A 57,671-nucleotide genomic window follows, 5' to 3' on the forward strand; every position below is an offset into this window, starting at 1 on the left:
AGGGCTAGTCTTCATACGCCCTTCTAGGGCGAACACAAAACCACGTTCTTAGAACGTGGATTTTTACTTTACGTTTTAAAAAAACAAAAACGTAATATCATTCAAAGTAGGGGGGTGTCATTAATAAAAACTAAGAATAAATAGGGAGTTGTGGCAACGCCCGACGACTTAAATATTCAGCGCCGTTTTCTGTGATCACAATATTTTCTTCATGCACCATGAGTTTCCCTAGGGCAAATTCCATTCCCGGCTCGAGTGTCATCACCGTTCCTACTTCAAACACTTCATTATCCCAGGGAGTATTCGAAGGTGGCTCAGTCAGTTGCAAACCTAAGCCATGTCCGTAGCGACCCACTGAATCTCCCAAAGCACCTGCTTTTTGCAGGACATTGTTCATTGCGTGAAATAAATGGGCTGGCGTGTTGCCCGGTTTCGCTGCTAGGAAGCCTTGCTCTGTTGCTTCCCAGACTGCCTCATAGGCATCAAGCGCGCTTTTATCAACCTTGCCAAAACCATAGTTGCGGTCGAAATCACAGTAGTAGCCATCAAAAGTACAGCCGGTATCGAGAATTAAAACATCGCCATCTCGAAGAATGCGCGCGCCAGCTGGTGAAATAATATCGCTATAGCCACCTTGATCAGCGCCGCCGACCAGATAAGCCACATCATCAACCCCCTCTGTTAGGCATTGAATTTTGAATGCGCGAAATATCTCGCTGTCACTCATTCCGGGGTGTACAAACTCAAACAGTCTTTCGAAAACTGAGGAAACGGTTTGTGCCACATAGCGCAGTTTCTCGATTTCTTTGGGCGATTTAACCATCCGCTGACGTCGCATGATGTGTGTCGCATCTACAAATTCGACCCGATTATCATGATTTTTCAAATTAGCCTTGATTTGATCCAGATCACATAATGGCATGCGCATGTGCGACTCTTTGCCTGCACTAATACCGATGTGTTTAAAACCACTGTTTGATGCGGCACGCGTCACTGCTTCAACCAAAGCTTCCGTGAGTAGGCTAATGCCATCGTCTGTTGGGTGGGGAGATGACCAGTGTCGAATATCACTCATCCATCCCTTTGCCATACACTCCACGCCGATAGTTGGAATTACGGCTATAGGCAAACCTTCGCTGGGTAAAACCAAATACCAGGGACGCGTTGGGCTTTGCCAAAACTGTGTCAGGTAGCCCGTGTAATAATTAATATCGTGTTCGGTGGTAAGTAAAATCGCGGCTAATTGTTGCTCACGCATTTTGTTTTGAACAACCTCAAAGCGCTGTTCGAATTCTTCGTTCGCAAAACCACGTTCTGGCTGATGCAAAGTCTCTGTCATTTGAACAGATTTCCTTTGTTTTTAGTTGTGTTTGCAGATGTGGTGTTGATAGATGTGCTGTTGTCAGATGAGTTACAGGTCAAATCCAGTCCTGCATGTCTGGCTAAATCCCATGCTAAAACCTGATTGCTCGATAAAGCCGTAATACCCGTTTGCGCTTCAATCTCAGCAATAATGTTCGCGCACTTTAAATTAGTGCAGGCCATAAAAACGGCATCAATGTCTGGGTTATCTTTCGCTAACATGATCGCATCACGTTGAATGGTGGCAGGGGAAATTCGGCCAACAAAGCGGTCTTCTGCTTCATCATAGGTAGCAGATGCAATTACCTGAATACCATTGGATTCAAAGAATTGAATCATTTCAGCACATACGCTTTCGCTATAGGGCGCGAGAAAAGCTATTTTTTTGGCGTTAATCGATTGTAAAGCGGAGAGGGTCGCCGTTAATGGATTCGTCACCATTTTACAGGGGCGTTTTTCAGCAACTAATGCGGATATTCTATCTGCTCCAATATGCAAAGCGCCGGAGGTGCATGCGTAACCCAGTGCATCGAATTCAGCTTCAATCGGAAATTGCGACATGGTATCACCAAGATGATTCTCCATTTGCTGGAGTAACTCTTTAGTGACTTCATTCTCAAACGGAATACGATTCACAAACAGGCTGATATTTTGATTCGCAAAGTAAAAACGAAATTCATCTTCAATAGTGACATCCGACTGCAATACGATTAAACCCAGCTGTTTAATAGTGTCTTTGGCTAATAAATCGTATTTCAAGGTATCCATATTAGAGCATTAACCTACGATTTCCTTGTACAAATCTGGGTCTGTTGCACCTTCGGTACCCAGCATGAAAATCACTGAATTTTCATCGATATGAATAGATTCTTTGAGCTCTGGATTATCCATGATGGTTTTCAAGGTAATCAAGCCCGATGCCGAACATTCACCGCCGACAATATCGGGTCTATCACCTTCTGATTTTGCCAGATAACGCATCATGGGTTTTACGCCTTCATCGCCCACCGTGATTACGTGGCTTGCACCGTGTCGCAGTATGGGCCAGGCTAATTCGGAAACTTCACCGCAGGACAAGCCCGCCATCAGTGTTTCATCGACGATATCCACTAAATAGATTTGATCGCGTTGCATGCTTTCTAAAACACAATCAGACATGCGAGATTCCATGATGATGATTTCAGGTAAATCATCGCGCCAGTGCTTCCAGAAGTAAGCGATTAACGCGCCTGCCATGCCGCCGCAACCCGCTTGAAGAATAATATGTGTTAACGACTCTTTTTGCTGCTCTATTTGCTCGATGACTTCGGCGGCTAATACGGTATAGCCTGCCATCACTTGTGTGGGGATTTCCCGATAACCTTCCCACGATGTGTCCGAAACAATTTGCCAGCCATTCGCATCAGCCATTTTGATACATTCGGCAATCGAATCATCGTAATTTCCCTCTACCCGATGCACCGTTGCGCCATATTCCGCTAAGCTTTTTGCGCGGGCTTCACTGACTCCCGCATGGATAAAGATATGACAAGGGATATTTTTTTGCTGAGCTCCCCAGGATACTGATCGTCCATGATTACCATCGGTCGCTGTACATACTGTAAGTGCAGACGCATCTCCGGTTTTTTCTCGCGCTTCCAAAACAGTCTGCACGGCATAAGCGCCACCCAAGGCTTTGAAAGATCCTAAATTTAAACGCGTTGACTCATCTTTATACAGAACTTTTTTTACGCCCATTTGTTTAGCGAAATCATCTAATGCAATTAAGTCAGTTTGCTTGTAATCCGGCCATTGGGTAATTGATTGGTAAGCAGTTTCACAGATTCCGGTTGGAAACAAATCATCGGCCACTTCATGCATGGCATTGTTTTGTTTGGGATTCTGGTAATAGTTAGCGTATGTATATTTCAAATGATGCTCCTATTTATAAAACATCTAGGTCAATTAAACACGTAGCTGTTTTAAGAAAACAGTAAAAACGGGAGAGATGCTTATACTGTGTCTTTATTACTGTTGCTAGTTATTACTGTAGCTAGGTTTCAGATATTTGTACTAAATAATATTAAACACATTAGCATTCACTTTTTTCTTTATTTAGCTATTACGAACAACGAAATAAAAAAGCCTTTCAGCTCTGCATAAATTCTATTTACGTTTTCAAAAAACAAAAACGTAATATCATTCAAGTAGGGGGGTGACCAAGATCTTTTATAATTACAGCATCGTTAATTATGCTGAGTATATTTTATTAGAATTAGAATGAATTCTCAGTGTTGACGCTCAGTTGCACATCATCGACATCACCTTCGCCATTCAGTGGAAATGCCAAATCAATATGAATTGCTTTTGTAATACTGCTACGGGTAGGAATCATGCGCAGTCCAACGCCAACATCGGCTAACACATCTGGGTCTTTGCCATCACCCCAGGCCGTGCCAACATCGGCAAAAACTGCCGCACCGAATTTCGCCAAATGTAGCGGGTACCAGTCAAAGTGATAGCGTTTTTCTGCGGTGAAAACCAGTGACTTATCACCGTTTTCATAACCTTTGGGATAGGCGCGTAAACCGGTATCTCCGCCAATTAATATTTGTTCGTCTGGTTGTAAATTAGATTGGTATTTAAACGTCCCAGACAAGTAAATATCACTGCCGTGCTCATCAAAAGAATACCATTCAGCTCCTAAATTCAGGCTGTTTCCTTCTAACTCGCCAGAACCGATATAGGAGTTGGCATCCATATTGATAAACGCCAGACTATTTTCAAATTCATAGCCTTTTTCAAAAGACGCATTCAGGTTCAGTTGATTATCAGTAGAACCAAATTCTTTTCGAAGAAGGCCAACGCCCAATGTGTAATTGGTGCCTAAGGTAATATCCTCAACTTCACCCATACTCTTAAAGTTGGTACGTGTGGTGTATCTTTCACTGTCGTGTTCGTATCTAAACCAGGGATAGGACTCAGTCAGAGAATAGAGATCTTTATATTCAGATTCTTTATATTTCCAGCCAACCTTATATCGTGTGACTTTGTTTTTTTCCGAATCATCGTTAGTTAAATTATCGTTCTCAAGACCATTAGACCAGCCCCAAAACGCAGATTGCTCAGATTTTTTTACAGCTATTTTACTGCTAACGTCACCTTTGTCATAAAGAGAGGTTTTTTCATTGATGCTTGAAGTGTTTAATCCCCACGCCTTACGACTATCGAGTTCGAAAAAAGGCAAGGACAAGTCTACTTCATGGCCTTTGCCGTCAGAGTTATCTTGTATCGAGGTATACAGTTTTTGTCGTGTACCTAAAAAAAGTGAATTCGTATAGCTGATGAAGGTTTCATCGCGTTCTTCGTCACTTTTATAACCCAGTACAAGTCCTTTGCCCGACCCTAGTAGATTGTGTTCCTGTATTTCGAAACCGCTTTTGCTATTGCCCCCTGATTGGCTAAACGAAACACCCGGCGACAGCGTCCATTTATCCGTAGTATTTACGAGTATTTTGACGCGATTTCCGCATAACTCATAAGGCGTTACATCTACATCTTGAATATAGCGGTTGCTTCGGATTAAACGTTCCGATTCAGAAAGTTTACGTGGCAGAAATTTGTCGCCCTGCTTGAACAGTAATTGACGACGAATAACTTTGGGTTTGGTGCTTACATGAAGCTTATTGGCAACCCTGTGAATCGTCTTCGATTCTCTGGGATTGTTTAAATCAAACACGTCTTCAGCGTTAACGGTAATGTCACCCACTACCAGATTACCATTATCTTTAAACGAATCTTTCCAGGGCTGGCAGCTTTCTGCTGCAGAAACAGAAGAAACTCCGACAACCATGCCGACACTAAAGCAACAGCAAATAAGTCCTTTTGTAGGGTTGTTAGCTGCTGTATCGATAGTATGTTTTAAGATGTTTTTTTGTATTTTTATAATATTAAAGCCCATGCTCTATTTTTTGACTAATTGCGTACTTTTGCAAGATGAAAAGATATCTAATTGTTTGTCGTGAACCTTTGTTTCAATCGACAGCATCCCAAGCATCGAGCTGAATAAATTATCATGCGAAAGCGCTGTTGCAGTTTTACTCGCAACACAGTCCTTATTAATTCCGTGTGTTTTCTCATAGCCCTTAGACAACCAAAGCATAAATGGGACTTTCTTCTGGTAATCTGGCGCGATCATATAGGGTAATCCATGCAAGTACAGATTATTTTCACCCAAAGATTCGCCATGATCAGAGATATAGACCATCGCTGTATCAAATTGTTCTGAATTTTCCTTTAAAAAGTTAATTGATTTATCCAGAATATAATCTGTGTAAAGTATCGCATTATCATAAGCGTTTATAATTTCTTCCTGAGTACATGAAACCAGTTGATTGGTTTTACACACCGGCGTGAATTTTTCAAATTCTGCTGGATAGCGCTTGCTGTATGTAGGGCCATGATTGCCTTTTTTATGCAGAATAATGACACGATCACCTTGTGGGTTTTCAATCACCGCATTCACTTTAGTGAGTTGTTCATTGGGTGCAGTATCGGTGTTACTGGCATCCACAATATGTTGTAAATCATCAATTAATACTTCATCCACACAGTTTCCGGTTTCGCAAAATTTAGGATTAAGCTTATCCAGCATGTGCTCGTATGCAATGCGATCACAACTGTGTTGGCAGCCAGTATTATTATCTCTCCATAAAACTTTGTAACCCGCATGCGAGATCACATCGAATAAATTCTCGTACTCTCTGCCCTTGTCAAAGTTAAATTCATCGCGGGTAAATTTAGAAAACATACACGGCACAGATACCGCTGTCGCAGTTCCGCAAGAGCTTACGTCACTAAAATTGATAATATCCTGTTTAGCTAATAGTGGGTTGGTGTCGCGTTCATAACCATTTAAAGAAAAATTCATCGCTCTGGCTGTTTCACCCAATACCAGAATAACCAAAGAAGGTTTGCGCGGTATGCCACCCGTAGTATGAGACCCGTTAAGTACCAGTTGTGCATCATCTTCAATCGGCTTTAGTTCGTAATTTCTTTTTCTTAAATCCTTAGCAACAATCGTCTTGATTGAGCCAATGTAGTTAATCGGATTAATTAAATGACGCGCTTCACGGTTATTTCTACCAAAGAATGAAAGCTCTTTGTAATTGCTGTACAAAGTGCCACCCAATACAGCAGAACTTATAAGTATCGCGAAGCCTTTAAAAGCCAGACCTTTGAAGAAGGGTTGGTAGTTGATCTCGGTCTTATATAGCAACCAGGCTGGAATCACGCCCAGTAACAGTAGCGTCATCACTAATTTATAACTAAATAAATCAGTCGCCTCATGCACATCAGTCGCAAAAATATTACGAATCATGCTTTTATCAATCATGATCGCATAATTATCCATAAAGTATGCAGCAGAAGCAGAGCACAACAGAATGGCGATAACGATCGGTTTAAAAATGGGTTTAAAGCTGAATAAAGTCAGTAAAATATTAAACACGGTGACTAATATCAAAAAGAAGGAAATCCCAATAACGGGTGATTCAGATAGTGGTTGCAGGTTTAGTATTTTTGACCAGAAAGAATAGTTAGTGAATAACGTTAAATATAAGGAAATCAATAAAGTGACTTTCCACAGTGATAATTTAAATGTCATAGAAAAATGCTCTGGTTTGGAAATCTTGAGATGAGCGAAATAGGTGTCGTCAATCTCAAGAGTATTTGCCGAGCTTATTGAAACTATGAGCTGGAGATAATGGGCAAGTGCCCCATAAATCGGCAATTGGGTCGTATGACCCATGCCGTATTTTTTCTATTTTTAAGAGTATTTAGTTGTTAGAATGCGCGCAATCTATGACATTTATACAAAAGTTAATACTTACCTTATTCTTTATACTTTTTACTCTCTATAGTGGCTATGAGGTCTTTGAGGAGCTTACTGATTTTTCAGATGGAGAATCATTAGCTCAGGCCTGGGTAGAAATTGGCATTGTGATTATGTCACTCGCAGGTTTAATCTACTTCGCCTATATCATCGCCGTTCAAGCGAAAGAAAAGCTCAAACTGAATGATAATTTAGCCGAGGTGAGAAAGCAGTTAGAAAGCTCAAACGTGCGTTTGCAAGACGGCAAAAAAGAATACCAGAAAGTTATCCAGTGGCAATTTAGCGAGTGGGGACTTTCGCCCAGCGAACAAGAAGTCGCCCTGCTAATGTTGAAGGGTTTGAGTATTAAAGAAATCTCTGCTTCCCGAAATACGCACGAAAAGACGGTGAGAAAACAAGCGTCAGCGATTTATGAAAAATCAGGCTTGGGCGGCCGACATGAATTATCGGCGTGGTTCTTTGAAGACTTATTGTAAGTTGAAACGTTAAAACACACCCCCCCTACTTATAGGCACTTTTTGTGAATGATAATTAAAAAAGGCTTAAAAGTAGGGGGGTGTCAAAATTCTAATAACTTAGTTGATAATACTGATTAATCAGCCATTTCCAAATCTTCAGCAATAGCGGCAATACCCGCTTTAGCACAAGCCTCATCAATATCACCACCGGGTGCGCCACTCACGCCAACTGCACCATAAATCTTGCCACCGACATTAATCACAGCGCCACCGGCAGACATCAACACACCATCAAACATGCCGACTGCGGTATTAGCGCGTTCAGCCATGGCTGACGTATCTGCACTAAAGTTTACAGCGGTATAGGCTTTTGCTTTACTAATCGGAATAGAAACAGGCGGTGCCAAAGTATCGCGAACAACGGCCTGAACAATACCGTTTTTATCAACCACGGTTGCTGTTGCCTGATAGCCTTTCTTGCGGCAATCCAGCATTGCACCCTGTGCCACAGCGGTTGCAGCTTCTGATGATAAACGTGCAATTTGCACAGTCATTGGTGCATCTTCTTCATCATCGGCAAATGCGGGTGTAGCAAATGAAGCGAATAAGATTGCGGTAATAGATGTGATTGCCAGCATTTTTTCAGACTTTAATCTTGGTTTTTTCATTTTACACTCCATGTTTTAGATGATGCTATTTTCTATCAAATCCGTAAAAAACGAAATGCGCGAAAACCCTAATCCTCACTAGTGAAAACCCTGTAGGGTTTTTACAAATAAGCTATCATTAGCAGCTTATAAACTCACAAAAATAGTTTTACAAAAATAGATAAACCAATAATCCTAACGAATCATCTAAACGAAGCCATAAAACATTATGAAAAACGCTCAAGCACAGACTATTTACCTCAAAGATTATCAGCAACCTGCATTCTGGATTGATACTGTCGATCTGGCGTTTGATTTGTTTGATGACCACGCAATTGTTACCTCTAAAGTACAATACCTGCGAAACGCAGAAGCCACGGCAACCGAACTTGAATTGTTTGGCGCTGAATTAGAGCTGCAATCGATTACCTTAAATGGCTATGAATTGACGGATAAGGATTATGCGCTAGAAGATGAAAGCCTGGTTCTGTCAAATCTGGCAGATGAATTCAGCCTGGAAATTGTCACCAAAATATACCCGCAAGATAATAAGTCTCTGGAAGGTTTATATCAGTCTAGCGGAAACTTCTGCACCCAGTGTGAAGCGCAAGGGTTCCGCAAAATCACCTACTTCCTCGATCGTCCTGATGTAATGGGCAAATTCGTCACCACGATTCGAGCAGATAAAACAAAATACCCAGTCATGCTTTCAAACGGTAACCTGATTGATTCTGGCGATGTTCTTAATGAAGGGGATGCTGAAGCTCCTGAAGGAAGACATTTCGCAGTCTGGGAAGACCCGTTCAAAAAGCCTGCCTATCTATTCGCATTAGTAGCGGGTGATTTAGAGCACGTTACAGACAGCTACACCACCACATCAGGCAAAGACGTAAAGTTAGAAATTTACACCGAAGCGCACAATATCGACAAATGCGATCATGCCATGCAATCGCTAAAACGCGCGATGAAATGGGACGAAGACCGTTTCGGCTTAGAATACGATTTAGACATCTACATGGTCGTCGCCGTTGATGATTTCAATATGGGCGCAATGGAAAATAAAGGCTTGAATGTCTTTAACTCCAAGTTGGTTTTCGCCAGTCCGGAAACTGCAACTGATAACGATTACACCAATATCGAAGCAGTTATCGGTCACGAATACTTCCACAACTGGACAGGTAACCGCGTAACGTGTCGCGATTGGTTCCAGCTAAGTCTTAAAGAAGGACTCACCGTTTTCCGTGATCAGGAATTCACTGCCGATTTACACTCGCGTGCGGTTAAACGTATCGAAGATGTACGTAGTTTAAGAACCCTGCAATTCGCTGAAGATGCCAGCCCAATGGCGCATCCGATTCGTCCATCATCGTTTATGGAAATCAATAACTTCTACACCCTGACTGTGTATGAGAAGGGCGCTGAAATCGTTCGACTATACAACACATTGCTAGGTCAAGACGGCTTCCGTAAAGGCATGGATTTATACTTCGAACGTCACGATGGTCAAGCAGTCACCACCGAAGACTTCCTCGCGGCAATGGCCGATGCCAACGGCATGGATTTAAGCCAAATGCAGAACTGGTACGATCAAGCCGGTACGCCAACGGTAGACGTAACCATGGATTACGATGAGGAAGAAAACACCTGCACCTTGAATTTCACACAGGCTTACACCACCACGCCAGAAGCAAATGCAGAAGATAAAAAGCCGTACCTGATTCCAATCAAAATAGGGCTGATTGATGTCTCTAGCATCAAACCGGGCAAAGAGCTTTTAAGCGAAACCGTGCAGTTAACCAAGCAAACGCAAAGCGTGAGATTTAAAGGTATCACCTCAAAACCATTGCCTTCGTTACTCAGAGATTTTTCAGCGCCTGTAAAACTCAATTACGATTACAGCACCGAAGAAACTATCTTTCTGATGCAACACGATAGCGACGACTTTAATCGCTGGGAAGCAAGCCAACGTCTCGCTAAAACCCTGATGATGGAAATGCTCGAAGACAAAGCAATGGGCAAGCCGATTGGCGTTGAGCCGGTTGTCATCACAGCTTACCAACAAGTACTTATGGATGATGATCTGGATAATGCGCTGAAAGCAGAAGCACTAACGCTACCATCAGAAAATGATCTGGCAGAAGCGATGGCGTCGACAGAACACAAAGCAGATCCAGAAGCGATTCATGAAGTACGCGAACTGATGCTCAAAACCATCGCATCGGGTTTACGTATTCCATTTGAAAACAAATACGGTCAATTAGTGAATCAGCTAGGTTCAGAAGAGTATTCACCAGATGCAGTAAGCATCGGCAAGCGTCGTTTAAAAAATACCTGCCTGTCTTATCTCAGCCAGCTCAACGACCCAGCGGTAAGCTCATTGATCTACCATCAATTCTCGCAGTCGCTAAAAGAGGGTGGCAATATGACAGACACTTTGGCCGCGCTAAGTTGTTTATCAGACATGCAATGCCCAGAACGCGATCAAGCCTTTGCTGATTTCGAAGCGAAATGGGAACATGATACTTTGGTTATGGATAAATGGTTCGTGATGCAAGCCACATCAAGTCTGCCAGACACCCTAGACAATGTTAAAGCATTGATGAATCACAAATTATTCGATATGAAAAACCCGAATAAAGTCCGTTCACTGGTAGGTGCATTCGCCAATGGCAATCCGGTAAACTTCCACAGTGCAGATGGATCAGGTTATGAATTCCACACCGATCGCGTTCTGGAATTAGACAAGTACAACCCACAAGTCGCCTCAAGAATGGCGCGTGCGCTAATGAACTGGAGACAGTATGAGCCTGGACGCTCTGAATTAATGCGTGCGCAGTTGGAGCGAATTAAGGCGGTTGATGGGTTGAGTGGGGATGTTTACGAGATTGTTACCAAGAGTTTGGATTCTTAGTTTAAAAAGTGCCTAAAAGTAGGGGGGTGATGTTTTCATTCTCCTGCCCCAAACTTTTTGTGGATGATGAATAAAAAGTGAAAATATATGATACCTAGCCAAAGTTATTACCGAATAATGTCAGGCGCTAAGAGTGCTTACTTTAATGACTGTTATGAACATGGCTTTATTGGTGGAGACTGGGGTATTCATCAAGATCTTTCTAATGATCTGACTGAAGCTTGGCAGGACTTCAATAAGAAATTTATACCTGTTTTTTTAGAAGCTCATCCTGAAAAATCAAAAATTGCTGCAGGGCTGGCTTGTGGAATGCTTCATACGATATGTAAAGGTATGAATGTGGGCGATATTATTTTAACTCCAAATGGTAGCGGCCAATATTTTGTTGGTGAATTAATTTCGGAATATTATTATGAAGAAGGACAAATATTACCTCATCGTCGCAGAGTAAAATGGTACAAAAATAGTATCAGTAGAGAAGAAATGAGCGAGCAACTCAAAAATTCTGCAGGTTCTATTGGTACAGTAAGTAACTTATCAAAATATGTAGAAGAAATAGAAAGTCTGTTATCTGGGAAGAGACCTCCATCTCTAACTCATAGTGATGAAAACGTTGAAGACCCTACGGTTTTTGCCTTAGAGAAGCATCTCGAAGACTTTTTAATAGCCAACTGGCAATCAACAGAGCTTGGTTCGGAATATAATATCTTTAGTGATGAAGGTGTTTTAGTTGGTCAGCAATACCCTAGTGATACTGGTCCTATAGACATTTTAGCAATTAGTAAAGATGAAGCGACCTTACTAGTCGTTGAGTTAAAACGCGGTCGTGCGAGTGATGTGGTTGTTGGTCAAATTCAAAGATATATGGGGTATGTGAAGGATGTCTTAGCTGAGCCTCATCAACAAGTCAAAGGTGTGATTATTGCTCTAGAGGATGATTTAAAGCTTAAGCGTGCTTTAAGCATTGCTGTAGGAATTGAGTTTTACCGTTATCAGGTATCTTTTAAACTCTTAAAAACTTAATTTGTTAAAACCTTTCATATAAAAACAGCCTAAAAACACGGTAACCCGCATATTAAACACGTAGGTCGGATAAACGCGGTAACTCGCATATCAAATATTAAACTCGTAGGTCGGATAAGGTTCGCCATCCGACATCTGTTTCTGATCACACATGGTCATGTCGGATGGCACTGCGTTTATCCGACCTACGATTCTGATCTCTCTCCGGCATTTAAATCTTGTACCGTTTCACCCCAATCTTCTAGGTAATAATCCTGTCTGACTAAATGATGGAATGTTGAATGGGGCCATTCTTTTACAGATTCCACTAAACCATGTTTGACTGGATTGTAATGTATGTAATCCATATGTCGCTGGAAGTCATTTTCATCGCGAATGGTGTGTTCCCAAAATCTATGTTGCCAGATTCCACGTTCGTTTCTTTTTATTCTTGTGGGTGATAAATATTCGTCTTTTTCTATTGATTTTGAGAAGGCTTTTTTGATTTCACGCCAACGTCCTGAATAATCGTTATCATTTTCTGGTAGCGTCCAAATAGTATGCATATGATCTGGAAGAATAACCCATGATTCAATCTTAAAAGGTTTGTTCTTTCGAGTGTTCTTTACGGCTGTTCGTAATTCATTGATGTGATCTACGAGTAAGCTCTTTTTGCGTTCTAAAAGGTTGACCGTAAAAAAATAGCTTCCACCAGATACGTAATTGCGACGATAGTTTGGCATGAATTGAGTATATCGCTGTCGTCGGATAGCGCTGCGCTTATCCGACCTACGGTTAGAGCAATATTATGAAAAAGCGCCTATAAGTAGGGGGGTGACATTTTAGAATAATTCCCTTGTTACAACCAACACTGCGCCATGCTTACGCATGACCCTGCGTACCCTTCTGGCTCCTGGTGAGCCTGGAAGGGCAAGTAGGGAGGTGTATTAAACATCAAAAAACAATGCCGGACTAAGCCCAAAGCGTTTACTCAATGCTTCAATGTGATTTCGCGTTAAATTACGTTTGTGATTCAATATTTTGGAAATGAGTGTTTTAGAGCCCACTTCGGGAAGATCGGCAATACCAAGTCCATGTTGCTCCATAATGAGTTTTAGTGTTGCAACATCATCCAGCTTGGAGATTCGCTGATTGAACTCGTTAAATTCTTCGGCGGTATTTTCCCAGCGTTCTATTGATGCTGATAGAAGCTCGATCAAAGGGCGTTGATTGTCATAATCTTCTATGAGTTCATCCATTAATGCCAAGGCTTGTTGGTATTCCTTATCGTTTTTAATTTCAATGATATAAGTCGCTTCTGAAAATAATTCATTAGCTTTTAGTTTGATTTGTTCGAATCCCATAAATCACCTCTTTGAATTTTTTGTATGCTGCTTGCATAACTTATCGTACTCGGCGTGAGATACGATATGTTTGATAAATAAACGTTGATCCCGGAATTCTATAAACGCAATCAAGCGTAGGTTATTACCGCCAATATCAATCACCCACCATTTATCTTTGTATTTAAAGTTATCAAGAGAAGGGAATACTTTGCGTAGATCGTCTGGTTGTTTGAATTCGCCTGACTTTAGTACTTTATAAATTCTATCCAATGTATCTGCCTGATTTGGATATTGTAACGCGGCATCCTTAAAAGGTTTTCTGGATATAACGTGCAATTGTTTCGCCTTCTTTTTATTGACATATTGTCAACTATATTGTCTTGTTGACATATTGTCAACTACAGATAATGCAAAAAAACTGATATAAAGTTGGGTGTTACATTTAAGAATGATTCCCTTGCTTCAACAAACACTGCGCCATGCTTGCGCATGACCCTGTGTACCCTTTTGGCTCTTGGTGAGCCTGGAATGGAATTAGGGTGCAACATTTAAACCTTTAGAATCAGAATACAAATCCGTTTATGCCTTTTGTGGTATAGGTTTCGTTTAACAGATCTACTAAAATGCTTGCTGTTACAGTCAATCCTCACTCCAAATCACAGGAAGTTGTATGTCAGCAGAACACCCGATAATTGCGTTCGTTAGTTCAGCCGGAGCTGGTAGTGCTGCGGTCACTCAGGCTTTTGAGAATATCTTTTTTCGGGAGCGCGTCAAGGCTGTATATATTCAGGGCAATGCTTTTCATCGTTATGATCGTAAACAAATGCGTGAGGAAATTAAGAAAGCCAAGGAAGAGGGCAAAGTCTTAAGCCACTATAGTCCTGAAGGTAATCATCTGGATAAGCTGGAATCTTTGTTCTTTCAATACGCTGCTGTTGGCACGGGTATGTCTCGTTACTACTTGCATACGCAGAAGCTCGCAGATCGTTTCGAGCAGCAATCAGGTACGTTTACACCCTGGAAAGAATTGCCGAGAAAGAGTGATCTATTGTTATATCGTGGCCATCATGGGGCAGCTGTGTGGGGTGATATCAATCTCTCACAATATCCTGATCTGTTGGTTGGTGTGGCACCAAATGTTAATCTGGAATGGATTCGCAAATTAAAGCGCGACAATACTTTGCGCGATTACACCCGTGAAGAAATTGAGGAAACCATCATTGCGCGGATGAAAGATTACGCCGAGCACATCACTCCCCAGTTTTCACGCACCCATATCAATCTGCAAATGATTCCGCTGGTGGATACATCAGATCCATTCTCTGCAAGAGATGAACCTACACTCGAAGAATGTTATCTAGTCATTAACTTTCAGAACGTTGAATATCCGGATTTTCCACGCTATTTAAAGCATATCCAGAATTCTTTTATGTCTGGCAGAAACACGATGGTTGTGCCGGGAAGCCAAATGCTTCATGCACTGGAAATTATCTTGATGCCTATCATTCATGAATTGGTAAAGAAGAGTCGCAAGTTACGAAATATCAAAAAACCACCGAAGCAAAAGAAAAGTGGTTTGCTGGGTTTATTGTACGAATTGTAATCAGACGCATTGTTAGTGGCACAGTTAGTAATATAGTGAGACTACCTAATGAAGCACATAAAAAAGTGCATCAAAGTAGGGGGGTGAGCTTTTTCACTAAATACAGCTATTCTATTAAGCTCCCAATTGCATCTGTCTATTGATTTGATTCGTTTTAAGTCTTATCCAAACACTTTGCTGTTTAAAACACTGCTCTCTAAAACAGTGATCTCTAAAACATAGCATTATGCGTTTTTGGATATGAACACTTAACTTTCATTAGGGTACCAATCATGCGCTCAGTTTCTCTTAAATTACCTTCTGTCTTCATCTCCCTATTATTTCTTGTTTCTTTGAATGTACATGCAGCGCCACCGCCTGAGAGCTTTGATAGTTTGAATAGTGCATTCCCTGATATGACATTTGTTGATCCAGACGGAAAGCAAGCCAAGATATCAGATTACAAAGGTGAAGTAGTTTTGGTGAAATTATGGGCGACATGGTGTGGAGTCTGCCGTAAAAAATGGCCAGAGCATCAAGCGCTCTATAATGAAATTAAAGATGATAAAGGCGTTCGCGTAATCACACTTTCAGTCGCTGAAGACCCTAAAGATAGTCAGAAATGGGCGGATGAGCAAGGTTATACAGTACCTCTTTATGTGAACAATATTACCGATAGAGGAGCTGTTCAAGTGGCTGATGATAGAGATTCCCTCTACTTTATCAAAGGAACGCCAATGAAGTTTTTAATCGATAAAGACGGTATTTTAAGAAAGAAAGTGGTTGGTTTAAATGGCGAAGTAACCGCTGCAGATATTCGCCAATTACTATAAAGCGGAATCCTCATGAAAGTAGGAGGTGTCTTTTTTTAAGTTCTATTGACCTGGATTTGGTTTTAATTTGTGATTTTGGTTTAGAGTAAACACGTATTAGCGCATCGACAACATCGATTTAAGGTAACTTATTTGGGGTAAACTGATATGTGTTTTTCTGCAACTGCCTGTTTCACCGCTGGTGCCATTCTGGTACCGACGGGTGTTTATACTGTGGTGAAGGCATATCGGGGTGATAAACGTTATCTGGCACTCGCAGCTTTTCCTTTGCTTTTTGGTTTACAGCAAATCATTGAAGGATGGCTGTGGCTCGCGTTTGAACAACAAGTGGATTCAAGCATTGAAATAGCAGCGTTAGGCTTCCTGTTGTTCGCTTATTTTCTGTGGCCGTTTTTTGTGCCTTTGTCAGCACTACTGGTAGAAAAAAATGATGGCCGAAGGACGTTATTCAAGCTTTTTAGCTTTATAGGTTTTCTGTTTGGTGCATCGCTCTATGTGCCGTTACTGATAAATCCAGATTGGTTATCAGTTACGATGGCTAAAGGTTCGATTTTGTATCAACCGGTATTGATTTATGATGGAATTGTGTCAAGGACAGTGGTTCGTGTTTTCTATGCAATTATTATCGCCGTACCTCTACTGTTTTCAACGGTTACAAGCCTAAGGTTTTTTGGAATCCTGATCTTTGTGTCGGTTGCAATAAGCGCTGTGTTTTTCGCCTATGCGTTTGTATCAATATGGTGCTTTTTTGCAGCAATACTCTCTGCCTATATTGTTTACATTATCCACAAAGAAACTAGCACTAAACCACTCATTTAAACGATTGGATCGTTCAAACAAAAAAGTGCCCAAAAGGTGGGGGGTGTCTTTTTTATACGCTTACTCAAAATAAACCTCGCAAATAATGCATTTGTAGTTAAAAATCGACGGATTCATTCACACACAATCATTCACAGGCTTTCACAGGCTTTCGCAAGCTATCTTCACACGTTTCTATCTTCCTGTTGTGTTTAAGAACATAAAAATCTGACCGGATTTTTATCATCCCCAAGAGTTACCCCCGAGTAATAACAGCATGGTTAATAATAGCAGTAGTCACCTCGGTAATTATCAGAGTGGTTATAAAAGCGGTGATGCGAGTAATTTTGATTCGAGTAATCCCGGTCTTTTTGCGCGTATTGCGGAGGATATTCATACCAAAGGTTACAGTATAAATCCCGGGGCTTTGCCGCTTAGTCTGGGGGATTGTTTGTTACAGCGAATAAATACCATGGGCGATGAGCAGTTTGTTCATGCGCGGGTGGGTCGTGAACAGTTGTTGATGAAAAATCAGTTTGTGCGTAAGAATGAAATTTGCTGGATTACGGGTGAGTCAGATGCAGGACGGGACTGGCTACAATGGACATCAGAGTTACAGCTTTTTTTGAATCGGCGTTTGTTGCTAGGTTTATTTTCGTTTGAGAGCCACTTTTCGCATTATGCAGTGGGTGACTTTTACAAGCGCCATGTGGATGCGCTTCGTTCAACTAAACTCAAAGACAGTAAAATTTCTAAAACTAACCGAGTGCTTTCGGTGGTGGTTTATTTAAACCCGGACTGGGTACCAGAGAACGCAGGTGAACTGATCTTATATAAGAATGAGTTAGATCAGGAGGGAATTAAGGTGATCCCTGGTTTTGGTACTGTGGTGGTCTTTTTAAGTGAAGATTTCCCGCATGAAGTGCTCGTGACCAATCGTGATAGATATTCAATTGCGGGCTGGTTCCGGGTGAATTCTTCAACCATTGATCGTGTTGATCCTCCATTATAAAGAGATAAGTACTGTAGTATAAAAAATTACTCTTAATAATTTTGTTAGCTTTTGCTGAGCGCTTAACCCGCGTATCTAAACGTAGTCTATAGATGCGGTCTTTATTTGCTCTAGATATTATTTACCTAATTAAAAAACACGAATCACTATCTATTGATAAGAATCAACTCGTCAACTAACCATTCATATACTATAACTAACATAGAATGATTACTTTAAAACGTTCTGTTCAAAGTATTCAACTTTTTCTTAATGGAGGTTTCAAAAATGTATAACACTATTATTGTTCCTACGGACTTTTCGAGTGAAGAGTCAACGATTGCTTCGCTTAAAAAAGCGACAACTTTATCTGATAAGCCTCACATTATTTTATTGCATGTACTCGAACACGTTCCACATGATCTTTCAAAGACACGTGAAACATTAAATACATGGCTAGCTAATTCTGGTGTAGAAGCTGAAATAGAAATTCGCGATGGTCGCTCTTCTTATCATGAGATTATTGAATTCGCGAAAGAAAAAAATGCTGATTTAATCTTAATCAATTCGCACAAACCTGGACTTGGGGATTATTTACTAGGTTCTACGGCTTCCAAAGTAGTGCGTCATTCGCCTTGTTCTGTATTGGTTGTTAGATAAGGTATCAGCCATTGAAATAGCTTTGTCGGTATTGCCAGAATAAAGTAGTGCAAAGCTTAAAGTAAGGCAAGACAAGGCAATAAACGTTTCATCAATAGGTAATCCCAGTAATTAACAATGCCGGAATTACTTGTTGATGGATAAAAACTTACGCATCTAGCGAGGCAACTCGCACATCAAAATTAATCACGTAAACTGCTAAGTAATTTTTAAGTTCTATGAATCTTAAAACTACAAAGAAACAATCTCTCCCCATTTGTCATTTTTTTCAACAAAGTATTTAATAAACGAACAGTCAGCGATCATTTCATATTCTTTGTCGTAGCCTTCATCAACGAGCTTTTGCAGTGAATTTTCTACCAGTATTTTTCCGATGCCATTGCCGCCAAGTTCTTTGGGTACTTCTGTTTTAGTTAAATACATTTTATCGTCTTTAATTTCGTATTCGACCAGTGCGCGTATGTTTTCTTCTCCTGCTTCCAGGTAGAGTTGATGGTTTTCTTTATCGTGAATGATTTCACTTGTTTTCATTGTTGCTGGACTCGATAGGTCGTTTAAAAAAGTGCCCTAAAGTAGGGGGGTGTGTTTAGCTTAAGGAATAAGTTGTATATCAGCCTTGATTGCTAAAATATTATTCTAAACTACCTTAAACTTAATCTAAACGATAATGAAACATTAAGGATTTAGATTTATTCAGATTGTAATGAAGCAGATCGTGCTTCTCTTCATACCCCTATTACCCTTCATCTTCCTCGTAAGGTTCTACTTTGGCATTTTCGATTCGATAACCTGCGGCGCCAATACTGGTTCTTTCTTCTACTGCTTTTAACTGACCGGTAATCCAGACCGGTAATGAAGAGTCTTCTGATTTCACACCCTGACCTTTTTTAACTTTGATCATCACAGTTTGGTTAACCGGTGGTGCCGGTACATGAATACATGCGCCAAAATATGGGACCAGTAAAAACTCGTTGATTACGCCGTTATCGTTTTCTAAAGGGGCAATGAATCCGGGCATTTTGATGGTTTTTCCGTCCAGTGACATATTCACAGGAGCATTATCCAGTTCAGCCTGAATTTTGCCATATAGTTCCATGGCCTTCGGATCTTCATCTCTTAGATTTTCTAATTGCTCGCTGTATTTATCAATGATTGTGCTTGGGTCATAATTTTCTGGAATTAGCTTATCCCAGCTGATTTCTTCAACCGTATCCTTACCTATATCTTTTGTTTTTTCTTCTACTTCTACTTTTGCTTTAACGTTATCGACGAGTGCAACTTCAGTATTTTCGGTTTTACTTGTAGCCACATTTGTAGCCGTATTTTTAGTCATATCAGTAGCCGCTTTTTCGTCAGTCGTTATTACAGGCACTTGAGATTTTTGTTGCGTATTGTCTGCTGCCTCTTCTTTACCACAAGCAGATAGTAGGAAGATTAAACATAAAATCGGAAATTTAGTTAATAAATGATTCGTTTTAAACATGAGTTGTACTCCATCAGACCTTTAGCGTTAAACCGTCTTGCAAGGAGCGACGGTAAGCGATGAGTCCTGGCAATAAACTGAAAAATAATCCCAACAGCAGGGCGCCAATAATAATAGCCCACTGTTCGGTGTCGGGAAACATAATGTGGATATGGATGCCATATAATTTTACTAATATGGGTTGTGCGATTAATTGTACAAGGTAACTCGCGATAACACCGAGCACGCAGCCAGCAGAAACCACCATAAACGCTTCGAGTAAAAATAAAGAGATGATATGCCAGGCATGTGCACCTACCGTTCGCAGAATGGCCATTTCCCGGCGTCTTTCATTGAGTGTTGATAACAGCGTGGTCAGCATGCCGAGTAAGCCACTGAGTAATACCAGAAAGGCGATGGCGACCAGGATTTTTTCGAAGTTGCCCAGTGTATTCCACAAAATAGCCAAGGTTGAGCCGGGTAAAATAGCTAACAGTGGTTCGGCTCTGTATTCGTTGATTTTGCGCTGCATACGAAATGTTGCTGTGCGGTTTTTAAGTCCTAACATGAATGCCGTTATGGTTTTGGGTTCTAACTGCATATTACGCGCTTTATCTGCCGAAATTTTGATAGGTGAAGGTGTGCCTGATTGCCAATCGATATGTATCGCTTCTATCGCTTGCAAGGACACATGCACGGTTTGATCAACTGGTGTGCCTGTTTGTTCTAAAATGCCTGCGACACGAAAGGGCTTATCACCGTGTTCGGAGAATTTGGTAGATTGCAAACCATGCGCCAGAGTGATTTTATCGCCCAGCTTATACTTCAGTTTTTTCGCAACCTGGCTACCCAATACCGCATCGTAAAGGTCGTCGAATTGTTTTCCTTCTGCGAATGCGAGATTTTTTCCGCCTGCAAAACGGTAATATTTAAAATAGTCTGTATTGGTTCCCAGCACTCTAAAGCCTTTGTGAGAATCACCTAATGACAAGGGTACGGTCCATTTCGTTTCCGCTAGCTCGGCTATGTCCTGATAAGACTTCCATGAGACATTATTGGTGGCATTTCCGATGCGAAACACACTGTACATCAATAAATTAAGCGGCCCACTGCGCGCACCCACGACTAAATCAGTTTGTGAAATAGTATTGATAAAGCTGCTTTTGCCTTGTTTGCGAATTGTATCGACAACCAGCAATAGCATGATGCTGAGTGCTATCGAGCAACTTGCGAGTATTAATCCCGTTTTTCTATTGGCGGCACTTTTGAAAGCGATTTTAAGTAGCTTCATGGTTGTGCCTTGTTTGCTGGGTTGTTGATGTGGTTTTTCGCCTGATTAATCGCGGCTAGGCTAACCACTCTATCAAAACGTTTCTGGATTTGAGTATCATGGCTGACGAAGACCAAAGTGGAATCAAACTTATCCGCTTCTGAAAATAATAGATCCATAAAACGATCACGATTGTCTGTGTCTAATGCGGAGGTTGGCTCATCGGCAATAATAATTTCCGGGTTACCAATTAAGGCTCTGGCGACAGCTACGCGTTGTTGCTGTCCCATACTTAAGTTTGAAATTTTGCTGTGTAACAGTTCTCCAGAAATTTCCATATCGAGCAGTAGTTGGGTCGCTGATTTAATGGGGTTTTCAGCTTGCTGACGGCGACTTTTGGAAAAATCACAAGATAGCAATACATTGTCTAACACCGATAAATAGGGCAATAAATTGAATTGCTGAAAGATCACGCCTAAATGATCGGCTCTAAAACGATCTCTTTTTGATTCTGACAGCTGTGCAATATCAGAGCCCAGTATTTCCACCTGTCCTGATTGCGGTTTATTGATGCCTGTTAGCAGGTTGAGCAGGGTCGTTTTGCCAGTGCCACTTGGACCGTGCAAAAATAAATGTTCCCCTTTTTTAACCTCTAGTAAAGGAATGTTTAGCGTCGGCTGCTGCTGACCAGGCCAGCAGTAGCTAACGTCTTTTAAACGTATGATCATTACTTTTTCAATATTAGCATGGTTTGATCTTTTGTTAACTCTGCTGCGTTCTGTTGTCCATTTGCAATTATTTGTGCATCGATATCTTCAAATCCCGGGAAGCGTTTGAAGAAGGCGCTTAGGTCTAACTGAGTAAGTTTAGCGCCATTTTCACATTTGTAGGTAATTTCTACATCTATATCTGAATGTGCTGATTCTTCGTGTTTTTCATGCTCTTCATGATCTTCGTGGTCATCATGTTCTTTCGCATGTCCCTCGTCATGTTTCTCATCGTGATCGTCTTTAGCTTTGTGTTCTGCTTTATGATCGTCATCATGGTCATGGTCATCTTTGGCTTCATGCTCATTATGCTCGCCATGAGCATCGAATGGTTGATCGACATCGATTTTAGCGATTTTACACTCAGCACTGCTATCCGTTTTAATATAAGGTGAAATATTTTCCAGATCTTTGATAGCCAGTTCAACGACTTTCTTTTGCTCTACATTCTTGGGCTCATGTTCGAAACCAAAGACATTCATTGCAGGGGTTTCTAACATAACCATCAAATCATTGTTTTCTAGAATGACATTCAACTGCGCTTGCCCATGCTGATGCGCGCCATGTTCGCGGTGTTCGTTTTCAGAGGCGAAGACACTCGTTGCAAACGCACTACTTGAAATCATAAAAGCCAAAGTAAGAAGGGAGTTTTTTTTCATCTTAAAATCCTGATTGATAAAGTAATCCTATAAAAGAGTGTGTTATTGATAGCAACTAACTGTGCTAATCTACCTGTCAATAGTAAATATTTAAGATATGTTATATTATATCATTTAAATTTACGACTACTATTTTAAACAGCTAAGGCACCTTATGATTCATTGTGAAAAACATAATCACTGCATATCGACGGCAATTAAACATGGCGAGGAGATATGCAATGAAAAGGGACTCAAGTTCACAGCCATAAGACGAAAAGTGCTGGAACTCGTTTGGGAGAGTCACAAACCCGCAAAAGCGTATGACATTCTGGAAAAACTGGCCAAAGAAGATGGCGCGCCAGTGCCACCAACGGTTTATCGTGCCTTGGATTTTCTGTTACAAAATGGTTTGGTGCATAGACTTAATAGCCTTAATGCCTTTGTAGGGTGTTCACATCCTGGTCTGCATAAACAATGTTATTTTTTAATTTGTACTCACTGTGAAGAAGTGACTGAGTGTTGTACCAACCAGCTTGGTAAAGCCATTGGGGTTTCTGCTAAAGAAAATTCATTTACCACAGAATCAGTATCTTTAGAGATTTTAGGTTCTTGTAAGACTTGTAGTGCTTAAATCTATATCGCCTCAAAACAATGACGCATAAATAAAAACCGCCTACAGCCTTGTATAAATTCTATTTACGCTTTCAAAAAACCAAAGCGTAATATCATTCAAGCAGGGTGTGTCATTTTTAATTTTTTGTTTTTTTAATGCTATTTCAATAGATACATTTTGATTGGCTATATTTTAAGCAATAGTCTAAACTAGACGGTCGGTCTATTATATTGCAGCTCTATGAGTGATGTTACATCATTCCATACGAAACAAGCGTTCCTGAGGGAAATACAATACCACACCAGTATAAATTATTGATATGCAAATTAACCTGTATTATATTTTTCCAGTATTTAATTTTTTAAAATAATCAAATGAAACCATTTCTCTTTTTTCTTATCAGTCTATTTTGGATGACTGAGCTCATAGCGTCAGATAGACCCTTCATAATAGTAGGTGATTCTTACCCTCCATATTCCTATCTTGAAGATGGTGAATATAAAGGAACCGATGTTGATATTATTAAAGCCGCTTTTAATAAGTTAGATATCAAACCAGTCTTCAGGTTCAGGCCTTGGGCTAGAGCAATGGCTGAAGTTAGGAGCGGTGAATCTGATGCTATTTATTCTTTGTTTAAAACCAGTGAAAGAGAAGAATTTCTCGATTACCCATCGATACCCCTAAATTACGAGAAAAATATTCTGGTGGTGAATGGCGAAAGCGATAAAACCGCTAAAAGCATCGAAGATATTAAAGGCTGGAGAATCGGTGTTGTTACTGAAAACTCTTACGGTAAAGCGTTCGATGATTACAAAGATATCGAACGGATCGAAGCAAAAAGTAATGATCTTTTGGTACTTCAACTGAATGTAAAAAATAGATTTGATGCGATTATTATCAATGATCTGGTATTCGATATGATCGTTAATAATTATGTTGCTGCTGGTAAAATTAAAAATCCGGATTTTAGAAAACTGGAATATGTTCCTAATAATGCACCTTTGTATATAGGCTTTTCAAAGATGAGTCATAGTAAACATGAGCTTATTGCTAAAGAGTTTAGCGAGGCTTTAAAGCTACTAAAGAAAGAAGGACTGGTTAATAAAATTCTTAGTCAATACAGGGATAGGACGGGTTTGAAAGAAACGCCTGTTTTTGAATAGTTGTAAAAAACTGCCCAGCTATGCATAAATTCTATTACACATAAGAACCACGTCCTTAGGACGTGGAAGAGGTTCAAGGCTCTAGCCTCAAGAACCTACTCAGGTGCATCCTAGAGTTGTTATCGCCAAACAACCTCTCTAGGAGAAAACACATGAGTAGATTTAGTAAATTATCGCACGTTATCTGGCATTGCGAATATCATATTGTCTGGGTACCTAAATACCGTTATCGCATATTGAAGGGAAAGATTGCATTTGAGTTGACGCAGAGATGATACGTTTATATGTTAAGCATCAAGAGAAAGTAGAGAAAAACTTAGAACTTAAATTTTAAAGAATCATTTAAAGCGAAGTGCGATAACTCTGACTAGCCTTCTAAGAGGGCTAGTCTTCATACGCCCTTCTAGGGCGAACACAAAACCACGTTCTTAGAACGTGGATTTTTACTTTAGATTTTTTAAACAACAAAAGCGTAATATCATTCATAAGTAGGGGGGGCTTTCATTTTTGATTAAATGTCATCTGACATTGCTTTCAATGTGAACCATTCTAATCGACCCATCGATTAAACCTCTTAGATTAAAATATGAATCAACTCTATCTTGTGATTGATTAAACTAGACGATCGGTCTAATATTGTATTCGAGAGAACTTTGAATAAATATAATCTCCCATATCCAGCAACAGGTCGAGTGGATTCGAAAATAGAGCACATGAATTATGAATAATAATCACTTGAATGATTGTCCTGATTGGCGTTATCTACTTATGGAGTGTTACGAACTCTATCGTCATCTTGATTCTGGTGGCAGCGATCTTATTCGATCACATCAGCGCAAAGTACGTGAGGCCATAAGCCGCACGATGAAGGCTAATCCGGAAATTACGATTGATAACATTGCGGATAAACCAGTCACCAAACACCTAAAACGCGCATTAGATGAGGGAAAGATCCACTCTCATTTTTCAGTCATTCGCTCGTTTGAATCAATTTCTGATAGATTGAACTGGCAATACGGTTATGAAAAAATGCCGCGTGCATTAGAAAATAAATATGCCTATGCTGAAATCTGTGGGCCTCATGGTCCTGTTATTTCTGACGAGGTTATTTTAGGTGTGGTGTTATTTGCGCCTGGCTGTGTTTATCCGTCCCACGCGCACGATGGCATTACCGAGAGTTACATTTGCCTATCAGGCTCAGTCTCGGAAAATCATCAAGGTGTTTATTCTCCTGGCTCAATGATTTTTAATCCGCCTTCTCATACGCATCGCATTACTGTATCCAGACTAGAGCCGGCGTTGTTGTTATATGCATGGGTGGGAGAGCAGGATAATTTAAAAAAACAAGAGATGGTATTCAGCCGAAAAAAACAAGATAAGAAATTAAAACCATCAGATAAGTAAATATTATGGTTAATAGCAGTACATACGGTCATTTTTTGGTAACAGACGGTATTGAAGGTATAAACTGGCTATAATAACATGATAGGACAGAATTTTAATTTAAAAATAAAAATATGAAATTACTAATATTTTCTGTTATTTCGCTATTTGTGATAATGGGAGCCTTTGCGACAGAGAGAGAATTTACCATAGTAGGTAACTCATACCCCCCGTATTCCTATTTAAAAGATGGGAAATTTGAAGGCATGGATGTAGATACCATTAAAGCTGCTTTTAAAAAGTTAAATATCAAGCCAGTATTTAAAGTTAGGCCATGGGCAAGAGCAATGGCAGAAGTTAAAAGTGGCGAGTCTGATACAATATTTCCTCTTTTCAAAACGAAAGAAAGGGAAGCGTTTCTAGAATTTCCAGTTATCCCTTTGAGCTACGAAAAGAATATTTTAGTTGTTAATGGTGATAGCAATAAAACGGCTAAAAAAATTATAGATATTAAAGGCTGGAGTATTGGTGTAGCTGTAGAAAATTCTTATGGTAAAACGTTTGATGAGTATAAGGATATTGAGCGCATTGAAGCTATTAACAATGAACGTCTGGTACTTCAACTGAACGCTAAGAACAGGATGGATGCGATTATTATCAATGAATTAGTATTCGATAATCTTGTTAATGAATACATCTTAAGCGGAAAAATTAAAAGAGCGAATTTCAGAAAACTAGAATATGTAGTGAATAAAGCTCCATTGTATATAGGCTTCTCAAAAAATAGCGGCATCAATTATAAACTTGTCGCAGAGAAATTTAGTGACGCCATGCTGCAATTACATAAAGAAGGCGTAATCGAAGAAATCACTAATCGTCACATGCATCAGGTATCTCTACAATAAACGCCTGTCTCTGAATTCACCGAAAAAGTGCCTTAAAGTAGGGGGGTGACTAAAATTAATAGCTATAATTTAACCATTTCTCGAGACTGTATTAAAAATAGTCGAAATCTTTCCACCAAAAAAATACCAATTAAACCAAAACAATCATCACATACTCAAATTCCTTATTCATTTTATATTAAAGCATTGTGAAATATACTTGCGGATTAAAAAGATTTCTCATCCAACGAAACTTAATTAATCGCGTTAAATATAAATGAACAAAACTAGTACTAAAAATAAAATAGACTTTACTATCTTACGCTGGGCCGCCTTATTCGAAGGTTCTTCTTTATTGCTTCTATTATTTGTTGCAATGCCATTGAAATATTATGCGGGGATGGCTGAAGCGGTAAAAATAATAGGGCCGATTCATGGTGTTTTGTTCTTGGCTTTTGTTGTTTTACTTTTTTCACATGCAGCGAAAAGAGAATTGGGTCTTGTAAAAACACTGATTGGTTTCTTTGCTTCCTTTATTCCATTCGGTACGTTTATCTTTAAGGCAAAAGCACTGGCTTAAGAATAAAAAATTTGTTTGAAGTTCGTTACTTTCTAGTGATGTTTTAATTCGTAATTTTTGTCATTCTAATCAAAATATATTGTTTTGATTTTTTCTTCTGTGGTTGTATAAATTACTTAAGCAGGCAAAAGATTTAGCCTGTCATAACAACTGTTAAACACATTATGCCGGAGAAAATTAAAGTGGCAAAAGTTAGACAAGATGATTATTACACTAATGATGAGGGGTCTGATTCCTACAGTATGTGGGATATGGATGACGAAATCGGTTTTGAGAAATTATCTTCGAAAAAACACCAGAAAATTAAATATGACAGGAATGCACGTAGACGTGTTGAAGACTATTTTGAACAAAAAGCGCTTAAACAAAAGACTTCGGATCTATATGACGAGGTCTATCATTAATCTAGTTCACAATTAGTCCAAATTATCCGCAATGGGTAAATGAAGCATCTACTAAAAGAGAATCGACTCTTGTGGTAGATGCTTTTTTTATTCTTCAGTTATTTATAAAATCCAGATTAGAATAAAAATAAAATTATTAAGCCACTGTAAATACCTTAAGGCCTATTATCTCCTTTCAAGACACAACTTAAATTATGGGGAATGCTGATGGTTATTGAGAATGGTAACAAAGTACATGTAATTTACAGAGCGCTTTACGATAGCTCAACGCGGAGACATTTTTTAGGTGAAGTGGTTGCTGCCGATGGTGCTTTATGCCGTCTTGAGGGCTATGTTTTTGTGCTTGATCCTGAGTCAGATTTGTATAAGAAAAAGCCTGAAAAAAGAATCACAATTATAGATTTAGCCGAAAGTGGTTACATCGTTAATGTTCTTGATAAAAATGTAGTTTTGGCGGATGTCACTTATAAATATTTAGAGAATATTGGAAGGGTTGCAACAGACGGTAAAGATTTTATTCTGGATATCAATGAGTTCGGTCCTAAAAGCTGATAGTTTTTTTATGTAGATCCTTACTTAAATAACATTAAAACAAAGTTAAAAAAAGGCCTAGCTCTGCATAAATTCTATTTACGTTTTTAAACAAGAAAAACGTAATTTCATTCCGCAAAGCATAAGTTCCTTTAGTCATTTCAAACTACAAAATGAGCCGAGATTTATCGAGACAAAAGCATTGCTGTTTAATGCTTACCCAAAGGGAAGGGGCAGCCGCATAAAAGTCACTTAAAAGTAGGGGGGTGACTTTAGTTTTAAGTACTTTTTTAGATTAGTGAATCTCAAGCCTTTCAGGTTTGTTTAGATGATATCCCTGAGCAAAATCTACGCCAATTTCTGATATCTTGTTTAAGATTTCTGCATCCTCTACAAATTCCGCAACCGTTTGAATAGACATGGCTTTTGCGGCATCTGTAATCGACCTGACAACGATCTGATCAATTTCATTGTTACAAATATCGCGGATAAAAGAGCCATCTATCTTCAAGTATTTTACAGGCAGGTTTTTTAGATAACCGAACGATGATACGCCTGTTCCGAAATCATCTAATGCGAAACTCACACCATATTGTGAAGCATTATTCATAAAGCGTATGCATTTGGTTAGATTGGTAATCGCCACTGTTTCGGTTATTTCCAGACACAGACTTTTGGCTTCTTCCGGATGCGCTGAGATCATTTCGTAGAGTTGTTTTCTGGCGCCATCATCACTGAGTGTTATTCCAGAGAGATTTACATTCACATCTATATTTTTGCAGTGTTTTATATATTCTAATGAGTTTTTGAGCACCCACAAATCGATCGCTGCGATTTTTCCGTAACGTTCAGCAGCAGGAAGAAATGCATTTGGCATAATGATTTTGTTGTTATGCTCCATACGCAATAGGATTTCTATGTGGTCTTTTTCATTCTCTGATATGGCTTTAATCTGTTGTTGAAACAGAACAAACTTGTATGTGTTGTCGAAAACAGAGAGTGATTTATTGACATAATTTATGTAGTTAATTTGCCGTGTTGGATCAATTTTCGAGGCGTTTTCTGGAACTTCCTGAGCCAGAGTTACCTGATTGCGTCCGTTGTTTTTTGAAAGCATACAGGCGTCATCTGCTCTAAAAAATACAAGGTCTGCATCTTTGTCTTTGGGTTTAATTGAAGCGACGCCGAGGCTGATACCAATGGTAAATATATTTTCTTCCCACTGGAATCGTAAACGCTCTACTTTTTCTCGAATTCTTTCAGCTAATTCCATGGCGTATTTGGTTTCACAGCGTCTGGTGATAATACAAAATTCATCTCCACCCACTCTAGCTAAATGATCTGATTCGCGTATTTCTTGCTGCATCATGCCTGAAATTTGTTTTAGCAGGGCATCACCCGCTAAATGTCCACCGAGGTCATTGACGTACTTGAAACGATCTAAATCCATATAGATTAAGGCATGGTTGTTAGATTTGTTTTTTATAACAATGTGGTCAAGTATCTTTTCAAAGCCGCTTCGGTTTAAGCACTGGGTCAGGTGATCATGTGTAGCTTGCCAAGCTAGCGTTTGTTCCATCTCATACGTTTCAGTAATATCGTGGAAAGTAATGACAAAATAGAAATCACCTCCAATTTGACTTTGCCTTCTGTCTTTGATTTTTTGTACATTAATTTCACAAACGCTGGTTTTGCCACTTTCCGTTTTAAATACAATAGGTTCTTTAGGCGACCAGGTTGTACTTTTCATTGCGTAATTTTCTAATTTACGGGTGATATCTTCGCTCAGATCGATATTAAAAAGTCGAAAATATTCATAGTACTTTTTATCAAATTTCGCATTGTTTTCAACATCCATATAGACATAGGCTGAATCATTGGCAAAAAAGATTTTTTTATTGATGTTAATGGCGATTACACCGTCTTTTATTGCGCCTAAAATTGTCTCAAACTTTTGCTTATCAAGTCGTAATGCGCTTGATATTTCGTGGATTTTATTTCGTTGTTTAGTGTTTAATTCAAACTGTTTACGACTGAGGTAGGCAATACAAAAACGAAGTATAGGCGGAATTAAAGCCTGTATTAGGCTTTGATCGAAAGCCTTTAATCGTCTCTCTAATAAAATATAGCCAAAATTTTTGATGCCGAAACTATAGAAGAAACTGCCGTTGTGTTCGATCTCTTCGATATAGCCATTTTCTGTAGGTAAATGATTAACGCAATAGCGTTCAAGTTTTGGGTTTTCAGCAATAATATCTTTTGCAGATAATGGAATACAAAATGTCTTTTTGCGAATACCTACATGTTTATTACTTTTCTGAAAGAAGTGAATTCGCTTCAAATTAAGCGTCTTGATTGCTTTAAACGAAAATTCTTTTAGCAACGCTTCAGGGCTGGTATGAGTCCCGATTGACATCAACAACTCATGTTGTAGAGAGATCAGATTTTCCGGTTCGCAGAGAATCATTTATAAAACCTCGTGACTACCAGCGACATATTGTGCAAGCGCAATAAACCTGCCTCGTTGGTTACTAGCTCTCCCAGAGAAGCGGTCCCAATAATTGCTTGTGTGGGTTTTAAAGCCTTTGAAACTCGAGATAGCTCAATGTCGCTGACAGATCCCATGTGTGAGCGTCTACCAACACAGCTAAAAATAAGTGACAGATTGCTGTTTGTTTTAGTTTCAATGATTGATTTATTAAGGTTCTGATCAACATAATCAAGTAAAGATTCTGGCTCACCGGATAGAATGTATATATTGGAAAATTCTGGTATATCGCCCATAAATTCAATGGCATCGTCATGATAACGATAAGGGTCACGTACGATGACTTCTTCGCCGTAATGTTTTATTCCAATTGGATATTGAGATAATAATTCTTCTATGGGTTTATCTGAAATATCCTCGCTTACCTTGTCTTGAATAAATTTTCGATACTGTTCTTTTATCGGAAGATAATCTAATGCTATTAAGCGGTTTCCAGAGGCTTGAGTGGCGATGTGCGGTCCAGATAAAGGGGTCCAGCCATGGCAAAGTTGGTTATCCTGATTTAACGGTAAACTAATCGTTTGTAAGGCATCCTCTACAATTCCATCGTTGGTAAAAATGCAGGGTTCTTTATTATCCTTCAAGTAGCCAGCGCCACCGCCTGCGTATTTGTAATCAAATTCATTGCGGTAGTAGAGTGCATCTAATGCATCTTCTAAGCATTTAGCCTTTGCATCAACAAAGATAAGACAAGCTTCAATGTCAGGCGGATTTATGTCTGAATTTGATTCGGTATATAACTCTGATTTTTTATTGCTGATATCCAGAAAAGTTCTAACTTGAATTGGGTAGTATGTCGCAATCACTAATGCCGCATCACTGTAATAGCTGTCGTCATAGATTATTTCTGGAAAAATAGCGCCAGATACTGATATATCTAGTGTTTTTAAGTAATCACTTAATGTATTCATCTCAGGCATATAGCCCGCACTTATGACAAGTGTAACGCCTTTTGCTCCTGATTCTTTTGCATTGTTTATCAAAAAAGAAATGTGTTCAGTGGTTCTTATCTGATTATCAAAACTCACTGAAAATTTTTTGTTGTACATAAAATGAATAACTTTTTTTATTATATTGTGATTAATTGTGATTAATTGTGATTGATTGTGATTGATTGTGATTGATTGTGATTGATTGTGATTGATGGTTAGTTGTATACCGCGTGATAAATCCAAAAAACCTGAATTACTGTAGCTTGCATAATAGCTAAAATTGGGATTGCCAGTAATAACTTCAGATAGAAGGTTTGTATAAAACATTCTTTGCTATGCAATCCACTTAGCATATAGCGATAAATTTATGATTTATTTCTGATTATCTCTGTAGAAATGATAAAAACTACATAAAAGTAGGGGGGTGTACTTTTATCTATCCTATACTCTAATTTTCATCTTGAGTGTTACTAATGAAGTTACGGATTTCGACGCTATCCCGCATGTTTTCAACACTGTTTATTTTTTCAATGCTCACCGCATTTTCACTATTTGTAACAATAGACGTTGCTCATGCTAAAGAACTAAAAAATCAAATTGATACCAAAGCATTAGCCGATAAAATGGTAAACCACTTTATTAAAAAAGAGTTTACCGAGGGTATGGCACTCGCAAAACCACATTGGCCTTTACCTGAGGTTGAGCTGGATAATCTTATTAAAAAAATAGAAATGCAGTGGCCTGTTGTTGATAGGCGATTTGGACCGTCCGTGGGACAGGAGATGGTAGATAAACAAAAAATAGGAGATTCTTTTTTGCGTTATTACTATCTACATAAATTCAAAAATCACGCTATCTACTGGAAGATTACTTTTTACAAACCTGAAAAAACCTGGGTTGTGAACGGCGTTAGCTTTAAAGACAATTTAGATATTCTGTACAAATAAACAATAAAGAACCGATAAAGAAACGATGACTAATAAAACACAAAATACAGAAACAACCGAGCTGGCTTCTGATCTTGATATTCTTGCTACACAGAATCTTCGTGATGAATGGTTAATGGTAGAAGACCTTAAACGAGGAGAATCTAAAACACCGCTAGAATGGTTTATTGCAGCTTTTGCTGTGGCCTTTGGTGTGTGGCACATACTCACAAATATTTTTCTTAATGAGCCGGGACTTTGGCAAAATGCGATACATTTTGCAGGCTTTGCCTTTTTAGCTTCAACTATTTATAGCGCTTTTGGCCGTAGTAAAAACAAACCGTGGGCGATTAAGCTTGATCTCTTTTATGGCTTACTCGTTGCAGCATCTGCGCTCTGGGTGGCCGCATCAGAATCGCGAATTTATGATGATACCTTAGCGGTTACTGGTCAGTCATGGCAGTTTAGCCCTGTGGATTGGTTAGCAGGCGGAATACTGCTATTTGCTGCGCTGGATTTATCACGAAGAGTATCAGGCTGGGTGATTCCAATACTAATCCTGTTGTCGCTGTCTTATATTATGTTTTTAGGCGAACAGTTACCGGGTGTTTTTCGTTCGGCTAGTTTGCCCCTTAATGACATCATGTTCCGCTCTTTGTTTAATGACGAAGGCATGTTTGGAATTTTGGCGAGCATCTCGTCCACTAATATTACCTTGTTTATGATTTTTGGTGGTTTCCTGGTGGTCTCTGGTGCCAGTGATTTTGTTATCGAAAGTTCTAAATTAGTTGCAGGTCGTATCCGTGGTGGTGCTGCATTTGTTGCGGTTCTTTCATCTGCCTTAACAGGCACGATTAGTGGTTCCGCGATAGCTAATACAGCGTCTACCGGCGTTATTACGATTCCATTGATGAAGTCTAATGGTTTTCGTGGCAGGTTCGCAGGCGGCGTTGAAGCAGCCGCATCTACCGGTGGGCAGTTAATGCCACCGATAATGGGTGCTGGTGCCTTTGTTATGGCGAGTTACACGTCTATTCCGTATTCCACCATTGTGGCGGTTTCGGTTGTTCCTGCGATTCTATATTTCCTTTCTGTTGCATTTATCGTACGTATCGAAGCGGTTAAATACAAAGTTGGTGATGATCAGGACTTGGTTATTGATAAAGGTAAAATCATCTCTGGTGGCTTAACCTTCATCCTTCCTTTAACGGTGATGATCTGGTTGCTAATGACCGGCGTAACACCAAGTTATGCAGCGTCATGGGCGATTGCAGCATTGGTGTTGGTATCCTGGGCAACGTTAGTGATTGGCAAAATATTAAACCGCGATGATTTTAAACCTACGGTGATGGGCCCCTCGCGCATTGCGGAAGCCTTTATGTTTGGTATTCGAGCTTCGATTCTGACGGGTGTTTTGTTAGTGGCAATCGGTATTATGAATAATGCAATTGTTACCAGTGGTATCGGCAATAGCTTCTCGTTGATGATCGCTCAATGGTCTCAGGGGTCGATGGTAGTTGCCATCATACTCATAGGATTAGCATCATTGGTCTTGGGAATGGGGCTACCGGTTACTGCCGCTTATATTATTCTCGCTATTTTAAGTGCTCCTGCATTGGCAGGGATTTTAGCGGATGGGGTAATCGTTGATCAATTGGTTCAAGGGATTGCTGATCCAGGTAAGTCGGCTATGTTTATGTTAGTCGATAGTCCACATGTGGCATCAATAGCCACAGGGATGACTCGACCCGAAGCGCTAGAGTTAATGTCTGCTATTCCGTTTGAAGTGGCTATTACGCTTCGTCCAGTATTGGTCGATGCAGAACAATTAACCATGTACTTACTGATTGCGCATTTAATCGTGTTCTGGCTGAGTCAGGACAGTAATGTTACTCCACCTGTGTGTTTAGCCGCATTTACCGCTGCAGGTATTGCAAAATCACCGCCTATGGCGACCGGATTTCAAGCATGGAAAATCGCAAAAGGTTTATATATTGTGCCTTTGATGTTTGCTTATACACCTCTGATTAGTGGCAGCTGGATGGAAATTATTCAGATTGGTTTCTTTGGGCTGTTTGGTATTTATGCACTGAATTGTTTGGTACAGAATTACGCTGAAGGACCCTTGAAAATCTGGCATTACCCTCTATTAATCTTAGGCATTATTGGTGCTTTCCTACCTTTAAATATTATGGCAAATATAGTGGGTGCGGCGTTGATTACCCTTGTCGTAGTGTTGACACATAAAGGTTTATTGAAAGAAAGCCTCGCAGAAAGCGCGGCATAAATTAACGAGACAATCGTTTTTATGCGCGTTTTTATACGCATTGTATAGATTAAACAAACACCAAGTTGATACAGGATTATGTTAGATCAAACAAATAATAAAGTGATAGAGACGATGCTGAGTCATCGTTCGATTCGGAAATTTCAAGATAAATCCATAGATACCGAAACACTGCAAACAATCATTGAATGTGGGCAGGCAGCGGCATCATCCAGTTTTATTCAGGCTTACTCAGTGATTCGTGTTACCAATAGTGATACGCGACGTCAAATTGCAGAAGCCGCAGGTGGGCAAACCTGGGTAGAAGATGCCCCTGAGTTTTTAGTGTTTTGTGCAGATTTAAAACGTATCGAAGTAGCCTGCATCGAACAGGGTGCAGGTAAGCTAGAGGGAAACACCGAGCACTTTTTGGCAGCCAGTGTCGATGTGGCTTTAATGGCTCAGAATGTCCTGCTGGCCGCTGAATCGATGGGTATGGGCGGAGTGTTTATCGGCGGGATTCGCAATAATCCGCTATTGGTGTCTGATTTACTCGAATTACCCGATCAGGTTTATCCGGTATTTGGCATGTGTTTAGGTTGGCCTTCGATAGACCCTGATGTTAAACCTCGCTTTCCAGTAACAACTATTTTGCATCAAGACCATTACGCAGCTGAAAAAGTGGAATCTCAAATTGAGTCTTATGACGCACAGATGGAAGCTTATTACCAATCTCGCTCAGGTAAAACACGTGTTTCTAATTGGTCAGAGCAAACAGCGAAAGCCGTTCAGGATAAAAAGCGCGAGCATATGCGACCTTTTTTAAACAATCGCGGATTACTGATTAAATAATTTCACATCCTTTGTCATGCTCCTTTTATCTAAAGGAGTATGATATTTATTTCTAAATATCAAATAAAAACAATCTCTTGGTGACTCTCGAATTAAGTCCATCAACAAGGCCGAGATTGATTTAAGTCAACTATTTTAATAGTGTGCAAATAAAATACTTTACTAACAAGATAATTGCGAGTAAATTTAAACCTACGTTAAGTAAGTTAATAATAATTAAAAGCACAAAACGCTTAAGAGAGGGAAAACAACACGTATTCTGATTAATTCATATTTATATAACTGAAGAATAAAGCGAAAGAATAGTTATTCTTAGATTGTCAGTAATAATTATCAGAAATCCGAAAAAATTAACTTACAACAAGTCATTTTGAAAAGCGTTTTTTATAACGTTTTCGATCAAGAATTGAGTCTTAAGGAAGAGAACTTAAGTATTTGGGCTCAATGTGAGGGTATAAGAGAATAATCGTTAGTGGTTTTATTTCATTGTCTACTATCGATTAGTTGGTTATTAATCTCATTATGGTTTGGTGAGACGATCAATTAAATCTTAAATCCATTATATAAAGCGGACTCCGGTCCGCTTTTTTTTATCTCATATTTATCTATAAATTAGAAAGTTCATCTAAGCCATTGAGTTATAGGGCTTAAATACATTGTTATTAAATAGACTATAATTAGCTAAGCTGCTGAGCAATAATTCTCAGGTTTTAGTAGATTATCAGCGTTTGGTATAAGGAGCTTAGTGACTTATAGTAAATCTTCCACAATATTTTTCACCAGTAGAACGACTATTATTGTCATTCTAAGTATTCTTTTGGCATTTATTGCGATGAATACCGAGCGTATAGATCATCCCCAAAGTAGCATATCAACCAGGAAAAACACCGAATCAGCAAACGAACAAAGTTTCTTCTCTCAGCTTTTTCATGCAATACAGAAATTAAATAAGCAGGTCGATACTAACAAGCTTTCTATTATTCTTGCAGACTTGAAACCTTCTATTCCTTTTTCAGATTTAAATTTCAGGCTACATGGCGTTGTTTACAAAGGCGATAATAGCAGTTATGCATTGATCTCTCAGCATGGTGGGGTACAGGAGGTTTATCAAATAAAATCAATGATCTACCAAAGAGCTATTGTCGAGGAAATCACTAGGAATCAGGTTGTGGTCAACTATTATGGCGAAAAGCATGTGTTAGAAATGGGGGGCTATGGAAGTCAAACTAAGGTGCAATATTTGAATGAGATTTTTAATGATGTGAAGGGCGCTGATGAAGATATTTTTCAGCAACGAGTTATGCTGGAACAGGATAAACGTAGAAACCCAATTCGCTTATTAATGATCAGGCGGCCTTATGCCGTTTATGAACAGGGACAGTTTCTTGGGTATAAAATTATGCCAGGTGGAAATGCAGATCAATTTATTCGACTAGGCTTTCAAAGCGGTGATATTTTAACCAGTCTCAATGGTCAAACTTTTGAAGGACCGGGCATGCAACAATTTATCATCAATGAATTAACTCATTCCCGTAACATTGATTTGGTGGTCGTTCGTGATCAGGACACCTTAAGTATTATCTATGGGTTTTAAAGAGTAACTTTTTTATCGGGTGGATTAATTTTAAAAATTGCTCGACCAATTAAGAATCTTGTATAATCAATTAATTGTGCACAACCTAAATAAATGATATTTATCAATATATATTAAATGTTAGATGCGATAAAGTTGTCTGCAATTAGCGTTTATTGACGGTTGCATAGTTAAAATAAGAGGCAAATAACAGATATGTGGCTAGTGGAATTCAAGTTGCTTTGGGGGAGACTTTTTAATAACTTGAAAAGCTCAATGCAATGATGAAAAAATTATTACTTATATCAATACTATTTGCTCAATTGTCGGCAACGGTATTTGCAAATACATTAAAACTCGACTTTGGTGTCTATGGTTCCGAACGGCGTAACTGGGTGGATGATCAAAATGAACCCATACTTCGTCATCTAGAAAAAAGTCTAAAAGCTCAATTAAATAAAAACGTTGAAATAAACATTGTATTCTTTCCAGCCTACAAAGATGCCTTGGACGCGCTGGTAGATAAAAAAATTGATTTTGCCAGATTAGGCGGCGCCTCATACGTGGCAGTCAAACGCAGAAGCCCAAATGTTTCCATTTTAGCTTCAGAGTCGAGTAAAGGCCGACCCTATTATGAAGGTGTCATTGGTGTCTTGAAAGATAGCCCAATCAAAAAAGTAGAAGATTTAAAGGGAAGAAGTTTCGCCTTTGGAAATAAATCATCCACCATTGGTAGGTATCTATCGCAAAAGTTTCTGGTTGATAATGGTATTACCGCGGGTGATTTAGCTGGTTATAACTATCTAGGTAGGCATGATAATGTTGCGATCGCGGTTATTCGTGATGTATATGATGCGGGTGCATTTAAGATTGATATTCTGAAGAATAAGAATTTTAGTAAAAGAATCCGAACCATCGCAAGTTTTAGAGCTCCAACTCAGTCCTGGGTTGCTCGTGATGGCCTTGATCCCCTATATACATCGAGCTTGAAGAAAGGTTTGTTAAATACACCTAAAGAAGCATTTATCATCAAAAATAGAGATGGTTTCATCGAAGGTGACGATAGCAATTTTGAGAGCTTAAGAAATTCGATTGAACATAATTCCTTATTTTTTATGCACAAAAGAACAGAGAACACTGAGCAAACATCCAGTTATAGTGATTGTTAGATTAATCCCGATAGCTTGATGCGTCATCTTCAGCAAAGGCGATTCTGCATAAATATGGCTAAAAGTAGGGGGGTGATACTCAGCTTTTAAGGCTATTCTCTAATCGCTTATTTAAGATAGAAATTAATTTAGGGTGTTCACTGATTAAAGGGCTAATCGATATTTTAAATTTGGGATATTTGTCCATGACTGCATCACAGATTTCTACAATATCTCCGCCTTCACCTGCATGACTGCCGGGTAGGAAAAACATCAAAATAACCGAAGCTTGCGTTTCACCTGCTTGAGCTTTTTCAGTCAGCCACTTTTCTAATAAATCACCGTTAAAATCATATTCTTTGCCTTCCCGACGCTCCATCACCGCTTCTTCTAAAACCTTTGGGTCGACCTGATGGATTACCAACTTTTCTCTAACACTATCAGCAAGATGTTGCCTTACAGCCGTGACTCTGGGAACAGGTGAGCCATGGTCAACGAGTACTACATTTTGTATGTTAGAGCCACCGTCAGCTACCTTTAATGAAGTAGCGATAACATGATCATAAATAATATCGCTTAGATCAGGCTCTCCTTGGGGGAGTGGATAGATAGTGTCAGCAATTTTTACCTCAAATTTCCCAAACTCTTCTTCTAAAATGACGACTTCATCGGGAATGAATGACGTTAATGCTCTGCTATTGCCAAAGAAAAGGGGCAATAAAATAAACTCTCTTTCTCCAGCAGAAAGTTGCTGTTTCATAAAATCACCGAAAGTATTCGCCGGTATTCCATTAATATCTTCCGCAGGAATACGATTCGAATGTTTGCAAGAAACAGGGTGAATTTTATGACCTGATTCAATGGATAATTTTTCTGCCAGCTTACGTAATTGCAGGGTAGCATTCGCGCGCAGCGAACCATTATCAATAAGCAGGATGCAGGGCATTTATAGTTTTCCTCTATTTCAAAAAAATTAAAGAATGGATAGTAATGAAATTAATAATTCTGTGTCTATCTACCGTATATTTATTGTGGTGAAAAGTACCTAAATAAAAAAGTGCCTAGCTCTGCATAAATTCTATTTACGTTTTTAAAAACAAAAACGTAATATCATTCAAAGTACGGGGGGGACTTTATCTTTTTAGCAATGATCAGATTTGTGGAGCTGGCCCAGTAGTCTCTCTGACGATTAATTCTGCTTCCAGTTCGATACGTTCTACATTATTGGTTTTATCTTTTATTTGCTGCAAGATGTAGTCGGCAGCTTTTTCTCCCATGCGTCTCGATGGCGAGTTTATTGTGGTTATTGAGGGCTTTAAGAACGGTAGAATTTCAATATTATCAAAGCCTGTAATGGATAAGTCTTCAGGTACTTTTAAACCTCTTTCCTGGGCGCCATGTATGGCACCTATTGCAAGAATATCGTTACCACAGATTATCGCGGTTATATCTGGATTTTTATCGAGTAGCGTGTGTACTGATTTACTGCCATTTTCGACGGTATAGTGACACTCTACGATATGATCTTCATCCAGTGTGAATCCCGCATTTTCTATTTGTTGTTCAAGTCCTCTAAATCTCTCATCGGCGCGATCATTGTTTTCACGAATACCAGAGATAACGCCAAAATTCTTATGTCCTAAATCTATCAAATGTTTGGCGATTTGATTACCGGCTTTTATGTGATCAAAACCGATACAGCTGTATTCAGATTCTGGATCATAAATCCACAGGTTAACAACGGGGATTTGATAGCGCTTTATAGCTTTGTAAATTTCGGGATGATGTTTGGCACCGACCATCACCAGACCATCAATGCCTCTGGATAGTAATGATTGTACTTCCCGTAATTCCACTTCCTGAGAAAAATCATTGTTTGCTAAAAGGAGGGTGTAATTGGCTTTGGTTATCCCATTTTGTAAGTATTGCAGGGCTTTCGAGAAAATGCTGTTATCGATAGTGGGGACTATCACCCCTAACGTTTGGGTGCGACGTGAAGCAAGCGCTCTGGCGGCACCATCGGGTACATAACCCAAGTTTTCAATGGCTCGATTGATTTTTTCCTGAACCTCTACACGCACCATATCTGGATTATTTAGACAACGGGAAACCGTAGCCGTTGATACCTTAGCTTGAGTGGCGACATCCTGAAGTGTTGGTTTTTTTTTCTGCATAGAGGGCTAAAGTTTAGCAGAAAGTATAAAAATTAACTGTTTTCAGTAGTTTAAGTTTTATCCATGATTTTGCTCAGATTTATTTCTTAAAATAAGGCATTTATTTCAGCTATTGGTTTGACAAAAATCAATATCGTTACTAATATGTAAGCGCTTACATTAAATTATTCTGGAGAACACACATGGCTGTTACCTATATCAAAAAAGCGGAAATGAACGCGACAACATTAGAAGACGATACACGTGAAATCGTTTCAAAAATGCTTAAAGAGATTGAAGCAGGTGGCGAAGAGCGCTGTGCTGAGTATGCAAAACAGCTTGATGGTTATGAAGGAAATATCGTCGTTACAGCTGAAGAAATCGAAGCTGCTGAAGGTCGCTTATCTCAACAAGTTAAAGATGATATAAAATTCGCTTACGATCGTGTTTATGGTTTTGCTGTCAAGCAACGCGAAGCACTTATCGATTTTGAAACAGAATTGTCTCCGGGCTTATGGGCAGGTCAACGCCAAATACCAATGCAAGTGGCAGGTTGTTATGTTCCTGGTGGACGTTATGCGCATGTTGCATCGGCGATTATGTCTGTGGGTACCGCTAAAGCTGCGGGTGTTGATCACGTTATTGCATGTTCGCCCCCTAAACCTGGTCATGGTATTAATGATGCCATTTTATACACCGCTAACTACTGTGGCGCAGACACAATCCTCGCACTTGGTGGTGTTCAAGGTATTGCCGCTATGGCGTTTGGTTTATACACGGGTAAGCCAGCTGATATTCTGGTTGGTCCTGGTAACCGCTTTGTTGCTGAAGCAAAACGTATGTTATACGGCAGAGTAGGTATTGATTTATTTGCAGGTCCAACGGAAATCGCCATCATCGCTGATCATACGGCAGACCCGGTTCTCGTGTGTTCTGATCTTGCCGGTCAGGCTGAACATGGATTTGATTCACCAGCATGGTTATTCACAACAGACAAAGCGCTAGCAGATAAAGTGATCGAGATGATGCCAGGCGTTATCGCTAAATTACCAGAAACTGCGCGTAATGCAGCCACAGCAGCGTGGAGAGATTATGGTGAAGTTATTCTTTGTGATACTGATGAAGAAATGGCAGTAATCAGTGATCAGTACGCAGCTGAGCATTTAGAAGTTCAGGCTGAAAATCTAGACTGGTGGGTGCAGCGCCTTCGTAACTACGGTTCACTATTTGTTGGTGAGGAAACGACGGTTACCTACGGAGATAAGTGTTCTGGTACCAATCATATCCTACCTACTAAAGGCGCGGGCCGTTACACCGGCGGATTATCTGCCAGTAAATTCGTTAAAACAGTAACAACACAACGTATGACTCGCGAAGCAAATCGAGAAGTAGGTGCAGCAGCGGCAAGAATCTCACGTCTTGAAGGTATGGAAGGTCATGCACGTTCAGGTGATGATCGTCTCGCTAAATACTTCCCAGATGAAGAATTCCTACTAGAGATTCCAGGACATGGCGTTGAAGCTTGATCTTAGCGGTAAGGTAGCGCTCATAACGGGTGCTACTTCTGGAATCGGAGCACAGCAAGCCCGCGCTTTAACCGCTGCGGGTGCCAGTGTGGTTTTAATTGGCCGTCGTGAAGATCGTCTCAAAGAATTAGCCAAAGAAATTCAAGATAGTGGAGCAAAAGCTGAGTATTTAGCGGCAGATCTATCTGATGAAGGCCAGTGGGATATTATCGTTGGTGCAAGTCTAAATTTTTTCGGGCGCGTCGATATCTTGTGTAATACCGCTGGTGTAAACCTGCGTCAGCATGCAGATGATGTAACCTCAGAAAGCTGGGATCAAACGCTCACATTGAATTTAAAAGTACCTTTTATGTTGGCGCAAAAGTTAGTCCCTAATATGCGAGAGCGTGGTTGGGGCAAGATTATCAATGTCGCCTCACTGCAATCTGAGCGAGCATTTGCGAATGGAATCGCTTACGGCGCATCGAAAGGCGGTATTTGTCAGTTAACGCGTGCGATGGCCGAGGCCTGGTCAAAAGATGGAATAGGGTGTAATGCGATTGCTCCTGGTTTCTTTCCTACTGAATTGACGGCTCCGGTTTTTGAACAGTCTGAGCTTGCAGAAAAACTGGCACAACAAACCGCAATTGGCCGCAATGGCAATCTCGAAGATCTAGATGGTCCTTGTGTGTTTTTAGCGAGTCACGCTTCTGATTATGTAACGGGACAAACGCTCTATATTGATGGTGGATTTACCGCTAAGTAGATCGCTTTTAATGGTTAGTTCTAAATAACCTTCTAAAATAAGTCTTTTAAAAAACAGGCTAAAAGTAGGGGGGTGACTATTTGAATATATTTAAAACCTGTTTCTTCTCTAGCAGGGTAATAGGAGGATAAGATGAAAGCACTGGTTTACACAGACACTCAAGAAATAACTTATCGAGATGAGCCGCAACCAAGCCCAAGAGTGGGTGATGTTGTGATGGACGTATCAGCCGCGGCTATCTGTGGTTCTGATATGCATGCGTATCATGGGCACGATGAACGTCGCGTTCCACCATTGATTTTAGGTCATGAAGTCTGTGGCACAGTTATTGATGGTAAACACGCAGGTAAGCGCATGGTGATCAATCCATTAATGACTTGTGGTGTTTGTCACGATTGTTTAAGTGGTCGCAGTAATCTATGTACCAAACGTGAATTGATCGGCATGTATCTTCAAGGTGCGTTTGCTGATCAAGTAGCGATTGAAGAGCGCAACTTATTGGAAATCCCTGATGATATGAATCCAATTAGTGCCTCTATCACCGAGCCCACAGCTACGGCACTGCATGCAATTGCATTAGTTGAAAGAATTGCCTATCGACCGCTATCAGAAATGAGATGTCTGGTTTTAGGCGGCGGCGCTATCGGTTTATTAGCGGCACTAGTGCTAAAAGCAAAAGGCGCGTCACAAATAGACCTTGGCGAAACCAATGCATTAAGACGCGCGAGCATCGACGAGCAACATTGCGCGACAACGTATGACCCGATCAAAGATCAACCACCGCACCTAGGTGACTACGATGTTGTTTTAGACTGCGTAGGTTCAGGCATCACGCGTAAAGTGTCATGCGAAGCCGTAAGACCAGGTGGCATCATTTCACACGTCGGATTACAAGACAGTGAAGGTGGATTCGATAGCCGCAAAATCACACTTCAAGAAGTCACGGTGCTAGGTAATTACTGTTACACAACGGCTGATATGAAAGCGTCAATCGACATGCTTTATCAAGAAAGACTAGGAAATTTAAACTGGATAGATGTGCGTCCGATGTCTGCAGGCGGACAAGCATTTGATGATTTACATAACGGGCGAGTCGCTGCAGCCAAAATCGTACTGCAACCTGACCATCTCATTAATTAGTGATCGGATACATTAAGATCGCGAAATTAGAACTACCTTGTTTAAGAAGAAAATGATTAAGGATTTACTATGAATAACCCTCAAAAAATATGGGCAGCTTTATCTCATAACTCTGTTGATACCGTTGCTTATTTACCGTGTAATAAATTAAATAATGTTATGAAGTACAAGCCGGATGAGTTTGATATTTGGGATATCACCAAAGAATCAGCGGGTTTGGGGTTATGTTTTGGGCGAAGCTTGGCGGATAAGCGAACAGCAATGATGATCCAAAATACCGGTTTAGGTAATTTAGTTACTGACCTATATACCATGCAAAAGCTTTATCAAACGGCTTTACCAATTTTCGTCTCATGGCGTGGTCATTATAAAGAGCCTATCGAAGCACAGATTATCTTTGGTGATAAAGTAGAAGACTTACTCACTGCAATCGATGTTGAATACAAAATCATCGCAACTGCAGATGATCTTGTCGGGTTAGAAGATGATGTTGCTGCGTGTTTTACTGAGAAAAAGGTAAAAGTATATTTACTGTCTCCTGAGCTTTGGGAAGAAAACTTGCCGGATTATCACCAGTTTGGTGAGCCGAAAATCAATGTAATTAAAGCAGAAGCACCAGGGTATGACGGATCACCTTCGGTAAACCGTATTGGTGCGATAGAGCAAATCATGGAAGTCGTTGATGACAATGATATCGTTTTGTCTCAAATCGGTTTCCCTTCAAAAGAGGTTTACAACACCAAGGATAGAGACACAAATTTCTATATGTTGGGTGCTTTAGGTTCTGCTACAGAAGTAGGTATCGGTCTAGCAAAATCAATCGAAGGTCGCCATGTGTATGTGATTGATGGTGATGGTTCGTTCTTCTTTAATCCGAATCAACTATTTGATTTAGTGGCATATAATCCTTCTAATCTAACTGTTATCTGTTTGGATAATGGTAGCTGGGGATCAACCGGAAACCAGCCTACATTGAGTTCGCAAGGTTATAACTTATCCGCAGTGGTTCGATCGATGGGTATTGAATCAAGCGTGATGACGGATAATGCAGATGAACTTGCAGAAGCAATGAAACAGAAAACACGTTTCCTTCATTACATGATCAATGCAGGTAATGATAAAGTAGGCGGAGAAATTCCAATGAGAGCCGTTGAAATAAAAGATCGCTTTATGAAATCTATTCGTTAATAGGAAACCCCAGAAAGGTTAAATAAAAAACCTCATAAAAGTAGGGGGGTGACTATTATATTATCTAGGGCATAACAATTTAGTACTTAGCATTTTTGATGCTGAGTACTTTTGATGCTAAATACTTAAGATTAGTAAAGTAAGCAAAGAGGTTTACCGCAAACAAAATGGCACAAGCATTAATTAGAAAATCAGCCTGTATTGCCGATCTTAAAAAAAGAGCGAAGCGCCGGATTCCAAAGTTTGCCTTTGATTATATCGAAGGTGGTTGCAACAGTGAGTTAGCCTTAAAAAATAACAGAACAGCATTAGATGATATTTTTCTAAGGCCAGAGTACTTACAGAAATACCAAACACCAGAATTAAGCACGACCTTATTTGGCAAAAAATATTCTGCACCTTTTGGCATAGCGCCTTTAGGTTTGTCAGGTTTAGTCTGGCCAGATGCGTCCGCGATGCACGCTCGTGCAGCGCTAAAATCTAATATTCCTTTCGTACTCAGTACGGTTTCTACTATTTCTATTGAAGATGCCGCCAAGAACGCGGAAGATAATTTCTGGTTTCAATTATACCCACCAGCAGATGAAGAAATACTCGATGATATGCTGGACAGATTACGTAAAGTGGGCTGCCAAAATTTAATGGTAACCGTTGATGTGCCCACACCTAGTCGACGAATCAGTGCGATAAAAAGTGGTTTAGCAGTACCGCCCAAAATTACAATAAAAAGTGTTTTTGAAAGTACCATACGTCCTTTTTGGTCATTAGCTACAGTACGTGCGGGTTTGCCTCAGTTCGCCACGCTTCGCCCTTATATTAAAGACGCCACAAACATTGAAGATATTGCTACTTTTATCCGCGTAACACTTCGAGATGTTGTTGATGAAAACACCTTGAAAATACTCAGAGAAAAGTGGCAGGGCAATTTAATAGTCAAAGGCATCAGTCATGTCGATGATGCAATAACCGTTAAAGAAATTGGCGCAGATGGCATTATCGTATCGAACCACGGCGGACGTCAACTCGATGCATCTTTACCACCCGCAGAAACATTAGAAGAAATCATTGATGCCGTCGGAGCAGACCTAACCGTAATGGCAGACAGCGGTGTAGAAACAGGCGTAGATATCGCCAGATATTTGGCGTTAGGTGCTGAAACGGTATTCGCTGGTAGAGCTTTCTTGTACGGTGTTGCAGCACATGGAGAGCAGGGCGCAGGCCACACGATTGATCTACTTAAAGATGAATTAGAACAAGTCATGTCGCAAGTGCATTGTGCCAAGCCAGCGTTAATGCATCAGTATTTAGAGTGAATTACCCCGTTTACTGATTTAATTTTAGTTTAAAGACACCCCCGTACTTTAAGGCACTTTTTTAATCATGGTATCCTCACCTCAATGAAGATATCGATTAATACATTACACTTTTTAGAAATAACTCAGCAACTCAGCTTAACCCTTGATAAAGATCTCTGCTTTAAAACTTCAGAATCCGTGGGAGGAGGTTGCATTAACCAGATTTCCAAACTCACTGATCAAGAAGGAAATCACTGGATACTCAAAGAAAATCACCCTCAATATCTAGAGATGTTTATTGCTGAAGCGGAAGGTCTCCAAGAAATAAAATCTAGTCAATCGATTAGGGTTCCCGATGTTTATTGCTATGGGGAAACTCAACAAAGTGCTTATTTGTTGATGGAATATATTCCTTTATCTTCAGGAAGTGCCGATGCTAAAACGGGTCAGCAGCTTGCGCAAATGCATCAATACCAGGCAGAAAAATTTGGCTGGCATAGAGGGAATTACATCGGCACAACACCTCAAAGTAATAAGCTGCATTCATCCTGGATAGAGTTCTGGAAAAGCCAGCGTCTTTTGCCACAATTAGTGCTGGCTAAGAACAAAGGCTATCCAAATAATGCTTATGATGATGGGCTGAAATTAGCTGATAATTTGTCAACGTTCTTCACAACTTATCAACCTATAGCATCGCTATTGCATGGTGATTTATGGGGAGGCAATCAAGCGCATGATGAGAGTGGCAATCCGATAATCTTCGACCCTGCCGTTTATTATGGAGACCGCGAATCAGACATCGCCATGACTGAATTGTTTGGTGGTTTTAGTGCGCAGTTTTATTCTGCATATAATGACTGCTATCCATTAGATAAAGATTACTCAACGCGTAAGAATTTGTACAATCTCTACCATGTGTTAAACCATTACAATTTATTTGGCGGGAGTTACGCTTCTCAGGCTGCGAATATGACAAAAAGTTTGTTAGCAGAGATTGGCTGAGTAATAACAAACGCTTTATTTTGATGTTTTTGATTGTTTAAAAAAATAGGCTAGCTCTGCATAAATTCTATTTACGTTTTTAAAAAACAAAAACGTAATATCATTCCGCAAAGCATAAGTTCCTTTAGTCATTTCAAACTACGAAATGAAAAGTCACTTAAAGTAGGGGGGTGACCTAAAAATAACTTTAAAATCAGGTTTTAATAATCAAAAGAAAAGCGGTCGAGAAAATTATACGACCGCTTTAAGTGGAGAGACTGACCAGTATTTCTCAGCTGATGCTGATGAAATATATTTAATTTAAGCCGCCAAACTGTAATAAAAATAATGAAAGTGGCGACCAGAATGCAATAATTATCCATACAATGGTTAGAGCGAGTAGATATGGAAGCACATGCTTTACAATTGAGAAGTAAGGTATGCCGGTGATACCACTCGCAACATAAAGATTTAAACCATACGGCGGTGTAATAAAGCCTATCGCATCACCCACCAGGAAGATAACCGCGAAGTGTATTGGATCTACGCCAGCGGTGTAGGCAATGGGTGCTAAAATAGGTGCAAGAATGATGGTATTCGGTAAACTTTCTAAAACTGTTCCAGCCGCTAATACCAGAAACATACAAGCAAGAAGTATGATAGTAGGATCGCCTAAACCTGTGATAAGAGTACCGATCCACTCTCCCGCGCCTATCAAAGAAAGAATTTGTTGCATAACCACTGATACTGCAATGAGTGGCGCCAACATACCTGTGATATGACCTGACCTCATCAATATGGAGGGTAAATTCTTGAATTTGATTTCTCGTGTAATAAATAGCCCCGCTATGACACTAAAACCGACGGTTACACTCGCTGCTTCTGTCGGTGAGAATAGTCCAGAATAAATACCATAGACAACAATGAAGATCGCAACAAAACCAAGATAGGCTCTCAACCCCGTTCTCATTATGCGTTTTGGTTCCCACTTAATTATATGGCCCCAACCGTTCTTGCGACTGATCAGGTAACAGGTAAACATCATCGCGACGACCATAGCCAGCCCAGGCAACATGCCAGCGATAAACAATTCACTAATCGGTAAATTAAGTAAAAATCCGTAAACAATAAATATGATGCTTGGCGGGATGATGATTCCAACCGTACCACCCGCTGCAATGGTTGCAGCAGCAAAGGTTTTGTCATAGCCACCTTTGGTCATCTCGGGGTGCATGATACTGCCGATAGTTGCTGTAGTTCCTGAGTTTGAGCCAGAGATTGCAGCGAACATACCACAGGCACTGATAGCAGCCATTCCCAGGCCACCTCGAATAAATCCCAGGCACGAATAGGCAAAATCAGAAAGCCGCTTTGCGATACCTGCGGCATTAATCAGGTCCCCCGTCATAATAAATAGGGGTAGCGCGAGTAGCCCAAAGAAACTTAAGCCCTCAAATAAGGTTACGCCTACGTTTGCTAAGGTGAAGTCGATAACCAAACTCACACCAACGACCCAAAAACCAATCACTAAAAATATCGGCACACCGATAATAAAGAAAAAAGTAACTCCTAAGGAGATAAGTGTTATTAACATTCCATCTGTCATTTTATATCTCCTATTACTCGTTTAAGAGGCCTTGTAACACAAAAGGCTCACCCGTTTTATAGACTCTAAGGTCTTCCAAGAATCGCTGTATGACACGGAAGATAATCAACGTCCATGAAAGCGGTGTAGCAAGATAGAACCACCATTGCATAACATCGTTAGTACCCCCGACAATCGCAAAGTTATCGTAAGAACTATGCACTTGAAGAATGGTGTAATAGATGACCACACCTGCAAAAACGATCCACAGAATTCCGTCTAATGCCAAGGCGGCAAATTGCAATTTATAAGGCAACCGAGCGCGAACCTCTGTTAATGCCAAATGTGTGCGTTTCTTGATGTTGTAAGAACAGCCAAACCATGTCAGCCATAAGAATAAAAGAATGGGTACGGTAGTACTCCATGGAGCTTGTAAATTAAAAAAGAATCTACGAATAACTTCGACAAAAATAATCCCTGCCATCGCTGTATATGAAATGATAATGACGACTTTTTCTATATTTTCATCTAGCCAATTAAAAAGTGAACGGAGTATTCCCATGTATATAACCCTGTATTTTGATGGATAATCAGATGATTTAATTTAAAAGTAACTGAATGAAAACACTAGGAGCACCTTAGAAAAAGGTGCTCCTAGTCATTTGCAATGATAAAAAACTAAGAGATTAAGCTCTCCACCATCTGTTAGGCTTGACGTTAACAGCGTGTGTATCTTTTGGAATTTCACGAGCGATATCATAAATTTCTTTATAGGTATCATGTCCGCCAGACCACTTATTCAAGCGCTCACGCCACTGCTCCCAAGGCTCAGGCACATATTCAGGTGAACACATTTTTTCAGCTTTCAATAATTCTTCATCAGATAAAGTAATTACACGAGTCTTGTTTTTAGCAAACAGACTATTTGGGTTTTGCGGGTTAGTCGCACCAGTGATTTCATACATGCCTGCTTCATTCATACCTTGCGTAAAGATTTGAGCAGTATATGCAGATTCCATCACATCATCTTGTAAGTCAGATCCCAACTTATCAAATACAGGTACTGTTATTCCGGTAAACTCTGTTCCACAGAAGAACTTAAGATCTACTGATTGCGAAACTACTGGTGACATACCCGCGTAAGCAACTGCAGATGCCCAGGTTTCAGCACCATCAATAAGACCCGTTTTTAATGCATCTAAGGTTTCAGACCAGGCAACTGGTACTGGATTAAGTTTCATTAAGTCCATGGCAATACGACCTAATTGAGTACCCGTTACACGATTTTTAGTACCTGCCAATTCATCAATACTGGTAATGTCTGGCTTATCAGCGTATTTCAGCCCCATTTGTAGGCCGCGTAACTCACAGTGTGTGAATAAGAAATGCAGTTTATGCTTGTCTCTTAATGGTTGGCGGAATAATTTTTCACTTTTATTACTGTAGAAAAAGTGGAATTGCGCAGCTCTTGAAGGGAACATATAGGCATAATCAAGAACATTAAGATAGGGGGCTGCACCTGCTGAGTTTTGTGTTGAAGCAGAAACCATATCAACGATGCCTTGTTGTGACTTCTTAACACAACTAGTTTGACCACAAATTGCATTGTTGCCGATAAACTCTACTCTGATTGCGCCATTTGTGCGTTCTTCGAGGTCACGAGCGAAGAATAATTGTCCAGACTTTTGAATGTCTAATGCTGCCTCACTAAAACCTGAAGCACCAAACTTTAATTTAAACTTAGGCTCAACGGCGTAACGTTTTTTATCCGTTTCTTCAGCAGCATGGGCTAACTGGCTAAGTGAAGCGGTTGCTGCAATTCCTCCTGCTGCCATTAATGTTGAACTCATTCCATAACGACTAGCAACTTTCATAAAGTCGCGGCGAGATACTCCTTTTTTACTATCCATATTACCTTTCCTCCGGTTTTGATTTTTCAGCATTGCTTTTTGAATGTTTGGTCAATTCCTAATGAAAAGTGGATTAGTAGAAAATGGACAAACCTAAAAAGTTACTTATTATTTAATGAAATTTTCATTAGTATATTTGCTTTCACCTATATAAATGCCCCCCATTAGCGAAAGCAAAATTAATGTGGGGTTAGACATGACAGTAGTTACACATAACCGTGTCAAATTTTATTAAGTATTAAAGAAAAGTTTTTATAAACACTTTTTCTAATAAACACTAAAAATCTATATTAATAACAGAGTCTTCTGTAAGCGCTTACATCCAGTAATTATTAGTCTAGTATAAAATAAAATAATTGCTTGATTTATTGCATCTACATTTAGTTGTATTTCTCATTAATCATGCTAGTTTTACTTTTCATAAAAACACAAAATTTGATAAATATCAAAATATAATTCAAATTATATTACATTGATCTTTATTCATGGAACTGTTAGTTTCATTATTTACAATATTGCACGTGTTTCGATACGAAAACATGATTTATAGAAATTTAGGTTTATAGGTGGATTTCAACCATGGTAGAAGCTTCAACTGAAACAAAAAATCAATATGATTACATCGTAATAGGTGCAGGATCATCCGGTTGCGTCATGGCGAATCGATTATCAGCCGATCCTAAAAACAAAGTGTTAGTTTTAGAAGCCGGCGGTGCTGATATTAATCCGTGGATACATGTTCCCGTTGGTTATTTTAAAACCATGCATAATCCCAGTACCGACTGGTGCTATATGACGGAACCAGACAAAGGCATCAATAATCGCCGTTTACAATGGCCCAGAGGAAAAGTACTGGGCGGTTCGAGCTCTTTGAATGGTTTGCTCTATGTAAGAGGGCAAGCAGAAGATTACGATCGGTGGGAAGCACTCGGAAATAAAGGCTGGTCATACAAAGACGTACTTCCTTATTTCAAGAAATCAGAAGATCAGGAGCGTGGTGCAGATGAGTACCATGGTGTCGGTGGTCCCTTAAAAGTATCTGATTTACGTTTGCGTCGCCCCATTGCAGATTTCTTTATCAAAGCGGCTGAACAGATTGGAATTGAATTTAATCAGGATTACAACGGCGCAAATCAGGAAGGGGTAGGTTATTTTCAGCAAACTGCACATAAAGGTTTTCGCTGGAGTACCGCACGTGGATTCTTAAGACCTGCGATGAAGCGAAATAACGTCACCGTTAAAACACGCTGTCATACAAACCGTATTTTATTCAATGGTGATCAAGCCGTTGGTGTTGAGTATCAGAAGAAAGGTAAGACTTATCAGGCTTATGCCAATAAAGAAGTGATTCTTTCTGCCGGAGCGATAGGTTCTCCTCAGATTCTTCAATTATCAGGAATAGGGGAGAAATCGCTACTTGATCGATTAAAAATCCCAGTCGTAAAAGATTTGCCAGGTGTAGGTAAAAACCTTCAAGATCATTTACAAATCAGGCTGGTATTTAAAACCAGTCAGCGCACCTTGAATGATGAAGTAAATAACTATTTCAAGCAATTCAAAGCAGGGTTGGAGTACTTTTTTAAACGTACAGGACCATTGACTTTAGCTGCGAGCCAGATTGTCATATTTACTAAATCGACCCCCGAAGCTGAACGTCCTGATATTCAATTTCACATGCAGCCGTTAAGTGCAGATAAGCCGGGTGATGGCGTTCATGATTTTTCTGCCTTCACCTCATCAGTGTGTCAATTACGACCATATAGTCGTGGTTATATCGATATCGTATCGACAGATCCGTTGAAATATCCTGAAATACATCCCAATTATTTGTCTGATGATCGTGACGTTCAGATCGCTATTGATAGTGTAAAAGTGGCACGAAAAATTGCAGAGGCACCTGCCTTAAAAGACCATATTATTGATGAGTATGTGCCGGGTCGCGAGTTCCAGACTGACGAGGAACTATTAGATGCCGCACGTAAATTCAGCCAGACCATCTACCATCCAACCAGCACTTGTAAAATGGGTCATGATGAAATGGCGGTTGTCGATGATCGCTTAAAAGTGCACGACATTTCAAGATTACGTGTTGTTGATGCATCAATCATGCCCGAAATTGTATCCGGCAATACCAATGCTCCTGCAATTATGATTGCGGAAAAAGCTGCTGATATGGTTCTGGAAGATAATGCTTAATTGACTTTATCGTTATCTGATCCTTATCTAGTCGATGTTTTATTGCTGTATTCAGCGTTATTTTCGTTTTTCTACATCTTTTTTCATTTTTATTAAGGCTAATTTCGTCTAACTACACCCCCCAACTTACGAGTAGTTTTTAAGTGATAACAAAAAGTTAAAACTACTATGTAATTTATTAGTGAATTTTAGGCGTTAAATACCCATAAGTATTATTATTATAGGTATAAACTAAATCGTGATTTTGTGGTCTAACTTCGTTACCCGAGATTATTCTATCTCGGTTCAATGTGAGGGATACACTATGAAGATACGTTCAAGATTTAAGTTTTCTGTTCTCTTTTTATACTCCTTGTTATTCTCAGCTTTACTCTCCGCCCCCCTTGTTTACGCCGAACTCCCTGAAGCCGTTACCACTAAAAAAGAAATGGTGGTTACCACAAACCCGCTAGCAACAGCTGCAGGTGAAAAAATTCTTAGGAATGGAGGAACGGCAGCCGATGCTATGGTCGCTGTGCAGAGCGTACTTGGCTTAGTTGAACCACAATCGAGTGGTTTGGGCGGCGGAGCTTTTGTGGTTTATTACGATGCCCGAAAAGGTAAGTTAACCACCTTCGATGCCAGAGAAAAAGCACCAGCATCAGCCACTGGCGATCGTTTTTCTGAGTTAGGTTTTGTTGAAGCCTGGCAAAGTGGTTTGTCCGTAGGTGTGCCAGGTACACCCAGAATGATGGAGTACGTACATGATAAATATGGTCGTTTACCGTGGCGAAAACTCTTTAAACCAGCGATAAAACTGGCACAAAAAGGTTACCCATTGACGGGACGAACCAGTGAACAGGTTCAAGATCTGCTAAGCCGAAACGCTGCGTGTGATGATCGACTCTATTTCCGTGATCCCACCGCTTTCGAATATTTTGCAAATGCTGACTGTACGGCAAAAGCTGAAGGAACCATGATGTTCAATCAACCTTACGCCGATACGCTCAAAAAATTGCGTAAAAAAGGCGCAGATGGATTCTATTCTGGCGATATCGCTGAAGCCATTGCGGCAGCGACACAAGGTGATTTATCCATTGCAGGTGATATGACGGTTGAAGATCTTGCTAACTACAATGTGGTTGAGCGCGAGCCAGTCTGCCTCGATTATCGTGGTCATAATGTGTGTGGCATGGGCCCACCTTCTTCAGGTGCGCTTGCTGTTGGACAAATCCTCGGTATTTTAGAGAACTTCGATATCTCTGGAGATCCATTGGCCGTTGAAAACGTCCATCTGTTTACGCAGGCAGGCAGATTAGCCTTTGCCGATCGTGGAAAATATGTGGCTGACAGCGATTTCGTCGAAGTCCCTGTGGATGGCATGTTAAATAAAGATTACCTGGCAACACGCGCAGCGCTGATTGATCCTGAGATGGATATGGGCACGGCATCTCCGGGTGTCCCTCCCGGGGTTATCGAATTAGCAGCCGCTGATGTGACCGCAAAAAATAGCGGTACCAGTCATGTTTCCATTGTGGATCAATGGGGCAATGCCTTATCAATGACGACCACTATCGAGAGTTCCTTTGGTAATGGCGTGATGGTGCATGGATTCTTATTAAATAATGAGTTAACAGACTTCTCATTTTCCGCAGAAGATAGCGAAGGTGTTCCGATAGCTAATCGCGTCGAAGCGAATAAACGTCCTCGTAGTTCCATGTCACCTACCATCGTGTTTGATGAAGATGGTCGATTAGAAATCGTGACTGGATCACCTGGTGGATCAAGAATTATTGGTTATACCGCACAATCAATCATGAATATCATTGATTTTGGGCTAGATCCTCAGGAAGCGATTAACGTTCCGCACTATATGAATCGTAATGGTCGAACGGATGTAGAAATACCTATTGTTGATGTAACGCTGGATTATGATGCCGAGGCACTTGCCCTATCACTGAAAGAATTAGGGCATAGTGATCCAAGTGTGCCTCTGGAAGATCGTTCGGTGGGTGTCATTACCCAAACCAGTGGACTATCGATCATTCAGGTCGTAAGAAAGTCTAGAGGTCACGGACATCATCACAATAACTATGGTGATGAAGAGGAAGAGGACGTTAACGATGAGGTGATCGAGGAAGTAGAAGAAGCAGATGAACTGGTAGAAATAGAAGAGTTGCCAGAAGATACGTTGACAGATAATGTTTCAGCCAAAGTGTCAGCTAAAGGTGCTTCTAAAAATCGTGGAAGACACGGTTACTACAAAAGACACTGGAGAAATCATTATCGTACTACTTTAGTCGGTGGTGGTGATTACCGTAGAGATGGAACGGTAGGCGGAAGATAGTTTTAGCTTATTGTTAAAATCTCAGGTGAGGGCGCTTCAGGGCGTCCTCATTTAAGAGCGTCCTCATTTTATATTAAAGGCACCCCCTAACTTATAGGCCATTTTTTAAGCATCTAATCAAGTTGTTTCATATTCGCTAATACGGTCGTTCGTAATTTATGCAGAGCGCCATCTATTTCAGCAACACTGAATTCATTATCTTTACCTAGTTTTTGCCAGTTTTCTCCCCAGATAGTGACTAATTTTTCTGATTTTTCTAAAGTGATGTCAGACATTAAATGACTCAAATCTTTAATCAGTAATACTTCTGTCCAGCCGCCTCTAGCGCTCCCTTGATAATTATCTTTTTCGAAGTGCGATAAATAGGCTATTTTCTGCAATTCACCTACGTGCATGATTATCTCAAAACCTGCGGTACGGATGTTTCTATTAGACTCACTTTTCTCATTTCTCCAGGTGTTGTATCCCAACGCAGAAAAAGCGACCAACAGGCTAATGATAGCGAGTGAGTTTTGTTTTATTTGTTCCGAAATTTTCATTGTTTACCTACTTTTTCGTTGATTGTAGATTGTTAAAAAAATCGTAGAAATCACCTAAGTTACTGATAAATAAGTGTATAAAATTCTCTTGAAAAGTATTTAAAGAACCACACTATTGTAAGTGTAAGACATAAGTCGCTAGCCGATTATGACTTATAACTTTATTAATTAATTTATTGCTTCTTAGGAGAATAAAAAATGAATACTATAGATTTAACCCCATTTTACCGCAGTAGTGTAGGTTTCGACCGTTTAGGGTCTTTGATTGATTCTGCAATGCGTTCAGAACAATCAGCTGGTTATCCACCTTACAACATCGAGGTCGTTGGAGAGAGTCAATATGCAATCACACTTGCCCTAGCAGGCTTTGATGATTCGGAAATTGACATCCAGACTGAGAAGGGGGTATTGACCGTAAAAGGTAAAAAAGAAACCAAAAATGAAAAGGCTAATTACCTACATCAAGGTATTGCTAACCGTTCATTCGAGCGTAAGTTTAACCTTGCTGATTATGTAGAAGTCAGTGGCGCATCACTCGATAAAGGGTTGTTGACGATTCATCTGTTACGTGAAATTCCAGAGGCTATGAAGCCAAAGAAGATTGCTATTAACAGTAACGCTGGCGATACCCTTTCGGTTGAAGATAAGGTCGCTAATCAAAACAACAGTACTCTCGAAAACAAGGTTGTTGAGAATAAAGTTGTTGAGAACAGTGCACCAGCTAATAGTAACCCTGCCAATAATGCTTCTGAAAGTTACCTCAACGAAGCATCTAAAGGGCAAGCTGCTTAATTAGCAACATTGAGTTTAACTTTTGTTTTTACTGACGTTTTAATTCAGGTTTAACTTAAATTTAACAGAAGTTTAACTCAATTCACTAAAGACGGTGAAAAAGGCAGTCGTAATGACTGCCTTTTTTTGTGTGAAAATTTCATGCATTGGCTGCTTATCGTTTACAATTCTCTGCACTTAACGATCAAAAAGAACTTAACGATCAAAACAGATAACTTAAATAGACAATTCAAATGGCAAACTATGGTGAAGGTGCTGCAACCTATAATGCAGTTGGTGGCGAGAAGGGTTTAACGGCTCTGGTTTACGATTTTTATAAAATCATGCATGAGTCTCCAGATTATAAAAAAATCCGTGATATGCACCCGAAAGATTTAGATCTAACCACCGATAAGTTGTTGGTGTTTTTAACTGGCTGGATGGGCGGCAAGAGTGAGTACTCGAAAAAATACGGTCCAATGAGTATTCCTGGTGCGCATAGTCATTTAGCCATCGACGAGCTGGAACGTGATATGTGGTTAAGCTGTATGACAGAAGCGTTAGTCAAACAAAATTACCCTGAAGATTTAATTGAGTACTTAATTATTCAACTAGGCAGACCCGCTGAGAGAATAAGAGAAGTTAGCGTGATGATGCGCGAGAAGAAACAGAAATAAATCACGACTAAACCGTAATTAAAACCTAAGCAACCTCCAGTTTAATTACAAAAGCCACCCCCTTACTTATAGGCACTTTTTTTAAAAAAGATCGCTAAAGTAGGGAGGTGGCTTACTATAATCGCACTAAATTTTTAAACCACCGTTAACACATCGCAAGGTGCATGGTGAATTACACCATTGGTAGATGAGCCAACCAGACGCGCTAAACCTCGGCGACCGTGAGATCCCATC

General features: G+C 39.9%; 53 protein-coding genes and 1 pseudogene (1 of these 54 running past the window's edge). 31 read left to right on the forward strand and 23 right to left on the reverse strand.

The window, feature by feature from the left end; genetic code table 11:
* Positions 1-130 precede the first annotated feature (130 nt).
* From Q1A31_RS14375 to Q1A31_RS14395, 5 genes are all read right to left on the reverse strand, one after another.
* Positions 131-1,339, reverse strand: a complete 1,209-nt coding sequence (locus Q1A31_RS14375) for a Xaa-Pro peptidase family protein (RefSeq protein WP_299878055.1) — start codon at positions 1,337-1,339, stop codon at positions 131-133.
* Entirely contained in the window at positions 1,336-2,130 is a 795-nt protein-coding gene (locus Q1A31_RS14380; protein ID WP_299878059.1) for a hypothetical protein, read from the reverse strand. Before Q1A31_RS14380 ends, Q1A31_RS14375 begins: the two co-directional genes overlap by 4 nt.
* Before the next feature lie 9 nt (positions 2,131-2,139).
* The gene (locus tag Q1A31_RS14385; protein WP_299878062.1) at positions 2,140-3,273 is read right to left on the reverse strand and encodes a diaminopropionate ammonia-lyase; all 1,134 of its coding nucleotides are present in this window, start codon (positions 3,271-3,273) and stop codon (positions 2,140-2,142) included.
* 343 nt (positions 3,274-3,616) lie between these two features.
* Complete coding sequence (locus Q1A31_RS14390; protein WP_299878065.1) at positions 3,617-5,302, reverse strand: hypothetical protein; 1,686 nt, start codon at positions 5,300-5,302, stop codon at positions 3,617-3,619.
* Positions 5,303-5,305: 3 nt separating this feature from the next.
* Positions 5,306-7,006 carry a phosphoethanolamine transferase gene (locus tag Q1A31_RS14395; RefSeq protein ID WP_299878068.1) on the reverse strand — a complete coding sequence of 567 codons (1,701 nt, stop codon included), beginning with the start codon at positions 7,004-7,006 and terminating at the stop codon, positions 5,306-5,308.
* A gap of 197 nt (positions 7,007-7,203) precedes the next feature.
* Between Q1A31_RS14395 and Q1A31_RS14400 the strand changes: the two genes are divergently transcribed.
* Positions 7,204-7,710 carry a helix-turn-helix transcriptional regulator gene (locus Q1A31_RS14400; RefSeq protein ID WP_299878071.1) on the forward strand — a complete coding sequence of 169 codons (507 nt, stop codon included), beginning with the start codon at positions 7,204-7,206 and terminating at the stop codon, positions 7,708-7,710.
* Between the two features lie 116 nt (positions 7,711-7,826).
* Here the strand turns inward: Q1A31_RS14400 and Q1A31_RS14405 are convergent, their stop codons facing one another.
* Positions 7,827-8,360, reverse strand: a complete 534-nt coding sequence (locus tag Q1A31_RS14405; RefSeq protein WP_299878073.1) for a heme-binding protein — start codon at positions 8,358-8,360, stop codon at positions 7,827-7,829.
* Between the two features lie 208 nt (positions 8,361-8,568).
* On the opposite strand from Q1A31_RS14405, the gene pepN reads away from it, so the two are divergent.
* The gene (gene pepN, locus Q1A31_RS14410) at positions 8,569-11,250 is read left to right on the forward strand and encodes an aminopeptidase N (RefSeq protein ID WP_299878076.1); all 2,682 of its coding nucleotides are present in this window, start codon (positions 8,569-8,571) and stop codon (positions 11,248-11,250) included.
* Positions 11,251-11,367: 117 nt separating this feature from the next.
* Positions 11,368-12,273, forward strand: a complete 906-nt coding sequence (locus Q1A31_RS14415) for an endonuclease NucS domain-containing protein (protein ID WP_299878079.1) — start codon at positions 11,368-11,370, stop codon at positions 12,271-12,273.
* Between the two features lie 185 nt (positions 12,274-12,458).
* On the opposite strand, the gene Q1A31_RS14420 is transcribed toward Q1A31_RS14415, so the two are convergent.
* The 3 genes from Q1A31_RS14420 to Q1A31_RS14430 all read right to left on the reverse strand — a co-directional run bounded on the left by Q1A31_RS14420 (position 12,459) and on the right by Q1A31_RS14430 (position 13,934).
* Positions 12,459-12,995 carry a transposase gene (locus Q1A31_RS14420; protein ID WP_299878082.1) on the reverse strand — a complete coding sequence of 179 codons (537 nt, stop codon included), beginning with the start codon at positions 12,993-12,995 and terminating at the stop codon, positions 12,459-12,461.
* Between the two features lie 204 nt (positions 12,996-13,199).
* Positions 13,200-13,616 carry a type II toxin-antitoxin system HigA family antitoxin gene (locus Q1A31_RS14425; protein WP_299878085.1) on the reverse strand — a complete coding sequence of 139 codons (417 nt, stop codon included), beginning with the start codon at positions 13,614-13,616 and terminating at the stop codon, positions 13,200-13,202.
* 3 nt (positions 13,617-13,619) lie between these two features.
* Positions 13,620-13,934 (reverse strand): type II toxin-antitoxin system HigB family toxin, encoded by a 315-nt coding sequence (locus Q1A31_RS14430; RefSeq protein WP_299878087.1) that lies wholly within the window; start codon positions 13,932-13,934, stop codon positions 13,620-13,622.
* A gap of 334 nt (positions 13,935-14,268) precedes the next feature.
* Here Q1A31_RS14430 and Q1A31_RS14435 point away from each other — a divergent pair, with 334 nt between their 5' ends.
* The 5 genes from Q1A31_RS14435 (at position 14,269) to Q1A31_RS14455 (ending at position 18,462) form a co-directional block, all read left to right on the forward strand.
* The gene (locus Q1A31_RS14435) at positions 14,269-15,201 is read left to right on the forward strand and encodes a phosphoribulokinase (protein ID WP_299878090.1); all 933 of its coding nucleotides are present in this window, start codon (positions 14,269-14,271) and stop codon (positions 15,199-15,201) included.
* 272 nt (positions 15,202-15,473) lie between these two features.
* Positions 15,474-16,013 carry a TlpA disulfide reductase family protein gene (locus tag Q1A31_RS14440; protein ID WP_299878093.1) on the forward strand — a complete coding sequence of 180 codons (540 nt, stop codon included), beginning with the start codon at positions 15,474-15,476 and terminating at the stop codon, positions 16,011-16,013.
* Positions 16,014-16,160: 147 nt separating this feature from the next.
* Positions 16,161-16,832: a DUF6629 family protein gene (locus tag Q1A31_RS14445; protein ID WP_299878097.1), complete on the forward strand. Its 672-nt coding sequence runs from the start codon at positions 16,161-16,163 to the stop codon at positions 16,830-16,832.
* A 256-nt stretch (positions 16,833-17,088) separates the two neighbouring features.
* Positions 17,089-17,823, forward strand: coding sequence for a 2OG-Fe(II) oxygenase (locus Q1A31_RS14450; protein WP_299878099.1), 735 nt, complete (start codon positions 17,089-17,091; stop codon positions 17,821-17,823).
* A gap of 267 nt (positions 17,824-18,090) precedes the next feature.
* Positions 18,091-18,462, forward strand: a complete 372-nt coding sequence (locus tag Q1A31_RS14455; RefSeq protein WP_299878102.1) for a universal stress protein — start codon at positions 18,091-18,093, stop codon at positions 18,460-18,462.
* A 231-nt stretch (positions 18,463-18,693) separates the two neighbouring features.
* Here Q1A31_RS14455 and Q1A31_RS14460 read toward each other — a convergent pair whose 3' ends face one another.
* The 5 genes from Q1A31_RS14460 to Q1A31_RS14480 all read right to left on the reverse strand — a co-directional run bounded on the left by Q1A31_RS14460 (position 18,694) and on the right by Q1A31_RS14480 (position 22,620).
* The gene (locus Q1A31_RS14460; RefSeq protein WP_299878105.1) at positions 18,694-18,993 is read right to left on the reverse strand and encodes a GNAT family N-acetyltransferase; all 300 of its coding nucleotides are present in this window, start codon (positions 18,991-18,993) and stop codon (positions 18,694-18,696) included.
* A 205-nt stretch (positions 18,994-19,198) separates the two neighbouring features.
* Positions 19,199-19,945, reverse strand: a complete 747-nt coding sequence (locus Q1A31_RS14465) for a DUF3299 domain-containing protein (RefSeq protein ID WP_299878108.1) — start codon at positions 19,943-19,945, stop codon at positions 19,199-19,201.
* A gap of 13 nt (positions 19,946-19,958) precedes the next feature.
* Complete coding sequence (locus Q1A31_RS14470; RefSeq protein ID WP_299878111.1) at positions 19,959-21,215, reverse strand: FtsX-like permease family protein; 1,257 nt, start codon at positions 21,213-21,215, stop codon at positions 19,959-19,961.
* The gene (locus Q1A31_RS14475) at positions 21,212-21,922 is read right to left on the reverse strand and encodes an ABC transporter ATP-binding protein (RefSeq protein WP_299878114.1); all 711 of its coding nucleotides are present in this window, start codon (positions 21,920-21,922) and stop codon (positions 21,212-21,214) included. The genes Q1A31_RS14470 and Q1A31_RS14475 overlap by 4 nt, the downstream gene beginning before the upstream one ends.
* Complete coding sequence (locus tag Q1A31_RS14480; protein WP_299878117.1) at positions 21,922-22,620, reverse strand: DUF2796 domain-containing protein; 699 nt, start codon at positions 22,618-22,620, stop codon at positions 21,922-21,924. The genes Q1A31_RS14475 and Q1A31_RS14480 overlap by 1 nt, the downstream gene beginning before the upstream one ends.
* 154 nt (positions 22,621-22,774) lie before the next feature.
* Between Q1A31_RS14480 and Q1A31_RS14485 the strand changes: the two genes are divergently transcribed.
* From Q1A31_RS14485 to Q1A31_RS14520, 8 genes and pseudogenes are all read left to right on the forward strand, one after another.
* Positions 22,775-23,233 carry a Fur family transcriptional regulator gene (locus Q1A31_RS14485; RefSeq protein WP_299878119.1) on the forward strand — a complete coding sequence of 153 codons (459 nt, stop codon included), beginning with the start codon at positions 22,775-22,777 and terminating at the stop codon, positions 23,231-23,233.
* A gap of 395 nt (positions 23,234-23,628) precedes the next feature.
* Positions 23,629-24,378 (forward strand): ABC transporter substrate-binding protein, encoded by a 750-nt coding sequence (locus Q1A31_RS14490; protein WP_299878123.1) that lies wholly within the window; start codon positions 23,629-23,631, stop codon positions 24,376-24,378.
* A gap of 152 nt (positions 24,379-24,530) precedes the next feature.
* Positions 24,531-24,641, forward strand: a pseudogene (locus tag Q1A31_RS14495) (transposase); the annotation flags it as partial.
* Positions 24,642-25,098: 457 nt separating this feature from the next.
* Complete coding sequence (locus Q1A31_RS14500) at positions 25,099-25,782, forward strand: dimethylsulfonioproprionate lyase family protein (protein ID WP_299878126.1); 684 nt, start codon at positions 25,099-25,101, stop codon at positions 25,780-25,782.
* Positions 25,783-25,895: 113 nt separating this feature from the next.
* Positions 25,896-26,666 (forward strand): ABC transporter substrate-binding protein, encoded by a 771-nt coding sequence (locus tag Q1A31_RS14505; RefSeq protein WP_299878129.1) that lies wholly within the window; start codon positions 25,896-25,898, stop codon positions 26,664-26,666.
* A 256-nt stretch (positions 26,667-26,922) separates the two neighbouring features.
* Positions 26,923-27,225, forward strand: a complete 303-nt coding sequence (locus tag Q1A31_RS14510; RefSeq protein WP_299878132.1) for a DUF3817 domain-containing protein — start codon at positions 26,923-26,925, stop codon at positions 27,223-27,225.
* Positions 27,226-27,407: 182 nt separating this feature from the next.
* Entirely contained in the window at positions 27,408-27,629 is a 222-nt protein-coding gene (locus Q1A31_RS14515) for a PA3496 family putative envelope integrity protein (protein ID WP_299878135.1), read from the forward strand.
* Between the two features lie 201 nt (positions 27,630-27,830).
* On the forward strand, positions 27,831-28,181 hold the full coding sequence (locus Q1A31_RS14520) for a hypothetical protein (protein ID WP_299878137.1): 351 nt from the start codon (positions 27,831-27,833) through the stop codon (positions 28,179-28,181).
* A gap of 274 nt (positions 28,182-28,455) precedes the next feature.
* Here the strand turns inward: Q1A31_RS14520 and Q1A31_RS14525 are convergent, their stop codons facing one another.
* Both Q1A31_RS14525 and Q1A31_RS14530 read right to left on the reverse strand, forming a co-directional pair.
* Positions 28,456-30,627, reverse strand: coding sequence for an EAL domain-containing protein (locus Q1A31_RS14525; RefSeq protein ID WP_299878140.1), 2,172 nt, complete (start codon positions 30,625-30,627; stop codon positions 28,456-28,458).
* Complete coding sequence (locus Q1A31_RS14530) at positions 30,624-31,967, reverse strand: FIST signal transduction protein (protein WP_299878143.1); 1,344 nt, start codon at positions 31,965-31,967, stop codon at positions 30,624-30,626. Before Q1A31_RS14530 ends, Q1A31_RS14525 begins: the two co-directional genes overlap by 4 nt.
* Before the next feature lie 146 nt (positions 31,968-32,113).
* Here Q1A31_RS14530 and Q1A31_RS14535 point away from each other — a divergent pair, with 146 nt between their 5' ends.
* The 5 genes from Q1A31_RS14535 (at position 32,114) to Q1A31_RS14555 (ending at position 38,426) form a co-directional block, all read left to right on the forward strand.
* Positions 32,114-32,587 carry a hypothetical protein gene (locus Q1A31_RS14535; RefSeq protein WP_299878148.1) on the forward strand — a complete coding sequence of 158 codons (474 nt, stop codon included), beginning with the start codon at positions 32,114-32,116 and terminating at the stop codon, positions 32,585-32,587.
* Between the two features lie 25 nt (positions 32,588-32,612).
* Positions 32,613-34,853 carry a TRAP transporter fused permease subunit gene (locus tag Q1A31_RS14540; RefSeq protein ID WP_299878151.1) on the forward strand — a complete coding sequence of 747 codons (2,241 nt, stop codon included), beginning with the start codon at positions 32,613-32,615 and terminating at the stop codon, positions 34,851-34,853.
* Positions 34,854-34,931: 78 nt separating this feature from the next.
* A complete protein-coding gene (gene nfsA / locus Q1A31_RS14545) occupies positions 34,932-35,684 on the forward strand; it encodes an oxygen-insensitive NADPH nitroreductase (protein ID WP_299878154.1) in 753 nt (250 codons plus the stop codon).
* Positions 35,685-36,429: 745 nt separating this feature from the next.
* Complete coding sequence (locus tag Q1A31_RS14550; protein ID WP_299878157.1) at positions 36,430-37,278, forward strand: type II secretion system protein N; 849 nt, start codon at positions 36,430-36,432, stop codon at positions 37,276-37,278.
* A 260-nt stretch (positions 37,279-37,538) separates the two neighbouring features.
* On the forward strand, positions 37,539-38,426 hold the full coding sequence (locus Q1A31_RS14555; protein WP_299878159.1) for a PhnD/SsuA/transferrin family substrate-binding protein: 888 nt from the start codon (positions 37,539-37,541) through the stop codon (positions 38,424-38,426).
* Positions 38,427-38,505: 79 nt separating this feature from the next.
* On the opposite strand, the gene Q1A31_RS14560 is transcribed toward Q1A31_RS14555, so the two are convergent.
* Together Q1A31_RS14560 and Q1A31_RS14565 are read right to left on the reverse strand one after the other, a co-directional pair.
* Complete coding sequence (locus Q1A31_RS14560) at positions 38,506-39,351, reverse strand: sirohydrochlorin chelatase (RefSeq protein WP_299878162.1); 846 nt, start codon at positions 39,349-39,351, stop codon at positions 38,506-38,508.
* A gap of 205 nt (positions 39,352-39,556) precedes the next feature.
* A complete protein-coding gene (locus Q1A31_RS14565) occupies positions 39,557-40,579 on the reverse strand; it encodes a LacI family DNA-binding transcriptional regulator (RefSeq protein WP_299878165.1) in 1,023 nt (340 codons plus the stop codon).
* Positions 40,580-40,761: 182 nt separating this feature from the next.
* On the opposite strand from Q1A31_RS14565, the gene hisD reads away from it, so the two are divergent.
* From hisD to Q1A31_RS14595, 6 genes are all read left to right on the forward strand, one after another.
* Entirely contained in the window at positions 40,762-42,084 is a 1,323-nt protein-coding gene (hisD, locus tag Q1A31_RS14570; protein ID WP_299878168.1) for a histidinol dehydrogenase, read from the forward strand.
* On the forward strand, positions 42,068-42,829 hold the full coding sequence (locus Q1A31_RS14575; RefSeq protein WP_299878171.1) for an SDR family NAD(P)-dependent oxidoreductase: 762 nt from the start codon (positions 42,068-42,070) through the stop codon (positions 42,827-42,829). The genes hisD and Q1A31_RS14575 overlap by 17 nt, the downstream gene beginning before the upstream one ends.
* Before the next feature lie 132 nt (positions 42,830-42,961).
* Positions 42,962-43,969, forward strand: a complete 1,008-nt coding sequence (locus Q1A31_RS14580) for an alcohol dehydrogenase catalytic domain-containing protein (protein WP_299878174.1) — start codon at positions 42,962-42,964, stop codon at positions 43,967-43,969.
* A gap of 69 nt (positions 43,970-44,038) precedes the next feature.
* Positions 44,039-45,157 (forward strand): thiamine pyrophosphate-dependent enzyme, encoded by a 1,119-nt coding sequence (locus Q1A31_RS14585; protein ID WP_299878178.1) that lies wholly within the window; start codon positions 44,039-44,041, stop codon positions 45,155-45,157.
* A gap of 167 nt (positions 45,158-45,324) precedes the next feature.
* On the forward strand, positions 45,325-46,470 hold the full coding sequence (locus Q1A31_RS14590; RefSeq protein ID WP_299878181.1) for an alpha-hydroxy acid oxidase: 1,146 nt from the start codon (positions 45,325-45,327) through the stop codon (positions 46,468-46,470).
* 84 nt (positions 46,471-46,554) lie between these two features.
* Positions 46,555-47,454: a fructosamine kinase family protein gene (locus Q1A31_RS14595; protein WP_299878184.1), complete on the forward strand. Its 900-nt coding sequence runs from the start codon at positions 46,555-46,557 to the stop codon at positions 47,452-47,454.
* Between the two features lie 295 nt (positions 47,455-47,749).
* On the opposite strand, the gene Q1A31_RS14600 is transcribed toward Q1A31_RS14595, so the two are convergent.
* From Q1A31_RS14600 to Q1A31_RS14610, 3 genes are all read right to left on the reverse strand, one after another.
* A complete protein-coding gene (locus tag Q1A31_RS14600; RefSeq protein ID WP_299878187.1) occupies positions 47,750-49,039 on the reverse strand; it encodes a TRAP transporter large permease in 1,290 nt (429 codons plus the stop codon).
* 13 nt (positions 49,040-49,052) lie between these two features.
* Positions 49,053-49,580 (reverse strand): TRAP transporter small permease, encoded by a 528-nt coding sequence (locus Q1A31_RS14605; RefSeq protein ID WP_299878190.1) that lies wholly within the window; start codon positions 49,578-49,580, stop codon positions 49,053-49,055.
* A gap of 124 nt (positions 49,581-49,704) precedes the next feature.
* Positions 49,705-50,928, reverse strand: coding sequence for a TRAP transporter substrate-binding protein (locus Q1A31_RS14610; RefSeq protein WP_299878193.1), 1,224 nt, complete (start codon positions 50,926-50,928; stop codon positions 49,705-49,707).
* A 579-nt stretch (positions 50,929-51,507) separates the two neighbouring features.
* Here Q1A31_RS14610 and Q1A31_RS14615 point away from each other — a divergent pair.
* On the forward strand, positions 51,508-53,124 hold the full coding sequence (locus tag Q1A31_RS14615; RefSeq protein ID WP_299878196.1) for a GMC family oxidoreductase: 1,617 nt from the start codon (positions 51,508-51,510) through the stop codon (positions 53,122-53,124).
* 304 nt (positions 53,125-53,428) lie between these two features.
* The gene (ggt, locus tag Q1A31_RS14620; RefSeq protein ID WP_299878199.1) at positions 53,429-55,450 is read left to right on the forward strand and encodes a gamma-glutamyltransferase; all 2,022 of its coding nucleotides are present in this window, start codon (positions 53,429-53,431) and stop codon (positions 55,448-55,450) included.
* 113 nt (positions 55,451-55,563) lie between these two features.
* On the opposite strand, the gene Q1A31_RS14625 is transcribed toward ggt, so the two are convergent.
* Positions 55,564-55,989 (reverse strand): hypothetical protein, encoded by a 426-nt coding sequence (locus Q1A31_RS14625; protein ID WP_299878202.1) that lies wholly within the window; start codon positions 55,987-55,989, stop codon positions 55,564-55,566.
* A 198-nt stretch (positions 55,990-56,187) separates the two neighbouring features.
* Between Q1A31_RS14625 and Q1A31_RS14630 the strand changes: the two genes are divergently transcribed.
* Positions 56,188-56,781: an Hsp20 family protein gene (locus Q1A31_RS14630; protein ID WP_366943032.1), complete on the forward strand. Its 594-nt coding sequence runs from the start codon at positions 56,188-56,190 to the stop codon at positions 56,779-56,781.
* A 233-nt stretch (positions 56,782-57,014) separates the two neighbouring features.
* On the forward strand, positions 57,015-57,437 hold the full coding sequence (locus Q1A31_RS14635) for a group II truncated hemoglobin (protein WP_299878205.1): 423 nt from the start codon (positions 57,015-57,017) through the stop codon (positions 57,435-57,437).
* A gap of 134 nt (positions 57,438-57,571) precedes the next feature.
* On the opposite strand, the gene Q1A31_RS14640 is transcribed toward Q1A31_RS14635, so the two are convergent.
* Positions 57,572-57,671, reverse strand: partial view of a universal stress protein gene (locus tag Q1A31_RS14640; RefSeq protein ID WP_299878208.1) — the 3' end only. The gene runs 728 nt beyond the window's last position; only the last 100 of its 828 coding nucleotides appear in the window; the start codon falls outside the window, past its right edge; it ends in the stop codon at positions 57,572-57,574.

The organism is uncultured Cocleimonas sp. (genome assembly GCF_947495625.1).
Classification (GTDB): domain Bacteria; phylum Pseudomonadota; class Gammaproteobacteria; order Thiotrichales; family Thiotrichaceae; genus Cocleimonas.

Bases quoted from the DNA above. Each gene is read 5' to 3' on its own strand.
- Q1A31_RS14405 (WP_299878073.1), bottom strand. From the start codon at position 8,360: ATGAAAAAACCAAGATTAAAGTCTGAAAAAATGCTGGCAATCACATCT.
- Q1A31_RS14525 (WP_299878140.1), bottom strand. From the start codon at position 30,627: ATGATTCTCTGCGAACCGGAAAATCTGATCTCTCTACAACATGAGTTG.
- Q1A31_RS14530 (WP_299878143.1), bottom strand. From the start codon at position 31,967: ATGTTTTATACAAACCTTCTATCTGAAGTTATTACTGGCAATCCCAAT.
- Q1A31_RS14415 (WP_299878079.1), top strand. From the start codon at position 11,368: ATGTCAGGCGCTAAGAGTGCTTACTTTAATGACTGTTATGAACATGGC.
- Q1A31_RS14485 (WP_299878119.1), top strand. From the start codon at position 22,775: ATGATTCATTGTGAAAAACATAATCACTGCATATCGACGGCAATTAAA.
- Q1A31_RS14510 (WP_299878132.1), top strand. From the start codon at position 26,923: ATGAACAAAACTAGTACTAAAAATAAAATAGACTTTACTATCTTACGC.
- Q1A31_RS14555 (WP_299878159.1), top strand. From the start codon at position 37,539: ATGATGAAAAAATTATTACTTATATCAATACTATTTGCTCAATTGTCG.
- Q1A31_RS14590 (WP_299878181.1), top strand. From the start codon at position 45,325: ATGGCACAAGCATTAATTAGAAAATCAGCCTGTATTGCCGATCTTAAA.
- Q1A31_RS14615 (WP_299878196.1), top strand. From the start codon at position 51,508: ATGGTAGAAGCTTCAACTGAAACAAAAAATCAATATGATTACATCGTA.
- Q1A31_RS14605 (WP_299878190.1), bottom strand. From the start codon at position 49,580: ATGGGAATACTCCGTTCACTTTTTAATTGGCTAGATGAAAATATAGAA.
- Q1A31_RS14595 (WP_299878184.1), top strand. From the start codon at position 46,555: ATGAAGATATCGATTAATACATTACACTTTTTAGAAATAACTCAGCAA.
- Q1A31_RS14480 (WP_299878117.1), bottom strand. From the start codon at position 22,620: ATGAAAAAAAACTCCCTTCTTACTTTGGCTTTTATGATTTCAAGTAGT.
- Q1A31_RS14565 (WP_299878165.1), bottom strand. From the start codon at position 40,579: ATGCAGAAAAAAAAACCAACACTTCAGGATGTCGCCACTCAAGCTAAG.
- Q1A31_RS14465 (WP_299878108.1), bottom strand. From the start codon at position 19,945: ATGTTTAAAACGAATCATTTATTAACTAAATTTCCGATTTTATGTTTA.
- Q1A31_RS14470 (WP_299878111.1), bottom strand. From the start codon at position 21,215: ATGAAGCTACTTAAAATCGCTTTCAAAAGTGCCGCCAATAGAAAAACG.
- Q1A31_RS14475 (WP_299878114.1), bottom strand. From the start codon at position 21,922: ATGATCATACGTTTAAAAGACGTTAGCTACTGCTGGCCTGGTCAGCAG.
- Q1A31_RS14450 (WP_299878099.1), top strand. From the start codon at position 17,089: ATGGTTAATAATAGCAGTAGTCACCTCGGTAATTATCAGAGTGGTTAT.
- Q1A31_RS14585 (WP_299878178.1), top strand. From the start codon at position 44,039: ATGAATAACCCTCAAAAAATATGGGCAGCTTTATCTCATAACTCTGTT.
- Q1A31_RS14455 (WP_299878102.1), top strand. From the start codon at position 18,091: ATGTATAACACTATTATTGTTCCTACGGACTTTTCGAGTGAAGAGTCA.
- Q1A31_RS14375 (WP_299878055.1), bottom strand. From the start codon at position 1,339: ATGACAGAGACTTTGCATCAGCCAGAACGTGGTTTTGCGAACGAAGAA.
- Q1A31_RS14540 (WP_299878151.1), top strand. From the start codon at position 32,613: ATGACTAATAAAACACAAAATACAGAAACAACCGAGCTGGCTTCTGAT.
- ggt (WP_299878199.1), top strand. From the start codon at position 53,429: ATGAAGATACGTTCAAGATTTAAGTTTTCTGTTCTCTTTTTATACTCC.
- nfsA (WP_299878154.1), top strand. From the start codon at position 34,932: ATGTTAGATCAAACAAATAATAAAGTGATAGAGACGATGCTGAGTCAT.
- Q1A31_RS14420 (WP_299878082.1), bottom strand. From the start codon at position 12,995: ATGCCAAACTATCGTCGCAATTACGTATCTGGTGGAAGCTATTTTTTT.
- Q1A31_RS14635 (WP_299878205.1), top strand. From the start codon at position 57,015: ATGGCAAACTATGGTGAAGGTGCTGCAACCTATAATGCAGTTGGTGGC.
- Q1A31_RS14490 (WP_299878123.1), top strand. From the start codon at position 23,629: ATGACTGAGCTCATAGCGTCAGATAGACCCTTCATAATAGTAGGTGAT.
- pepN (WP_299878076.1), top strand. From the start codon at position 8,569: ATGAAAAACGCTCAAGCACAGACTATTTACCTCAAAGATTATCAGCAA.
- Q1A31_RS14610 (WP_299878193.1), bottom strand. From the start codon at position 50,928: ATGGATAGTAAAAAAGGAGTATCTCGCCGCGACTTTATGAAAGTTGCT.
- Q1A31_RS14395 (WP_299878068.1), bottom strand. From the start codon at position 7,006: ATGACATTTAAATTATCACTGTGGAAAGTCACTTTATTGATTTCCTTA.
- Q1A31_RS14600 (WP_299878187.1), bottom strand. From the start codon at position 49,039: ATGACAGATGGAATGTTAATAACACTTATCTCCTTAGGAGTTACTTTT.
- Q1A31_RS14390 (WP_299878065.1), bottom strand. From the start codon at position 5,302: ATGGGCTTTAATATTATAAAAATACAAAAAAACATCTTAAAACATACT.
- Q1A31_RS14425 (WP_299878085.1), bottom strand. From the start codon at position 13,616: ATGGGATTCGAACAAATCAAACTAAAAGCTAATGAATTATTTTCAGAA.
- Q1A31_RS14435 (WP_299878090.1), top strand. From the start codon at position 14,269: ATGTCAGCAGAACACCCGATAATTGCGTTCGTTAGTTCAGCCGGAGCT.
- hisD (WP_299878168.1), top strand. From the start codon at position 40,762: ATGGCTGTTACCTATATCAAAAAAGCGGAAATGAACGCGACAACATTA.
- Q1A31_RS14560 (WP_299878162.1), bottom strand. From the start codon at position 39,351: ATGCCCTGCATCCTGCTTATTGATAATGGTTCGCTGCGCGCGAATGCT.
- Q1A31_RS14625 (WP_299878202.1), bottom strand. From the start codon at position 55,989: ATGAAAATTTCGGAACAAATAAAACAAAACTCACTCGCTATCATTAGC.
- Q1A31_RS14575 (WP_299878171.1), top strand. From the start codon at position 42,068: ATGGCGTTGAAGCTTGATCTTAGCGGTAAGGTAGCGCTCATAACGGGT.
- Q1A31_RS14460 (WP_299878105.1), bottom strand. From the start codon at position 18,993: ATGAAAACAAGTGAAATCATTCACGATAAAGAAAACCATCAACTCTAC.
- Q1A31_RS14520 (WP_299878137.1), top strand. From the start codon at position 27,831: ATGCTGATGGTTATTGAGAATGGTAACAAAGTACATGTAATTTACAGA.
- Q1A31_RS14580 (WP_299878174.1), top strand. From the start codon at position 42,962: ATGAAAGCACTGGTTTACACAGACACTCAAGAAATAACTTATCGAGAT.
- Q1A31_RS14630 (WP_366943032.1), top strand. From the start codon at position 56,188: ATGAATACTATAGATTTAACCCCATTTTACCGCAGTAGTGTAGGTTTC.
- Q1A31_RS14400 (WP_299878071.1), top strand. From the start codon at position 7,204: ATGACATTTATACAAAAGTTAATACTTACCTTATTCTTTATACTTTTT.
- Q1A31_RS14445 (WP_299878097.1), top strand. From the start codon at position 16,161: ATGTGTTTTTCTGCAACTGCCTGTTTCACCGCTGGTGCCATTCTGGTA.
- Q1A31_RS14500 (WP_299878126.1), top strand. From the start codon at position 25,099: ATGAATAATAATCACTTGAATGATTGTCCTGATTGGCGTTATCTACTT.
- Q1A31_RS14440 (WP_299878093.1), top strand. From the start codon at position 15,474: ATGCGCTCAGTTTCTCTTAAATTACCTTCTGTCTTCATCTCCCTATTA.
- Q1A31_RS14380 (WP_299878059.1), bottom strand. From the start codon at position 2,130: ATGGATACCTTGAAATACGATTTATTAGCCAAAGACACTATTAAACAG.
- Q1A31_RS14535 (WP_299878148.1), top strand. From the start codon at position 32,114: ATGAAGTTACGGATTTCGACGCTATCCCGCATGTTTTCAACACTGTTT.
- Q1A31_RS14505 (WP_299878129.1), top strand. From the start codon at position 25,896: ATGAAATTACTAATATTTTCTGTTATTTCGCTATTTGTGATAATGGGA.